Origin of the sequence: Streptomyces sp. NPDC052687 (assembly GCF_040678395.1) — a bacterium.
Classification (GTDB): domain Bacteria; phylum Actinomycetota; class Actinomycetes; order Streptomycetales; family Streptomycetaceae; genus Streptomyces.
Genome location: NZ_JBFATR010000004.1, coordinates 239,455 through 287,842 on the forward strand (window position 1 = coordinate 239,455; position 48,388 = coordinate 287,842).

A 48,388-nucleotide genomic window follows, 5' to 3' on the forward strand; every position below is an offset into this window, starting at 1 on the left:
GTCCTCGGGATGTCCCGCTCCGGGATGCCAGGCTGCCGGGCGTCACGCTCGGGGACGCCACGCTCCGCGGCGCCGGTCCTCGGGACGCCCCGCTCCGGGACGCCAGGCTCCCGTACGTCACGCTCGGGGACGCCGTTCTCCGGGACGCCGGCTACCGCGCGTCGCGCTCCGGGGCGCCGGTCCTCGGGACGTCCCGCTCCGGGACGCCGGGCTGCCAGGCGTCACGCTCGGGGACGCCCGGTCTCCGGGACGCCAGGCTCCCTGACGCCCCGCTCCGGGACGTCGATCTCCGGGACGCCAGGCTCCCGTATTTCACGCTCCGAGACGTCGGTCTCCGGGACGCCCCGCTCCGATACGCCGCCCCCCAAAACGCCCCGCTCCGAGACGCCGCCCCCCGGGACGCCCCGTTCCGGGACGCCGGCCTTCGAGGCGTCGTACGCCGGGGCCGCGGGTGCCGCGTCCCGCGGGGCGGGGGTGCGCCGGGTCATCGCCACGCCCAGCAGGACGACGGCCATCCCCGCCACCACCCGCGCCCCGACCTGCTCGCCGAGCACCAGCGCGCCCAGCGCCACCGACACCACCGGCAGCAGGTAGCCGACCGTGGCCGCGCTCGTCGGGCCCTCGTCGGCGATGAGGCGGTAGTTGAGGTAGAAGGTGACGCCGGTGCCGAGCACACCGAGGGCGGTGACCGCGAGGAGCGCGGTGGCGTCGGCGTCCAGCGGGCCGGCCACCGGCAGGGCGAACGCGCTCCACGCGGTGGCGGTGAGCAGCTGGGCGGCGGACAGGGCCAGCGGGGCCCGCCGGTCGGTGAGATGCCGGGCCATGTAGGCGAAGGCGACGGCGTAACTCGCGGCGGCGGCCAGCAGCGCCGCCGCGCCCCAGCCGAGCAGGCCCGAGCGCTGCCACGGCGCGAAGATCAGCACCGTGCCGGCGAAGCCGAGCAGCAGTCCGGCCAGGCGGGCCCGGCCGAGGCCCCGCTCGGTGCCGAGCAGGACGCCGATCAGCAGGGACCACAGCGGGGTCGTCGCGTTCAAAACGCCCGCGACACCCGAGTCGACGGTCTGCTCGCCGATGCCGAACAGGGCGAACGGCAGGGCGTTGCAGAACAGCGCGGCGATCACCAGACGCCCCCAGGTGGCCCGGTCGCGCGGCAGCCGCTGGCCGGCCCAGCGGGCCAGGAGCAGCAGGACGGCGGTGCCGAGCACACAGCGGGCGATGGTGATCTGGGCGGGGGAGAGGCCGTGGTCGAGGGCGACCTTGATCCAGAGGAAGCCCGAGCCCCAGAGGAGGGCGAGCGCGGCCATACGGAGCGTGGAGGCGAGGGGCATGGCTCCACGCTGGACGCCTTCTCCCTTCAGGACAAGTGAAAAGTTCTGCAAGCCGCTTAAGCTGGGCTACATGCAGCTTGATGTGCGACGGATGCAGGTGCTGCGGGCCGTGGTCGGCACCGGCTCGGTGACCGCGGCGGCGGCGCGGCTCGGGTACACGCCCTCCGCGGTCAGCCAGCAGATCGCGGCCCTGGAGAAGGAGGCCGGCACGGACCTGCTGGAGCGGGCGGGGCGGGGCGTGCGGCCCACGGCGGCGGGGCTGCTGCTGACCGAGCACGCCGACGCCATCGCCCGGCGGGTCGCCGAGGCCGAGACCGCGCTCGCCGACCTGCTGGCGGGGCGCACCGGGCGGCTGTCGGTGCGGTACTTCGCCACGGCGGGCGCGGCGCTGGTCGCCCCGGCGGTGGCGCGGCTGCGGACGCTGCACCCCGGCGTGCAGGTGGAACTCCGCCTCGCGGACCCCCAGGACCCCCTCACCGACGTCCGCGAGGGCCGGGCCGACATCGCGCTGGTGGTGGGCGAGGACGACGGCGCCCGGGACGGCGTACGCCTGCTGCGCCTGCTCGACGACCCCTACCTCGCCGTCCTGCCCAAGGGGCACCCGCTGGCCGCCCGGCGGAGCGTGGACCTGGCTGAGCTGGCCGACGAGCCGTGGGTGGGCAGCGAGTGGCCCGGACCGTGCCTCGACGCCCAGCTCGCCGCCTGCGCGGCCGCGGGCTTCCGCCCCCGTTTCGTCGTCGACAGCGAGGACTACCTCACCGCCCAGGGCTTCGTGGCCGCCGGCCTCGGCGTCACCCTGATCCCCCGGCTGGGCCTGGGCACGCCCCACCCGGACGTCACCGTCCGCCGCCTGAAGCCCCCGACGCCGGCCCGCACCATCCTGGCCGCCCTGCGCCCGACCACACCCGCGCAGCCGCCCCTGACGGCCTTCATCGAGTCGCTGAGGGAGGCGGCGGAGGGTGGCGGCGCGGCGCCGCGCCAGGACGCGCGTCGCGCGACGGCGCGATAGCGCCGGGTCCCCACGGTCCCCGGCGCGGCGGTCACGCCTTCGTCGGCTCCAGGGCGCTCCGGTGCGGGGCCGCCGCGGGCTGGTGGACCAGCCGGGGGAGGGCGTGGGGCAGGGCGCCGTACCAGGCGCGGGCGACGGTGTAGCCGAAGCCGAGGCAGAGCACGCCGCCCACGGCGTCGAGCCAGAAGTGATTGGCGGTGGCGACGATGACCACCAGCGTCGCCGCGGGGTACACCAGCCCCAGCACCCGCACCCACGGCACCCGCGTCAGCGCGAAGATCGTCACGCCGCACCACAGGGACCAGCCGATGTGCATCGAGGGCATCGCGGCGTACTGGTTCGACATGTTCTTCAGGTCGCCGGACGCCATGGAGCCCCAGGTCTGGTGGACCAGGACGGTGTCGATGAAGCCGCCGCCGGTCATCAGGCGGGGCGGGGCCAGCGGATACAGGTAGTAGCCGACGAGCGCGACGCCCGTGGTCGCGAACAGCACCAGGCGCGTCGCCGCGTAGCGGCCGGGGTGGCTGCGGTAGAGCCACACCAGCACGCCGAGCGTCACCACGAAGTGCAGCGTCGCGTAGTAGTAGTTCATGCCCACGATCAGCCAAGTCACGGCGTTGGCCGCGTGGTTGACGGACTGCTCCACGGCGATGCCGAGCTGCTGCTCGGCCTTCCAGATCCAGTCCGCGTTGCGCAGCGCCTCCGCCTTCTGCTCCGGTACGGCGTTGCGGATCAGCGAGTACGTCCAGTAACTCACCGCGATCAGCAGGATCTCGAACCACAGCCGGGGACGGCGCGGGCTGCGCAGCCGGCGCAGGACGCTGCGCGCGGTCTGACCCGATTCGTCCGTGACATCGTCCGCGACGTGGTGCGGAACGGCCTCGGCAGGGCCTTCCGGTGTCGTCACGGTCGTCTCACTCATGGGCACAGAGTCTGCCAGAAAAGCGTTCCCCTCCCGATCATCCCCCGGTCGGGTTCCGGACGCACGTTCTCCACCCGGCGGACATATCGGCGTACTACGACCGCACGGTGCCCGCCGGCGCCCCTCCGCCCGGCGGAGGATTCACGGCCGTGTCACGGACGATGGCGGTGCACCGGGGCGGAGGCGGTCGAACCGCGCACCACCAGCTCCGGCATGAACACGAACTCGCTGTGCGGCGCCGGGGTGCCGCCGATCTCCTCCAGCAGCGTGCGCACCGCGGCCTGCCCCATCGCCGGGACCGGCTTGCGGACGGTGGTCAGCGGCGGATCGGTGAAGGCGATCAGCGGGGAGTCGTCGAAGCCGACGACGGAGATGTCCTTCGGTACGTCCAGCCCGAGCTGCCGGGCCGCGCGTATCGCCCCCAGCGCCATCATGTCGCTGGCGCACACCACCGCCGTGCAGTCCCGGCCGATCAGCGCGGAGGCGGCGGCCTGGCCGCCCTCCAGCGTGTACAGCGAGTGCTGGATCAGCTCCGACTCGACCACCTCGGCGGTCAGCCCCAGCTGCTCCTGCACGGCCCGGACGAACCCCTCGATCTTGCGCTGCACCGGCACGAACCGCTTGGGTCCGAGCGCCAGGCCGATGCGGGTGTGGCCGAGCGAGACCAGGTGCGTCACCGCGAGCGTCATCGCCGCGCGGTCGTCGGGGGAGATGAACGGCGCCTGCACCTTCGGGGAGAAGCCGTCGACGAGGACGAAGGGCACGCCCTGCGCCCGCAGCTGCTCGTAGCGCTGCATGTCGGCGGTGGTGTCGGCGTGCAGTCCGGAGACGTAGATGATGCCCGCGACCCCGCGGTCCACCAGCATCTCGGTCAGCTCGTCCTCGGTCGAGCCGCCGGGGGTCTGGGTGGCGAGCACCGGGGTGTAGCCCTGCCGGGTCAGCGCCTGGCCGATGACCTGGGCGAGGGCCGGGAATATCGGGTTCTCCAGCTCGGGCGTGATCAGCCCGACCAGTCCGGCGCTGCGCTGCCGCAGCCGCACCGGGCGCTCGTAGCCCAGTACGTCGAGCGCGGCCAGCACCGACTGGCGGGTGGTGGCGGCGACGCCGGGCTTCCCGTTGAGGACGCGGCTGACGGTCGCTTCGCTCACCCCCGCCTGCGCAGCGATGTCCGCAAGCCGTGTGGTCACAGGGTGGGACTGTACCGGCCGGGTCTCCCCTTGCCCACCGAACGGACGCCGGGTGCGAGCGGTTGACCGGCGCGCTGCGGGTTGCTGCGACATGGCGTCCCCTCATTGAAAAGAACAGCAAGAGCTTGCAAGTCTTGCACAACACGGTCCGTGCCCGCTCAACCCCGTAGAACAACGGTCTCACAGCGGTCTACGACAGGTCACGCCCGGATAACTTCGGCGATGCCTTGCACTTTTTTTCTGCAAGGTCTTTCGCAACTATTGCATCGCTGTTACGTTCACGTCGCCCGGCGGCGGCAACGGCGCAGTCGGCAAGTCGACAGGAAGCGGCAGACGGGGCCGCCTCCTGTCAGGGCCTCCCTGGCGGCCCACCTCACGGGCTTTACCCTCAAGGAGAACTCATGCGGCGTGGCATAGCGGCCACCGCGCTGGTGGCGTCCCTCGCTCTCGCGGCGACGGCCTGCGGCGGCGACGACAGCAGCGACAGCTCGAACGGGCCGGTCACCATCACCTGGTGGGACACCTCCAACGCGACCAACGAGGCGCCGACGTACAAGGCCCTGGTCAAGGAGTTCGAGGCCGCCAACAAGGACGTCAAGGTCAAGTACGTCAACGTGCCCTTCGACCAGGCGCAGAACAAGTTCGACACGGCCGCCGGCTCCAAGGGCGCCCCGGACGTGCTGCGCTCCGAGGTCGGCTGGACCCCCGCCTTCGCCAAGAAGGGCTTCTTCCTGCCGCTGGACGGCACCGAGGCCCTGGCCGAGCAGGACAAGTTCAAGCCCAACCTGATCGAGCAGGCCAAGTACGAGGGCAAGACCTACGGCGTCCCCTTCACCACGGACACCCTGGCCCTCGTCTACAACAAGGAACTGTTCGAGAAGGCCGGCGTCGAGGCCCCCAAGACCTGGGACGACCTGAAGAAGGCCGCCGCCACGATCAAGGAGAAGACCGGCGTCGACGGCTACTGGGGCTCCACCCAGGCCTACTACGCCCAGTCCTTCCTCTACGGCGAGGGCGCCGACACCGTCGACGTCGACGCCAAGAAGATCACGGTGACCTCGCCCGCCGCCAAGAAGGGCTACGCCACCTGGCAGTCCCTCTTCGACGGCAAGGGCCTGCACAAGGCCGACACCACCGCCGACGCCTACGCCCACATCCAGGAGGCGTTCGTCAGCGGCAAGGTCGCCTCGATCATCCAGGGCCCGTGGGAGATCACGAACTTCTACAAGGGTTCCGCCTTCAAGGACAAGGGCAACCTGGGCATCGCCACCGTCCCGGCCGGCTCCACCGGCAAGGCGGGCGCCCCGACCGGCGGCCACAACCTGTCCGTCTACGCGGGCTCCGACGAGGCGCACCAGAAGGCCGCGCTGAAGTTCGTGAAGTTCATGACCTCGGCCAAGGCCCAGGAGACCATCGCCCTGAAGAACAACACGCTGCCGACGCGCGACGACGCCTACACCGAGCAGGTCAAGGCCGACCCGGGCATCGCCGGCTACCAGACGGTGCTCGCCGCCGCCCAGCCGCGTCCCGCGCTGCCCGAGTACAGCTCGCTGTGGGGTCCGCTCGACGACGAGCTGCTGAAGATCGCCGGCGGCAAGGTGTCCCTGGACGAGGGTCTGGGCAACGCTGAGACCGCGATCGCCAAGCTGGTCCCGGACTTCAGCAAGTAAGCCCGCGTGGCCGCCGGATCCTCCAGTACAGAGGGGGAAGGATCCGGCGGCCATCGGCCTGTGAGCCGTACCGAATCTTCCAGAAGGTGTCGAACCATGACAGTCGCCATCGACCGTGCGACCGGCAAGCGGAGCGGTGACCGCGGTCCCCGGCCCGGCCTGGGCCGCCGTCTCAAGCACAGCTACCAGAAATACTGGTACGCCTACGCGATGATCGCCCCGGTGGTGGTCGTGCTCGGCGCCCTGGTGCTGTACCCCCTGGGCTACGGCCTCTACCTGACGCTCACCGACGCCGACAGCCTGAACTCGGCCCGCACCATCGGCGTCAACGAGATCGAGGCCACCTACAAGTTCATCGGGTTCGACAACTACGCGGACATCCTCTGGGGCGAGACCGCGTACGACCGCTTCTGGTCGCACTTCATCTGGACCATCTTCTGGACGGCGGCCTGCGTCGCCCTGCACTACTCCATCGGGCTCGGCCTCGCCCTGCTGCTCAACCAGAAGCTGCGCGGGCGCACCTTCTACCGGCTGATCCTGGTGCTGCCGTGGGCCGTGCCGACCTTCGTCACCGTCTTCGGCTGGCGCTTCATGCTCGCCGACAGCGGCATCATCAACTCCGCCCTCGACTTCCTGCACCTGCCGAGCCCGGCCTGGCTGGAGGACACCTTCTGGCAGCGGTTCGCCGCGATCATGGTGAACACCTGGTGCGGTGTGCCGTTCATGATGGTCTCGCTGCTCGGCGGCCTGCAGTCGATCGACAGCACCCTGTACGAGGCCGCCGAGATGGACGGCGCGACCCGCTGGCAGCAGTTCCGCTACGTCACCCTGCCCGGCCTGCGCTCGGTCAGCTCCACCGTGGTCCTGCTCGGCGTCATCTGGACGTTCAACCAGTTCGCCATCATCTTCCTGCTGTTCGGCAACACCGCCCCCGACGCGCAGATCCTCGTCACCTGGGCCTACCAGCTCGGCTTCGGACAGCAGCCGCGCGAGTTCGCCGAATCGGCCGCCTACGGCATCCTGCTGCTGGGCATCCTGATCGTCTTCACCTCCTTCTACCGCCGCTGGCTGAACCGCGATGAGCAAGCCGCGATCTGAGGCAGGAGCCCCCATGAGCACCACGACCGTCACCCAGTCCACCGCCGTGGACCAGGCCGCCCCCGCCCCCGCGCCGGGCCCGGCGCGCCGCCGCGGCGAGCGCGGCCTCGCCCGGACCCTCCTCTCCCACGGCCTGCTCACCGTCGCGAGCCTGATCGCCCTCTTCCCGATCGTGTGGCTGGTCTTCCTGTCCCTCGGCCCGGACAAGGACGACTATCTGCACCCCGGGCGCATCTGGTCGACGATGACCCTGGACAACTACAGCTTCGTGCTCCAGGAGACGAACTTCTTCGACTGGCTGAAGAGCACGCTGATCGTCTCGCTCGGCACCACCGTCATCGGCGTGATGATCGCGGCCACCACCGGCTACGCGGTCTCCAGGATGCGCTTCCCCGGCTACAGGAAGTTCATGTGGGTGCTGCTGTGCACCCAGATGTTCCCGATCGCCGTGCTGATCGTGCCGATGTACCAGATCCTGTCGGAGCTCCAGCTCATCGACACCTACCTCGGCCTGATCCTCGTCTACTGCTCCACCGCCGTCCCGTACTGCGCGTGGCTGCTCAAGGGGTACTTCGACACCATCCCCTTCGAGATCGACGAGGCCGGCCGGGTCGACGGGCTCTCCCCGTTCGGTACCTTCTTCCGGCTGATCCTGCCCCTCGCCCGGCCGGGCCTGGCCGTCGCCGCCTTCTACAGCTTCATCACCGCCTTCGGCGAGGTCGCCTTCGCCACGACGTTCCTGCTGGACGACGAGAAGTACACCTTCGCCGTCGGCCTGCAGAGCTTCGTCAGCGAGCACGACGCCCAGCGCAACCTGATGGCCGCGACCGCGGTGCTGATCGCCATCCCGGTGTCGGCGTTCTTCTACCTCGTGCAGAAGAACCTGGTGACCGGACTCACCGCGGGCGGCACCAAGGGCTGACGGCCCTGCTCGAGAAGACTCCCGCGCCCTGACCGCGCGGGTGGCGGCCCGGCGCGGTGTCCTCCCCCAAGCTCTCGGCTTCGCTCGAGCAGGGGGAACCCCCAAACCCCGCTGTCACCGAGGCCGGGCCGCCTCTCACCCCACGCCCCCTGCCGCCGTACCCACGCCTCCATGACCTCGAATCGGTTACAGATCAAGGACGCCATGAGCCAGCACACTGCCGACCCGGCACCGAACTCCGCCGTCGCCACCGTCGCCAAGCGCCGCGACTGGTGGCGGGACGCGGTGATCTACCAGGTCTATCCGCGCAGCTTCGCCGACAGCAACGGCGACGGCATGGGCGACCTGGAGGGCGTACGCTCCCGCCTGCCGTATCTGCGCGACCTCGGCGTGGACGCGGTGTGGCTCAGCCCCTTCTACGCCTCCCCGCAGGCCGACGCCGGATACGACGTCGCCGACTACCGGGCCGTCGACCCGATGTTCGGCAACCTCCTGGACGCCGACGCCCTCATCCGCGACGCCCACGAGCTGGGCCTGCGCATCATCGTCGACCTGGTGCCCAACCACTCCTCCGACCAGCACGAGTGGTTCAAGCGCGCCGTCGCCGAGGGCCCCGGCTCCCCGCTGCGGGACCGCTACCACTTCCGCCCCGGCAAGGGGGAGAACGGCGAACTGCCGCCCAACGACTGGGAGTCCATCTTCGGCGGCCCCGCCTGGACCCGGGTCACCGAGCCCGACGGCACCCCCGGCGAGTGGTACCTGCACCTGTTCGCCCCCGAGCAGCCCGACTTCAACTGGGACCACCCGGCGGTCGGCGACGAGTTCCGCTCGATCCTGCGCTTCTGGCTGGACATGGGCGTCGACGGCTTCCGCATCGACGTCGCCCACGGCCTGGTGAAGGCCGAGGGCCTGCCCGACCTGGGCGCCCACGACCAGCTGAAGCTGCTGGGCAACGATGTCATGCCGTTCTTCGACCAGGACGGCGTGCACGAGATCTACCGCCAGTGGCGGCTGATCCTCGACGAGTACGCCGGTGAGCGCATCTTCGTCGCCGAGGCGTGGACGCCGACCGTCGAGCGCACCGCCAACTACGTCCGCCCCGACGAGCTGCACCAGGCCTTCAACTTCCAGTACCTGGGCACCGAGTGGGACGCGAAGGAACTGCGCACCGTCATCGACCGCACCCTGGAGGCCATGCGCCCGGTCGGCGCCCCCGCCACCTGGGTGCTGTCCAACCACGACGTCACCCGGCACGCCACCCGGTTCGCCAACCCGCCCGGCCTCGGCACTCAGATCCGCACCGCCGGCGACCGCGAACTGGGCCTGAGGCGGGCCCGCGCCGCGACCCTGCTGATGCTGGCGCTGCCCGGCTCCGCCTACATCTACCAGGGCGAGGAGCTGGGCCTGCCGGACGTCGTCGACCTGCCCGACGAGGTGCGCCAGGACCCGGCGTACTTCCGCGGCGCGGGCCAGGACGGCTTCCGCGACGGGTGCCGGGTGCCGATCCCGTGGACCCGCACCGGACCGTCGTACGGCTTCGGCAGCGGCGGCAGCTGGCTGCCCCAGCCCGCCGAGTGGGCCGAGCTGAGCGTCGAGGCGCAGACCGGGGTGCCCGGTTCCACCCTGGAGCTGTACCGCACCGCGCTGGCCGTCCGCCGCGACCACCCCGACCTGGGCGCCGGGGACGCCGTCGAGTGGCTGAAGGCGCCCGAGGGCGTCCTGGCCTTCCGGCGCGGGGACTTCGTCTGCGTCGCCAACACCGGCGGCGAGTCGGTGACCACCCCGGCGTACGGGCGGCCGCTGCTCGCCAGCGGTGAGGTGCAGGAGGGCGACGGCGAGGTGAAGGTGCCCGCCGACACCACCGTGTGGTTCAGCACGGCTGTGTAACTTCTTGCAGCAACTTCCGACGGCCCGCTGCCCTTTTGGGCAGCGGGCCTTTAACATCTGGCCACCGCAAGGTTTCTGCAAGATTTCAACGACCCCTTCGATGGTGAAGGAACCCCACATGGCCATCAGCAGAACCGTTTCGAGCGCCCTGGCGCTCGCCGCGGCGGCCGCCTTCCTGGCCCCCGCCACCGCCGCCCACGCCGCCCCGCCCGGCACCAAGGACGTCACGGCCGTCCTCTTCGAGTGGAACTTCGCCTCCGTGGCGAAGGAGTGCACCAACCGCCTCGGCCCCGCCGGCTACGGCTACGTGCAGGTCTCCCCGCCCGCCGAGCACATACAGGGGTCCCAGTGGTGGACCTCCTACCAGCCGGTCAGCTACAAGATCGCCGGACGGCTCGGCGACCGCACCGCCTTCAAGAACATGGTCGACACCTGTCACGCGGCCGGCGTGAAGGTCGTCGTCGACACCGTCATCAACCACATGGCGGCCGGCAACGGCACCGGCACCGGCGGCTCGTCGTACACGAAGTACACCTACCCCGGCCTGTACTCGTCGTACGACTTCGACAACTGCACCGGCCAGATCACCAACTACCAGGACCGCTGGAACGTCCAGAACTGCGAACTCGTCGGCCTCGCCGACCTGGACACCGGCGAGAACTACGTCCGCGGCGCCATCGCCGGGTACATGAACGACCTGCTCTCGCTCGGCGTCGACGGCTTCCGGATCGACGCCGCCAAGCACATGGCCGCCGCCGACCTCGCGAACATCAAGTCACGGCTGACCAACCCCTCCGCGTACTGGAAGCAGGAGGTCATCTACGGCGCCGGCGAGGCCGTCCAGCCCACCGAGTACACCGGCAACGGCGACGTCCAGGAGTTCCGCTACGCCTACGACCTCAAGCGCGTCTTCACCAACGAGAACCTCGCCTACCTCAAGAACTACGGCGAGGGTTGGGGCTACCTGAGCGGCGGCGTCGCGGGCGTCTTCGTCGACAACCACGACACCGAGCGCAACGGCTCCACGCTCAGCTACAAGGACGGCGCCAACTACACCCTGGCCAGCGTCTTCATGCTGGCCTGGCCCTACGGCGCCCCCGACATCAACTCCGGCTACGAGTTCACCGACCACGACGCCGGCCCGCCCAACAACGGCCGGGTGGACGCCTGCTGGCAGGGCGGCTGGAAGTGCCAGCACGCCTGGCCCGAGATCGAGCGCATGGTCGCCTTCCGCAACGCCACCCGCGGCACCGCGGTCACCAACTGGTGGGACAACGGCGGCGACGCGATCGCGTTCGGCCGCGGGAACAAGGGATACGTGGCCATCAACCACGAGTCCGGCTCCCTGACCCGCACCTACCAGACCTCGCTGCCCGCGGGCACGTACTGCAACGTGCAGAACAACACGACCGTGACGGTGAACTCCAGCGGCCAGTTCACCGCCACCCTGGGCGCCAACACCGCGCTCGCCCTCTACGCCGGCAAGTCCAGCTGCTAGCAGAGCGGTCGGCCAAGGGTCGTGAAACTTCTTTCCGTTGGTTTCACGACCCTTGCTGCAACACTTGCGCGCCGCTACCGTCGCGCCCGGGGTCGGATCCCATGAGCCGTCATCGCAAGGAGTGCACACCTTGATATCCAGCAGGCCGGCGCCCGCCACGCGCCGCACCGCACGAGGCAGACGGGTCGCGGCCGTCACCGTCGCCGCGCTCGCCGCCGCCCTCGTGCAGCCCCTCGCCGCCCAGGCCGCCACCCCGCCGCCCCCGCCCTCGGACGCGGCCCTGGCCAAGGTGCCCGCCCGGCACGACCTGACCCGCGAGCAGTTCTACTTCGTCCTGCCGGACCGCTTCGCCAACGGTGACCGGGCCAACGACAAGGGCGGCCTGACCGGATCCCGGCTGACCACCGGCTACGACCCGGCCGACAAGGGCTTCTACCAGGGCGGCGACCTCAAGGGCCTGACGAAGAAGCTCGACTACATCAAGGGCCTCGGCACCACCGCCATCTGGCTCGCCCCCATCTTCAAGAACCGGCCGGTGCAGGGCGAGGGCGCGAACGCCTCCGCCGGCTACCACGGCTACTGGATCACCGACTTCACCCAGGTCGACCCGCACTTCGGGACCAACGAGGACCTGGAGACCCTGATCGACAAGGCCCATGCCAAGGGCATGAAGGTCTTCTTCGACGTCATCACCAACCACACCGCCGACGTCGTCGACTACGAGGAGAAGTCCTACGACTACCTCTCCAAGGGCGCCTTCCCGTATCTGACGAAGGACGGCGAGCCCTTCGACGACGCCGACTACGCGGACGGGAAGCGGGACTTCCCGGCCGTGGACTCCGGCTCCTTCCCGTACACGCCGGTCGTCGCCCCGGACAAGCGGAACGTGAAGGTCCCGGCCTGGCTCAACGACCCGGCGATGTACCACAACCGCGGCGACTCCACCTGGGCCGGCGAGTCCGCCACCTACGGCGACTTCGTCGGCCTCGACGACCTGTGGACCGAGCGTCCCGAGGTCGTCGAGGGCATGGAGAAGATCTACCAGCGCTGGGTGCGCGACTTCGACATCGACGGCTTCCGGATCGACACCGTGAAGCACGTCAACATGGAGTTCTGGACCCAGTGGGCCACCGCCCTCGACGCCTACGCGGCGAAGAAGGGCCGCGACGACTTCTTCATGTTCGGCGAGGTCTACTCCGCCGACACGAACGTCACCGCCCCCTACGTCACCCAGGGCCGCCTCGACTCCACCCTCGACTTCCCCTTCCAGGACGCGGCGCGCGGCTACGCCTCCCAAGGCGCGAGCGCCAAGAAGCTCGCCGCCGTCTTCGGTGACGACTACAAGTACACGACCGGCCGGGCCAACGCCTACGAGCAGGTCACCTTCCTCGGCAACCACGACATGGGCCGCATCGGGACCTTCCTCGAGCAGGACGACCCGGACGCGAGCGACGCCGAACTGCTGAGGAAGGCCCGGCTCGCCAACGAGCTGATGTTCCTCAACCGGGGCAACCCGGTGATCTACTACGGCGACGAGCAGGGCTTCACCGGCGCGGGCGGCGACAAGGACGCCCGCCAGACGATGTTCGCCTCCAAGGTCGCCGACTACCTGGACGACGACCAGCTCGGCACCGACCGCACCCACGCCGAGGACGCCTACGACCCGAGAGCACCGCTCTACCGGCAGATCAGTGCTCTCGCCAAGCTCCGCAAGGCCCACCCGGCCCTCGCCGACGGCGTCCAGACCGAGCGTTACGCCGCAGACGGCCCCGGCGTCTACGCGGTCTCCCGCACCGACGCCAGGACCGGCACCGAGTACGTCGTCGCCTTCAACAACGCGGACCGGGCGAAGACGGCGACCTTCGCGACCGGCTCCCCGGACATGACGTTCCGCGGCCTCTACGGCACGGACGAGACGGTGAAGTCCGGCGCCGACCGCCAGGTCACCGTCACCGTCCCCGCCGGATCCGCCGTCGTCTACCGCGCCGCCGGCACGCTCCCCGCCCCCGCCACCGAGCCCACCCTCACCCTGAAGGCCCCGGCCCCCGGTGCCACCGGCACCGTCGAGGTCACGGCCGATGTCGAGGGCGGACAGCTCAACCGGGTGGTCTTCGCCGCCCAGACCGGCAACGGAAAGTGGCAGACGCTCGGCTCCGCCGACCACGCCCCGTACAAGGTCACCCACACCGTCGGCAAGGATGTGCCGCCCGGCACCGCCCTGCGCTACAAGGCCGTGGTGATCGACCGCGCGGGCCGCACCGCGAGCGCCACCGCCGCCTCCACCACCGGCACCCCGCCCGCCGAGGAGATCCCCACCGCCTCCTCCCGCGACTACGCGATCGTCCACTACAAGCGCGAGGACGGGAACTACGCCGACTGGGGCCTGTACGCCTGGGGCGACCTCGCCGACGGCGAGGCCACCGAATGGCCTAACAGCCACCCCTTCACCGGCCGGGACGCCTACGGCGCCTTCGCCTACGTCAAGCTGAAGCCGGGCGCCTCCAACGTGGGCTTCCTGGTCATCGACAAGCAGGGCAACAAGGACGTCTCCGCCGACCGCACGATCGACGTCACCAAGACCGGCGAGGTCTGGATCGAGCAGGGCAAGGAGACCGTCCGCACCGAGCGGCCCACGGCCGACTACCCGGCCCCCGACAAGACCAAGGCCGTCCTGCACTACCACCGCGCCGACGGCGACTACGACGGCTGGGGCCTGCACGTCTGGACCGGCGCCGCGCACCCCACCGAGTGGTCGAACCCTCTGAAGCCGGTGAAGACTGATGCCTATGGCGCGGTCTTCGAGGTGCCGCTCACCGAGGGTGCCACCAGCCTCAGCTACATCATCCACAAGGGCGACGAGAAGGACCTGCCCACCGACCAGTCGCTCGACCTCAAGGCGAGCGGCCACGAGGTGTGGCTGGTGAGCGGCCAGGACAAGCCCCTGCTGCCGCAGCCCGCGGGCTCCGCGGCCGCCGTCGACCTGACCACCTCCAAGGCGGTCTGGATCGACCGGGACACCGTCGCCTACAACGGCTCCGACGCCGCCGCCTCCACCCAGCTGCGCTACTCCCGCACCGGCTCCATCAAGGCCGAGAACGGGGTCCTGACCAGCACCGACGAGCGGTGGCTGCGCCTGCACAAGTCGTCGCTCACCGACGCCCAGAAAGTGAAGTTCCCGCACCTGAGGGACTACACCGCCTGGTCCGTCGACCCCCGCGACCGCGACCGGGTCCGCGAGGCCCTGCGCGGCCAGCTCGTCGTCACCCAGCAGGCCGCCAACGGAGCGGTGCTCACGGCGACCGGCGTGCAGATCGCCGGCGTCCTCGACGATCTCTACGACGCGACCACGGCGGACCTCGGCCCCACCTTCCACAAGGGCCGTCCCACCCTCGCGGTCTGGGCCCCCACTGCCCAGAGCGTGTCCCTGGAGCTGGACGGGTCAGTCAAGCCGATGCGGCGCGACGCCGCCACCGGCGTCTGGTCCGTCACCGGCCCGAAGTCCTGGAAGGGCAAGCCCTACCGGTACGTGGTGAAGGTCTGGGCGCCCAGCGTCCGCCAGGTCGTCACCAACAAGGTCACCGACCCGTACGCGGTCGCCCTCACCACCGACTCCAAGCGGAGCCTCGTCGTCGACCTCGCCGACAGGTCCCTCGCACCGAGCGGCTGGGACAGCTACCGGAAGCCGAAGGCCGTACCGCTCAAGGACGCCCAGATCCAGGAGCTGCACATCCGCGACTTCTCCGTCGAGGACAGGACGGCCAAGCACCGGGGCACCTACCTGGCCTTCACCGACAAGGACAGCGACGGCAGCCGGCACCTGAGGAAGCTCGCCGAGGCGGGCACCTCGTACGTCCACCTGCTGCCCGCCTTCGACATCGCCACCATCCCGGAGGACAAGGCCGGCCAGGCCACCGTCGACTGCGACCTGGCCTCCTACCCGGCCGACTCCGACAAGCAGCAGGAGTGCGTGGCGAAGGCGGCCGCCAAGGACGCCTACAACTGGGGCTACGACCCGTACCACTACACGGTCCCCGAGGGCTCCTACGCCACCGACCCCGACGGCACCGCCCGCACGGTCGAGTTCCGCAAGATGGTGAAGGCGCTCAACGAGGACGGCCTGCGCGTCGTCATGGACGTCGTCTACAACCACACCGCCGCGAGCGGCCAGGCGGACACCAGCGTCCTGGACCGCATCGTCCCCGGCTACTACCAGCGGCTCCTCGCCGACGGCTCGGTCGCCACCAGCACCTGCTGCGCCAACACGGCCACCGAGAACGCCATGATGGGCAAGCTGGTCGTGGACTCGGTGGTCACCTGGGCCAGGGAGTACAAGGTCGACGGCTTCCGCTTCGACCTCATGGGCCACCACCCCAAGGCCAACATCCTCGCCGTCCGCAAGGCCCTCGACGCGCTCACCGTCGAGAAGGACGGCGTCGACGGCAAGAAGATCATCCTGTACGGCGAGGGCTGGAACTTCGGCGAGATCGCCGACGACGCCCGCTTCGAGCAGGCCACCCAGAAGAACATGGCCGGCACCGGCATCGCCACCTTCTCCGACCGGGCCCGCGACGCGGTGCGCGGCGGCGGCCCCTTCGACGCCGACCCCGGCGTCCAGGGCTTCGCCTCCGGCCTGTACACCGAGCCCAACCCGAACGCGGAGAACGGCACCCCGGCCGAGCAGAAGGCCCGGCTGCTGCACTACCAGGACCTGATCAAGGTCGGGCTGTCCGGCAACCTCGCCGACTACACCTTCACCGACACCAGCGGCAAGGAGGTCAAGGGCTCCGAGGTCGACTACAACGGCGCCCCCGCCGGCTACGCGGCGGCCCCCGGCGACGCCCTCGCCTACGCCGACGCGCACGACAACGAGACCCTCTTCGACGCCCTCGCCTTCAAGCTGCCCGCGTCGACGAGCGCCGCCGACCGCGCGCGCATGCAGCTCCTCGCCATGGCGACGGCCACCCTCTCGCAGGGCCCGGCCCTCTCCCAGGCGGGCACCGACCTGCTGCGCTCGAAGTCGCTGGACCGCAACTCCTACGACAGCGGCGACTGGTTCAACGCCATCCACTGGAACTGCGCCGACGGCAACGGCTTCGGCCGCGGACTGCCGCCGGCCGCCGACAACCAGGCCAAGTGGCCGTACGCCAAGCCGCTGCTGACGACGATCGGCGTCGGCTGCCCGCAGATCGAGGGCACCTCGGCCGCCTACCGCGACCTGCTGAGGATCCGTACGACGGAGAAGGCGTTCTCCCTCGACACGGCCGGCCAGGTGCAGTCCGCGCTCTCCTTCCCGCTCTCCGGCACCGACGAGACACCCGGCGTGATCACCATGCGCCTCGGTCACCTGGTCGTGGTCTTCAACGCGACGCCCGAGCGGCAGGAACAGCGGATCGCCGCGGCGGCCGGTGAGCCGTACCGGCTGCACCCGGTGCAGGCCGCCGGGTCGGACGCCGTGGTGAAGACGTCGGACTTCGCGCGCGAGTCGGGCACGTTCACCGTCCCGGCCCGCACGGTGGCGGTGTTCACCCGGGCCGGCTGATCCTTACCGCGGGTTAGGGTGCTCCTGTCCGCCGTAGAACAGGAGCACCCATGCCGCAGATCACCGTCGACTACTCCGAGCAGCTGGCGGACGACTTCGACCGGCCGGGGTTCGCCCGGGCGCTGCACACCTGCGTGGTGGAGATCGCGGCGGCCAGGCCCCCGGCCTGCAAGACCCAGTTCCGCCGCACCGAGGACACCACGGTCGGACCCGACACCGAGGGGCACGCCGTCGTGCACATCACCATCGGACTGCTGGCGGGCCGCAGCGAGGAGACCAAGGCCAGGCTCACCGAGGCCGTCCTGGAACAGCTGCGGCAGTACCTCAAGCCGGGCACGGGCCTCGCCCTGCACGCCTCGGCGGAGATCCGGGACCTGGACCCCTCCTACCGCAAGTTCGAGACCGAGGCCGTCTAGGGCGCCCGGCTCCTAGGCCACCGGCGGGATCAGCCGGGCCACCAGGGCGCTGAACGGGCCGTCGGCCGGTTCGTCCCGCAGGACGCGGCGGACCAGGGCGGCCATCTCCTCGTCGTGGGCCGCGCTCACCGCCAGCAGCGCGGCCAGGCCGTGCACGAGCTGCGTCTGCAGCTCCTCGCGGGGCACGCGCCGCCCCTCCAGCCAGATCAGCGCGGTCGACTCGGCGAGCGAGATCCAGGAGCGCACCACCAGCTCCAGCCGCGCGGGCGGTTCCGCGACGCGCAGATGCCGGACGATCTGCTCGTAGGCGGCCTGGCGCACCGAGTCGATCAGCGCGTTGGTGGTCGAGGAGCCGACCGCCGGGCCGCCGCGCATCAGCGCCGAGAAGCCGGGGCCGTGCTCGTCGACGAAGTCGAAGAACCGGCCCATCACCCGCTCAAGGCGCGCGCCGAGCGGCCCCTCGGCGGGCTCCACGAACCGGCCCGCCAGATCCTGTGCCGCCCGCTTCAACGCGGCCTCGTACAGGCTGAGTTTGCCGGGGAAGTAGTGGTAGACCAGCGGACGGGAGATGCCCGCCGCCGACGCTATCTCGTCGATGGACACCTCGTCCGGGGAACGGCGGCTGAACAGTTCGAGGGCGACGCCGATCAACTGCTGCCGCCGCTCCTCGACTCCCATCCTGCGCCGCACCCCGGTAGTCATACGAACACCTTACCGATCGAATCCGGCCGCGAACGGTCCCGGTCGGCGGGCGGTGTTCACATGTCCAGCACCAGGCGCTCGCCGCGCGCCCGCGACACACAGATCAGCTTCCAGTCGTCGCGCTCCCCGTCCGTCAGCAGCTCGTCCCGGTGGTCCACCTCGCCCTCCAGCACCCGCTGCTGGCAGGTCCCGCAGAAGCCCTGCTCGCAGGAGTAGGCGGTGGCGGGCAGCGCCTCCCGGATCGCCGCCAGCGCGCTGCGGTCCGCCGGAACCGTCAACGCTCCTGTTCTCGACGGCGACGGCGGCGGGTGAGGCGGCCAGATACGCGACGGCCTGCTCGGTGGAAACCTCCCGCGAGGGGTGGTAGCCACGGCTGAGGTAGCGCGGGACGGGCCGGGGCACCCGGACCTGCTTGTTAGGCATCGCGTCAATGTACTGGCGAGTAGGTCTGGGGTGAACCCCTTGCGCGACCTTGTCCACGCCGATGCCGACAAGCGGGCGGCTAGCGCAGCCCGCCGATCGAACGCCCGCTGGCCAGCGTCCCCTTCAGCTCCGCGTGGGCGCCCTGCTTCGTCCGTACGGCCAGCAGATTGCCCCGCGCGCTCCCGGTCACCCCGCCCGTCGCGCCGACCGACACGGTGTCCCGGCTGCCCGCCGCGAGCAGGTACCAGGCGCCGCCGGACGACTTCCACAGCACCCCGGCGAGCACATGCGGGTCCTTCGCCCCGCACGCCGGGCCGCCGTCCGCCTTCGCGACCACCGCGCCGTACGTCCCGCCCGGCGTCTGGAACTGGGCCAGCACCCGCTCGCCGCCGCCCCGCCAGGTCTCCGCGCGGGTGCACACCCACGCCGCCGAGCCACTGCCGTCCGGCAGCGGCTGCCGCGCGTACGCCCAGGCGTTCACCGACCGCACGCCCTGTCCCCGCGCGTGCGCCAGCGAGCAGGCGAACGGCGCCCAGGTGCGCAGCGCCCGCGCGCCGGCCGCGTCCCGCGCGGAGCCCGGCCGGCCGCTGGTCAGCCGGGCCGGCACCAGCTCGCCCAGGTCGGACATCAGCCGGGTGCCGGAGCCGTCCGACACCTGCAGCACGTTCCAGGAGGAACAGGCACCGGACCGGGTCGCCGGGCTGGCCAGCGGCGAGGTGACCCCGTCGGTCAAGGTCAGCTCCATCGCCCCGGCGCCGGGCTTCAGCAGATCCCGCTCCGCCGCCTTCTTCACCCAAGGAGCCATCAGATAGCGGACGTTGGGGCCGGTGCGGTGCAGCACCACCGCGCTCGCCTCGGCCCGGCCCGCGCCGTCCGCGCGGGCGAAGTCCAGGGCGGCGCCCGCCGTGCTGTCCTGCGGCTCGGCGTAGCGGGCGATGCGCAGACCGTCGTAGAGGATCACCACCCGCGCCCGGTCCACGGACCCGGCGTACAGCAGCTGCGGCGGGCCGGGCGGGCCGCCGAACGCGGTGCCCGGGGTCACCGACACCCGGACGTTCTCACCGGGGCGCGCCCAGACGGCGAGGGCGCGGCGCAGCAGCGCGGTGTCGCCGGTGAGGTCGCCGCGCGCGGGCCACACGGAGAAGTCGGCGCGGGTCGCCGACTGCCAGGCCGCGGCCGGCACCCTGGTCAGCTTCGCCGGGTCGAGCGCCGCCCGCGCCGACGCGTTGTGCGCGTACACCGGGGCGGCGGCGCCGTCCGGGCCCCAGCCGTCGCCGGGCAGCCCGAGCAGCGCCCCGCACACGGCGACCGCCGCGGTCGCGGCCAGCGCGGCCTTCAGGTGCTGGCGGCGGCGCATCAGGTCGGTGGGGCGGGCCTGGAGCGAACAGGGGTCGAACTCGGGGGAGTCCAGCAGCGCGTACCGCGCGGGGACGGTGTCGGCCTCGGCGAGCGCGGCCGCCGGGTCCTCGACACCGGCGGCGCCGAGCACCGTACGGACGTCGGCGTCGGCCAGCCGCTCCAGGCCGCGCAGCACATAGGCGGCGCGGGCGGGGGCCGACAGCGCCGACAGCCGCTGGTCCAGGGCGAGTTCGTCGGCGCCGCCCGAGCGCGGGAACAGCCGCAGGCCCCACACCTGCGGCAGCAGTGGCGGCAGCTGGGAGCGCTTCGGCCACTTCCGGCGGCGCAGTGGCTGCCCGGCCTCCAGCGCCGTACGCAGCACCTGGAGGCGGACGACCGCGTACCCGGGGTCGCTCTCGCGGCCCGTGGCCTGGGCCGGGACGACCGAGGCGCGGGCGCGGCCCCGCGGCAGGGCCCGCTGGGTGAGCGCGTGCGCGGTCAGGACCCGTCGGTTGCGGCCCAGGCCCGGAGGGAGCACCAGGTAGGCGAGACGGACCAGCCGCGGATAGTGCTCGACGAGCGCGGCCTCGGCGCGTTCGACGTCGACCACCGGACCGGGGGCTGCGGAGCTCTGACGCTGGGCGACATCCTGTGACTGCACGTCCGGGAGAACGAGCGCGACGGCCGATGGTCACAGCCGTTCGGGGAACTCGGGGGGACTCAGCCGCCCGGCTCGGTCAGCGCGCGGGCGTAGTTCGCCATCGAGCGCTGGTAGCGGGGGAGATGGGCGGCGAGCGCGCCGAGGGCGAGGGACAGGCCCTCGCGGTCGCGGCCGAGGCTCGACAGACACAGGGCGAGGGTGGCGCGTACGGCGTCGTCCAGCTCGTCGGACGGGGCGTCCAGTTCCGGCGTCAACAGCTCGACACCCTCTCCGGGTGTCCGGTGTTCCGCAGTGAGCTGGCCAGCTGGATCTTCGCGCGGCGCGCCTTGTAGCCGGTGAGTCCGCGGGCCAGGGCCTCGCGGTAGAGCGGCACCGCCCGGTCGGAGCGGCCCGTGGAGTCCCAGGCGCACGCCTGCTCGAACGGCGCGTCCGGGCTGCCCTCGGGGAGTTCGGCGACGAGGGCGTCGATCAGCGCGCGGAAGTCGGCGGCCCGGTCCTGCGCGTAGTCGTCGAAGGCGGCCCACGTGGCGGCCACGCGGTCTTCCCAGTCCTGGTTCACCTGGTCAGCCTCGCACGGACGGATGTGCGGCGCAGCTGATTTGAGCACCGGGGGGCCGGCGGCCGTATCGACTTCGGAGACAGTGCCGTACGACGCCCGACCGGAGGAACCCATGAGGCTGACCCGACCGTTGCTCGCCGTGGCCGCGCTGGCGCTGGCGCTCGCGGGGTGTGGTTCCGGCGGTGAGGAGGCGGCGGCCCGGGTGCCGGAGACCGCCGAGGGCAGTCTGGAGCAGCTGGCCGCCGAGGTGCGCTGCGAGCCGGACATCCAGACGGACGCCGACGAGATCCGCCAGGCGATCTGCCGCAACGGGGACGGCCGGTTCGTCCTCGCCACCTTCGCCACCGACCGCGGCCAGCGCGAGTGGATCAACGGGGCGAAGGACTACGGCGGTCACTACCTGGTCGGCCGCAAGTGGGTGGCCGTGGGGGAGCCGAAGGTGGTGACGGCGCTGCGCGGCAGGCTGGGCGGGACCCTGGAGGAGGGGCAGGACCACGGGGCGGGGGCGGGGCAGGGTGCGGAGGCGGGGCAGGGTGCGGGGGCGGGCGGTCACCACTGAGCCGCCGCGCCGCCGTACAGCCCGAAGGCCGGCGGGGAGGGGACGACCCTCACCGCCGGCCTTCGCCGTCCTGGTCGCGCCTACTGGCACTTACGGCCGGTGTTGATGCAGTTGACCATCTTGTTCATCAGCCGCTGGGAGAAGAAGTTGATGAAGTCGTTGTGGTCGGTGATCGGCTTGTGCAGCTGCTCCGGGAAGGTGTCCACCGCGAACGGGTTCTGGACGACACCGTTCTCGATGACCGGCCGCGGCACCTCGTAGACGAGCCGGACCTGGAGCTGCGGGATCGCCTTGAAGCCGTTCGGGCAGGAGCCGTCGGGCCGGACGAACGCCACGTGGGTGCGGTGGTTGGCGCTGTCGATGTTCTGGCCGTCCCAGCAGCTCTGGAAGTTGGACGTGCGCACCACGTCGCTGCCGTCCGGGCACAGCGGGTACTTGTCCGTCAGCTGCCGGTTCTCGAAGCCCGTGCAGCTCCACGAGGTGTTGGCGTTGGCCAGGCCGTTGACGAAGGCCTTGGCGTCGCCGGTGATGATGCGCAGCGCCCTCGGCATCGCGACGACCGGGCCGCGCTTGTTGCCGACGAACTTCAGCTGGGCCACCTTGGGCTCCAGGATCCGCCCGACGTTGCCCTCCGTGCCGCCGCCCGCGTTGTTCTGGTCGAAGTCCTGCGAACCGTCCTGGAGGCGCAGCACCGGCCAGAAGTACGACGACCGGTCGCCCTGGTTCTGGCAGGTGGTGTCGGCGCGGGCCAGTTCGTCGTCGCTGGCGAAGGCGTCGTTGTTCTGGTTGCCGACGTAGTCGTGCAGGTGGTGGGCGCCGTTGGTGACACCGGGCGCGACGATCACGTTGTCCGTGTTGTGGTTGTCGTTGCCGTTGGTGCCGCACTTGGTGATGAAGACGCCGCGCGAACCGGTGCGGCCGTTCGCGGCGAGCCCGTTGGGCAGGTTGCGGGAGCCGGGCTGGACGGTGGTGATGTCCTGGAAGTCCGCCGCGACCGGGCCGTTGCCGGCCTGACCGCCGTTGCCGCCCTGCTGGCCGCCGTCCTGGCCGTCGTCCTGGCCGTCGCCCTGACCGCCGTCCTGGCCGTCGCCGTTCTGGTCCTGGTTCTGGTTCCCGCCGTCCTGCTGGCCGCCGCCGTCCTGGCCGTCGTTCTGACCGCCGTCCTGCTGGCCGTCGCCAGGCTGGCCGTCCGTGGTCTGCGGCTGCTCGGCGGGGGTGCCGGTGCAGCCCGCCAGGCCGTCCAGCTCCTCGGCGGCGCTGCCGCCCGCCCGGTTGATCTCCAGCTGGATGCGGTCGATGATCACCTTGCGGCGGTCCTTGAGCGGCTGCAGGATCGCGTTCTGCACGAAGCGCGCGTCGCGGGCCTGCGCCTCGCGGGTGGTCGCCAGCCGCTGGTAGGCGTCGGTGATCTGCTGGTCGAGCGTGGCCAGTTCGCCGTCCACCTCGCCCCGCGCCCGGTCCGGCACGTCGGTGAGCCGCTGGCCGACGTCCGGGCAGTCGATGGTGGCGATCTGCGCCGTCGCCGCCTTCGTCCGGTCCGGCCAGCGGTTCTCCTCGTGCGCCGAGGCGTAGAAGTTCGCCCAGATCAGCCCGCCCCCACCGAGCGCTAGGGCCGCCGATGCGGCAATGGCCTTGGTGGCCAGCGGCGTACGGCGTTTTCGTGTGTTGCGTCCCATGGAACTCCTCTGACTTCCTTGCGGGGCAGCACCGAGGCGCCCGACAGGAGTGAAGCGGCTCCCCTCCATACGGAACCGGTCCCACGGGTGTTCAAACGTCCCGGAAATTGCTTCCCGGCTACGGGAGTTGACGTGCGTCCGCCGCGGCGAGCACCTTCGCCTCCGTCTCCGGGGCGACGCCCTTCAGCGGCCGGTCGGGGCGCTGCGGGGCCACGCCGCCCAGGGAGCGCAGCCAGTCCCAGGTGTCGGCGACGGTGCGCTCCACCGGGCGGCAGCGCAGTCCCGCCGCGACCGCGCGGGAGACGTCCGCGCCGTGCAGTGCGTCGTGCATGTCGCTGCCCGGCGGCACCCACACCGGCAGCTGGGTCCACGGCTCGATCCCGGCCGCCAGGATCACCTCCGGGTCGGTCCAGCGCAGCTCGGCCCCGCCGCCGGTGACCGCGGCACAGGCCTCCAGCAGCGTGCCCATGGTGGCGTGCCCTTGCGGCGACATCAGGTTGTACGGCCCGCTCAGGCCCCGCTCGACACCGTCCAAGGTCCACGCGGCGAGGTCGCGGGCGTCGACGTACTGGAGGGGCAGATCGCGGGGGCCGGGTGCCAGTACCCGCCCGCCACGGGCCGTCCGGGTCAGCCACCAGGGCAGCCGGCCCACGTTCTCGTACGGCCCGAGGATCAGCCCGGCCCGCACCAGCAGCGTCCGGTCCGCGCCGAAGGCGTCGAGCGCGGCCAGCTCACCGCCCCGCTTGTCGCGCGCGTAGTCGGTCTGCTCCGCGTCCGGCGACGCGCCCCCGACCAGCGGCGCGTCCTCGGTGTACCCGGCGGGCGGCGCCCAGTCGTACACCGAGCAGCTGGAGACGTACGCGTACCGCCCCGCGCGCTCGCGCAGCAGCCGTGCCGCCTCCCGCACCGCGCGGGGCGCCGCCGACCAGGTGTCGACGACGGCGTCCCACGCGCCGCCGGAGAGGGCGGCGAGCCCGCCGGGCGCGGTGCGGTCGCCGTGCAGCGCCCGCACCCCGGCGGGCGCCGCGTGGCGGCCCCGGTGGAAGACGGTCACGTCCCAGCCGCGCCCTCGGGCCTCCTCCACGACCGCCCGCCCCACGAACTCCGTACCGCCCAGCACAAGAAGTCTCATGCCGGTGACTCTGCCCGCCCGGGAAGGGGGACGGAAGGCGGCTCTGCCGAGGGCAGACACGGGGCCGGCCCCGGGCGGGAGCGGCGCCTGCCGGGGGCGTGGGCGGGCCCGGGGCGGCCCGGCGCGGTGCCTGCGGCGGCCCTGCGGCAGGCCGGGGGATCAACGTCCGGCGGGCGGGGTGTACTTGTAGCCGACCCGGCGCACGGTGCGGATGGTGTCGCGGTGCTCGGCGCCCAGCTTGCGGCGCAGCCGGGCGATGTGCACGTCGACCGTACGGCCGTCGCCGACGTGCCCGTAGCCCCACACCGTGGTGACCAGCTGGTCGCGGGTGTGCACCCGGTGCGGGTGGGCCACCAGGTGCGCCAGGAGCTCGAACTCCAGGTAGGTCAGGTCGAGTTCGCGTCCGTCGACCTCGGCGGTGCGGCGGACGGAGTCGATGCGGATGAGGGGTTCGGTGCCGCTCGCGGCCGCCACCTCGCCCGGCTGGTCGGTCCGGTCGGTCCGGTCCGGCTGATCGGGCCGGTCGGGCACGGCGAACGGCGGGAACGGCGGCTGCTGGTCGGCCGGGACCAGCACCAGGTAACCGACCATCGGCGGGCGCCCCGGCAGCACCGGCAGGGCGTGCTGCGGGGCGGGCAGCCAGGTCGCGCCCGGCGGCAGGAAGTCCGTCACGTCGACCACGTCGTCGCGGTCGACGGCTCGCAGCCGGTGGCGGGCGCTGTGCGAGGGGGCGGTGGACAGGGAACGAGTGGTCGCCATGAGAGGTCAGCTCTTTCGCGCGAGGAGTCCGTCGGGGAGGGGACGTACGTCGTCGCGCCGGCCGAAGGCCAGGGTGTACGGCTCGAAGGGCCCGTACGGCTTTAGAGGGCCGGCGCGTTCGTCGCGCGGCAACACACCCGGTCGAAGTCGTGGTGCTGACGGGAAGGCCAGAAGGGCTCGAGGTCATGGCGACCCGTCGCGGAGTGCTTCTGGAAGCTGGCCATGCCCCCATTCAAGCACGAGAGACCGAGGACCGGACCCCTCTCTCACTGCTTGGACGCCGCCGGCCGCGCACGGTGGCGCGAAGTCGCCGCCGCGCACGCCCCGTCCCGACGATCTCGGCCGACGACCTCCGCCGTCGCCAACAGCCGCCGCACCGCCTCCCGCAGGACGTGGTCCGGGTGCGGGGAGTCGCCGCACATGCGGTCGTGGACGAGCCGGCGCGGCCACGCGGCCGCCTCGCGCAGCGGGGCCACGGCGAAACGCGGGACGAGTCCCGTCCCGGTGAGCGTCTCCACGGGGTGGCGCACTCCGGGGTACGGCCGCTCCCACCCGAGTGCCGCCAGGGCCACCGGTGTCACGGTGTCCTCGGTGCGGCCCGTGATGCGCCAGACGGCGTCCGCGGCCGTCGCACGGACCCCGAGTCCGGCGGCGGGCGCGAGGAACGGCTCGACGAGCGGCAGCAACGGCGCGCCTTCGGGCCCGAGTTCACCCGCGCGCTCCGGCCGGTACCCCGGGCGCTCGGTCATGAGCCGCCGCAGGTGGGACAGGGCCAGGGCGGGATCCCCGCCGACCCGGTGGTGCCACCGCGGCGACCGCGGCAACCTCGGAGTGGACGCCCTCGGTCACACACACCCGCAGCCGGCGTCGTGCGCGAGGGGCAGCAGGGCCGGCAGCGCGACCGCCACGGCCCGCCGGGCGGGGCCGAGCAACCGAGGGCTCGCCGGTCCCGTCCGCGATGTCACCGAGGAGCCGCAGCAGTTCCTCCCGGTGGCCGGGACTCTCCAGGGCGAGCCGGGCCAGGTGCGGCACGGCGGGGGCGGTCGCCGGGAACACGTCTCCCCAGCGGCACAGCGCGTGCTCCAGCGCATGGAGGGCCGTCTCGCGTACCTCAGGGTCCCGCGACTCCATCGCCCCCAGCAGCGCCGGTACGTCCCGCGCCGGCCTGTCCGCGTGCGTGAGCGCGGCCCGGTCCACCCCGTCGGTCCCCACGGGGGCGCAGGATACGCGCGCGTCGGGGCGCGGATACGTACGAGGGGGCGGATGCGCAGGAGGGGCGCCCGCCGTTACGGCTGGCGCCCCACACCGGGTGCTCTGCGGAGTACGGAGTCCGCTCCGGGATCAGACCTGGCCGGCCTTCTCCAGCGCGGAGCAGCAGGTGTCCACCAGCAGGCGGGTCACCACGTACGGGTCGACGTTGGCGTTCGGGCGGCGGTCCTCGATGTAGCCCTTGCCGTCCTTCTCGACCTGCCACGGGATGCGGACCGAGGCGCCGCGGTCGGAGACGCCGTAGGAGTACTGGTCCCACGGGGCGGTCTCGTGCAGGCCGGTCAGGCGGTCGTCGATGCCGGCGCCGTAGTTCTTGACGTGGTCGAGCGGCTTGGAGCCCTCGCCCAGCGCCTCGCAGGCGGTGATGATCGCGTCGTAGCCCTCGCGCATCGCCTTGGTGGAGAAGTTGGTGTGCGCGCCGGCGCCGTTCCAGTCGCCCTTGACCGGCTTCGGGTCGAGGGTGGCGGAGATGCCGAAGTCCTCGGCGGTGCGGTAGAGCAGCCAGCGGGCCACCCACAGCTGGTCGGAGACCTCCAGCGGGGCGAGCGGGCCGACCTGGAACTCCCACTGGCCGGGCATGACCTCGGCGTTGATGCCGGAGATGCCGAGGCCGGCGGCGAGGCAGTTGTCGAGGTGCTTCTCGACGATCTCGCGGCCGAAGATCTCGTCGGCGCCGACACCGCAGTAGTAGCCGCCCTGCGGGGCCGGGAAGCCGCCCTCGGGGAAGCCGAGCGGGCGGGAGCCGTCGAAGAAGGTGTACTCCTGCTCGATGCCGAAGATCGGCTCCTGCGCGGCGAACCGCTCGGCGACCTCGGCGAGCGCGGCACGGGTGTTGGACTCGTGCGGCGTCATGTCGATGTTCAGCACCTCGCACAGCACGAGGACGTCGTCGCCGCCGCGGATCGGGTCCGGGCAGGTGAAGACCGGCTTGAGGACGCGGTCCGAGGAGTGGCCCTCGGCCTGGTTGGTGGAGGACCCGTCGAAGCCCCAGATCGGCAGCGCGTCCAGACCGGCGGGCTCACCCGCGATGATCTTGGTCTTGGAGCGGAGCTTGGCGGTCGGCTGGGTGCCGTCGATCCAGATGTACTCAGCCTTGAAGGTCACGGGCCACATCCTTCGGGGGTGGGTCAGGGCGCGCTTGCGGGTGCTGCGGCGCTGCGGCACTGGGGCGCCGCGCTTGCTGTCCGCGAGCCTGTCAACAGGCGATTTCCCGGCCATTGCTCGAATGTGAACCCCGTGTTACCTGGTGGTGTTGTGGCTCGGCTCACCAGGTGAACGGGGAACGGGCGCGCCACCTCACCGCCCGCGAGCGGGCGCGGTGAGCGGCCGGCCGCCTTGTATGCGAGACGCATGGACCGCCCCACCGGGGCAGCCCACGCCCGCCCCGCGGAAGCGGCCCCTGCGGCCAGGCGGTCCCGGCGGTCCCGGCGCCGCAGCGGTCCGCTGGTCGCGCGCGGCCCCGGTGCTCCGGGCAGATGCTGCCCGGAGTGCTCCTCGGCCCGGTGCCGTGGCGGGTGCGCCGTCTGTTCCTCGCCGGCCCGGCTCCGTGCTGGGCCGGGCCGAGACGGCGTACCCGCCGGGCGTCCTGCCGCTCCTCGGGCCGGGAGCGGCAGGGCGGGGGGCGGGCCGAGGCGGCGGTCCGTACGGAAGCGTCGCCGGCGACGGGGGGTGAGACGTCCGCCTCCCCGGTGTCTCTGCCCCGGCTTCCGGGCCTTCGCCCGAGCCGGGGTGACCCCCCTCGCGCGGCCGCGCTTCCCGCCCCCGGGCGCGGACCGCCGCCTCAGCGGTCTCCTGTCCGGCCGGGCCGGGCGAGCCTCACCCCACCTTCTCGATCAGCGCCCGGCGGATCAGGAACTTGCCGGGCTCCCGGACCTGCTCGAAGGCCGCGTTGTTGAGCAGGACGCAGCTGCCGGAGACGGACGTGACCTCCACCGTCGTGGACTTGTCGTTGTCCAGGTTGGTGACCTTCAGCTTCGTCCCCGCCGGGAACTGGTTGCTGGACGCGGCCGGTGCGCCGCCTTCGCCGGAGAGGGTGACGGTGGACCCGTTGCAGACCTGCTCACCGGCCCCCCCGGCCGGCTCCGACGGATCGGCAGGGGCCGCCGGGTCAGCAGGGTCGGCAGGGGCGGCGGGATCGGCCGGCTGGGACGGATCGGCGGGCTCGCCGGCCTCCGCGGGGGCGGAGGGCCGCGCGGTCCGGGAGTCCTGAGCCGACCCCCCGATCGCCTCGCCCACCTCGCACCCGGAGGCCTCCTGCTTGCGCCGGATCTCGGCGATGACCGCCTCGCGGTTGGCGATCCGCGCCTCCGACTGGGCGTCGGGGGCGGCCCGCTGCGCCTCGATGAACCGCTGGTTGTTGCCGAGCGCGGTGGCGAGACCCTGACAGACGGTCGAGTCCTTCGCCGACTGGGCGGCGTTCGACGTGCTCGCCATGACGAAGGCACCGCCTCCCGCCACCGTCGCGGCACTCACCAGCAGCGCGATCTTCTTCTTCGTGCCGAGTTTTCTCCTACGCGACATGCGCGCCTCCTGAAGAGGTCGGGGAGCGTACGCCGCTATGTACGAGATCCCGAACGAGGTTGCTCAGCGATCGCGGTGACGTGTTGAAGTGGCCTGCGTCACAAGGGAGTTACGTCGACGTCAGCGGGACAACGCGTCCCGTACGGCCTCGTCGGTGCGGGCGACCACGGCCGTGCCGTCGTCCGCGGTGATGATGGGCCGCTGGATCAGCTTCGGGTGCTCGGCCAGCGCCGTGACCCACCGGTCGCGCGAGGCGGCGTCCCGCGGCCACTCCTTCAGGCCCAGCTCCTTGGCGACCGCCTCCTGGGTGCGCGTGATGTCCCAGGGTTCGAGGCCGAGGCGGCCGAGTACGGCACGGATCTCGTCCTCGGTCGGGACGTCCTCCAGATAGCGGCGGACGGTGTAGTCGGCCCCCTCGGCGTCGAGGAGCCGCACGGCGCTGCGGCACTTGGAGCAGGCGGGATTGATCCAGATTTCCATGCCGGACACGGTACGCGCGGCACGGCCACGCCCCCGGACGGCACCCGGAGGACAGTCGGCCGTGTTCGATTTCGGCGCGGCGTCCCACACGCCCCTCCCGTACGGCCTGACACACCCGCAATTCCCGTACTGACCTGGGCTTTTCGTGCACTTCACGAACCCCCGATTGTCAGTGGCGGGCAGTAGAATTGAAGCAGTGTTCGAGGGAATCGCCCGGGGCTTCCGGGAGACTCCCTGACCGCGACAGGAGGATGCCCGTGCCCGCTGCCGCCCTGAAGCCGAAGCCGTTGCCCACCCAGTCCACCGCCCGCCGCCCCGTCCAGCTCGACCTGCCGTACGCGCCCGTCCCGAAGCAGCCGCTGCCGGCCGGGCGGCCCCGCGAGTGGTACGTCTCGCACAACCGCCGGCTCAAGGCGATGCGCCTGGCGATAGCGCTGCTCGACTCCGGCGTCTACCTGCCGGGCCAGGCCCGCAACGAGACGATCCGGGACACCGCGCAGCTCATCGGCGTCCACCCGCCGTCGGACACGACCTGCCACATGGTGCGGGCCCTGATGAAGTACTGCCGCTGAGCGGCGGTCAGGTGCGACGCCGGGTGCCGTGTCCCGCACGGCACCCGGCGTCGCACCGCCGCGTCAGCCCGCCAGCTCCCGCTCCAGCGGCGTCCGGAACCGCGGCGTCACCCGCGTCGGCCCCACCCACGCCCGCAGCCGCTCCGCCTCCGCGCCGATCGCCGCCTCGGCCTCCCGGCCGGCCCCGGTGCGGTCAAGGATCCGCCAGACGATCTCGCCGTCCGGCCGCTGGGCCCAGCCGCCCACCACCCGCCCGTCCCACCACACGGTGGGCCCGACGTTGCCGCTGCGGTCGAACAGCGCGGGGCGCATTTCCGGCGCCAGGTACCAGTCCCGCTGCTGCCACCCCATGGCGGTCGGGTCGAGCGCGGGCAGCAGCGCCGCCCAGGGCCCGTCCGGCCCGTCCGGCGCCTCCTCGTCGCCCGCCACGACATACCCCGTGCCCTCGTCCAGGGCGACCTCCCGCGCCCCGATCGCCCCCAGCGCCCGGCGCACCTCCGTCACCCGCCACCCCGTCCACCACTTCAGGTCGGCCTCGGTCGCCGGGCCGCAGGCCGTCAGCCAGTGGCGCAGCAGCTCCGCCTGGGCCGCGGCGACGTCCAGCTCGGGATGCGGCGGCGCCGGCGCCCAGCGGAACTGCGACGACGTCCAGGAACCCAGCGGCCGACCCCGGACCACCTTGCCCTCCACGCCCAGCACCTTCAGCAGCCGGGTCGAGACGGTGTGCAGGCCCTCGTAGCTCTTCCCGGCCGCGTACACGAACTGCGTCCGCAGCCTGGGCTCGTCCCCCGCCAGCTCCGCCGCCGTGGCCTCGCCGCGGCGCGCCAGCGCGGCCAGCGCCGACGCCTCCACCTCGGCGAGCCAGGCCGCGTCCGGCGCGCCCGCCTTCGCCATGTCCTTCACCAGCGCGGCCCGTTCCCGCGCGGCGACCGCGATGCCCGTCGAGGCGTGCACGACGGCGGTCAGCCGGGTCGGGAACACGAACACGGTGTGCCGCATGCCGTGCATCCGCACCAGCGTCCGGTCCTCGTACAGCGCGCGCTCGGTCTGCGCGACCGTCCTCCCCGGCTCCGCGAGCCGGGCGCCCACCGCCAGGAACACCGTCGCCGGATCGGTGCCGTGCAGCGCCACCAGCGCCTCGGCGACCTCCTCCGGTCCCGCCGCCCGCGCCTGCGGCGCCAGCCGGTGCCGCAGCGCCAGCCGGGCCCGCCGCTCCGCCCCGCCGATGTGCCGCCGTGCCGCCCCGCCGCCCATGCCGATCTCCTTGTCCGTCGAGTCCGTCGAGTCCGTCGAGTCCGTCGAGTCCGTCGAGTCCGGTGAGCCCGCCGAGCCCGCCGAGTTCATCGAGCCCGCCGAGTTCATCGAGCCCGGTGAGCCCGCCGAGCCCGCCGAGTCCGTCGAGTCCGTCGCGGGCGCCGTGCAGGGCCGGCCACCAGGCCCTGCCGGTCACCGCCCTGCCGATCCTGCCCGACACCACTGACAACGCCCCCCGGCCCGCACCCGCCGCCCCTCACCCGTTCGCCGTACTGGGCATGCGCCGCCCCCGCCCGGGGCCGTTCACTGCGAACAGGAGGCGGCGACCGACCCAGGGAGGCGCGGCATGCAGCGCAACGGCAACCACCACCGCGTACGGCCATCGGCCACCACCCCGTGACCCCGCTCGTCGGTCCCGGCGGCTCCGCCGGACCCGTGGGACCCGCGGGCCCCGCCGAACGCGCCGAGCGCGGCAAGGCGGCCCGCAAGCACGTCCCGCGCACCGCGCACGCCGGCTGGCTGCCGCCCGTCGACCGGCAGGACCCCGTCGCCGTACTGGAGAAGCAGGGCCGCGACCGGCTGCCCGAGCTGCTGCCCGTCCGGTACGGGCGCATGGCCGCCTCCCCGCTGGCCTTCCTGCGCGGCGCCGCCGCCGTGATGGCCGCCGACCTCGCCGCCCACCCGCACACGGGGCTGACCGTGCAGCTGTGCGGCGACGCCCACCTGCTCAACTTCGGCCTGTACGCCTCCCCGGAACGCACCCTGCTGTTCGACCTCGACGACTTCGACGAGACCTTCCCCGGCCCCTTCGAATGGGACGTCAAACGGCTCGCCGCCAGCGTCGCCGTCGCCGCCCGGGAGAACGGGCACCCCGACGCCAAGGCGCACCGGGCCGCCCTGGAGTCGGCCGCCGCCTACCGCACCGCCATGCGGCGGCTGGCACGCAGGGGGGAGCTGGAGGTCTGGTACGAGCGCGTCGAGGCCGACCGGCTGCTGCCCCTGGTGCGGTCCGGGCGGCGCCGCCGGCGGGTCGAGGCCGGCCTCACCCGCGCCCGCCGCCACAGCGGCCTGCAGTCCCTCGGCAAGCTGACCGAGGTCGTCGACGGCCGCCGCCGGATCGTCCACGACCCGCCGCTGCTGGAACCGGCCGGCGCGCCGGACACGGCCGCCCTGCGCAAGAACTTCAGCGACTACCGCTCCACGCTCCCCGAGGACCGCCGCCTGCTCCTCGACCGCTACCGCTTCGTCGACGCCGCCCGCAAGGTCGTCGGCATCGCCGGCGTCGGCATGCCCTGCTACGTCGTCCTGCTGGAGGGCCGCGACACCGGCGACCCGCTGTTCCTCCAGCTCAAGGAGGCGGGCACGTCCGTCCTGGAGGAGCACCTGCCGAGCGGGCCGTACGACCATCCAGGCCACCGGGTGGTCGCCGGGCAGCGGCTGCTGCAGGCCGACACCGACGTCTTCCTCGGCTGGATGACCGGCCCTCAGGGCCGCTCCTGCTACTGGCGGCAACTGCGCGACACGCAGGGCTGCGCGGACGTCGCCGCGCTGGACCCCGCCGGTCTGCGCGCCTACGCCGCGCTGTGCGGCACCGCCCTGGCGCGCGCCCACGCCCGCTCCGGCGACCGCATCGCCATCGCCGGCTACCTCGGCGGCGCCGACACCTTCGAGCGCGCGGTCGCCGACTTCGCCCTGCGCTATGCCGACCAGACCGCCGAGGACCACTCCGCCCTCGGCGCGGCCGTCGTGGCCGGCGTGATCGCGGCGACCCCGGAGCCCTGAACGACGTACTCCCGGACCCCGACTCCCCCCGGACCCCGACTCCCCCCGGACCCCGACTCCCCCCGGAGCCAGGCGAAAAGAAGGTGCGCCGCGCCGTGCGCCCAGGGCACCCTCGGAACACGTACCCCACCCCCACGGCCCAGGGAAGGAGGCTCTGTCATGGGCACCATCGTGCTGTCCGGGGCGGTCGTCCTGGTCGTCCTGGGATTCGGCAACCCCCTCTACTGGCTCGCCGCCGTTGCCCTGCTCTGCGTGTACGTCCGCCGCGGAGGCGGCGCGTCCTCGGCACCCACCGCGGGTTCCGGGTCCGTGCCCACCACCTACCAGGCCTACCGGGACCGCCGTGACCAGCAGGCCAAGTGGGAGCGCCGCTACCGCCGCGAACGCCCCCTGGAGTCCCGTCGCCAGGAGCGCGAACGGACCAGGTGAGCGACCTGCGGGCCGGACGCCGCCGCGCCACCGCCGCACACCCGGCGGCGGCGCGGCCACCACGGATCAGGCCCGCAGCCCTGCCGCCCACATCCGCCGCTTGAACACGTGGTCGCTGAGCAGGCCCCGGTCCCTGACCCGCTCCAGCAGCTCGCCCACCTCCGCGTTCCCGCGTTCGACGGCGTGCCACCGCTGCACGGTCTGCCGGGCCCAGTGCCGCAGCCGGTCGTCCGGGTCGTCCAGCAGCGCCACCGCCGCCCGCAACCGTACGACCCCGCCGCGCGCGACCAGCAGCCGGAACGCCGCGGCCCGCACCGGCCGGGGCCGTCCGGCCGCCAGCCGCCGCACCAGCCACTCCTCCGGCAGGGCAGCGGCGGACGGCAGCAGCGCGGCCACCGCCTCGCGCGCCACACCGGGGGCGGGGTCGTCCAGCAGATCCCGCATCCGCGCCGCGTCCACCGCGTCCAGCAGCCGCAGCCCGGCCACCGCCCGCGCCCGCACCGCGGCCGACGGATGCGCCAGCAGCGGCTCCAGCAGCGCGGCGTCCGCGCGCCGGCCGCACTCGGCCAGCCCGATCACCGCACCGGACGGCAACGCGGGGTCGTCGGACCGCGCGCACAGGGCGAGGTAGAACTCGCGGGGATCGCGGGGCGAGTCGCCCTGCCGTACGGCATAGCGGGCGCACGCCCGCACCAGCGCCGACCGGTCGGCGAGGAACGCCTCGGCCGCCTCCGCCCGCCCGGCCGCCCGCAGCGCGGTCACCCCGGCGGAGCGGGCCCGCGGATGCCGCGCCCCGAGCATCGGCGGCAGCACGTCGTCGTAGGCCGCCCGGCCCTCCCGTACGCCGGCCAGCGCGGCCTCGGCGCACAGGTCCTGCACGACCACGTCCGTGTCCCGGGCCGCGGTGCGCGCCAGCTCGGCGGGGGAGAGGATCCCCTCCCCGACGGCCAGTCGATACGCGAACCGGCGCACGGTGGGCGACTCGTGCCGCAGCAGCGGGACCAGCCCGTCGCGCGGGGACCGGCGCAGCGCCTCGGTCAGCAGCTCCACCGCGGTGCCGCCCCGGGCCCGGCGGCCGACCAGCAGGATCAGCGGGGCGAGAGCGACGGCCGTGGCCGCGTCGAGGGCGCCGCGCAGCAGGTCGCGGGCGCGGTCCCGGACCGGATCGGCCCAGTCGGCGGCCCGGATCACCGCCAGCGGCAGCAGCTCCGGGTGGTCCGGCAGCAGCCGGTGCAGCGCGGCCTCCCGGACCCGGCCGTCGCGGTGGCAGAGGGCGAGCGCGAGCACGGGCGCGTCCGGCGGCGCGGGCCGGCGACGCAGCAGCCCCGTGGCCCGGCCCAGGACGCGGGCGCTGATCTCCCGCTCGGTCCCGCCGTCGAGCCAGACGCGTACGCCCAGGTCGAGCGCGGTCCACGCGTACGGATCGGCGGCGTCGAGCGCGTCCTTCGGCGGCGTGCCGGCCGCGAGCCGGAGGGCGGCCTTGCCGCCGTCCCTGACGTTCTCGCGCACGTCAGTACTGCGCCCGGAAGTTGATGTACCCGATCAGCACGATCAGGGCGGCCACACTGCCCAGCACGATGGTGGTCGACACCCACGACCGCCGCCCGGACGACCCGCGGCGCTCGGGAGCGGCCCGGAACGGCACCGGCCCCGGCGGGTTGTCCTTCCACCGCGCGGCCAGCATCCGCGCCCGGGCCGAGGGCTCCTTGTGCTCGGCGCTCTCCGCCCAGCGCAGATCGAACTCCCGCTCCTCGTCGTCCCGTCCGGCCATCCCCGTCTCCCCGTCGTGGTCGCTCACCCAGCTCGAACAGCTGTACAGAAGACGATACGGCGGCGCCCCCGCCCTGCGGAACGCGCTACAGGACGGGGGCGCCGGAACGACCGGAACCGGGTCGATCACACGTCGAAGTACAGCTCGAACTCGTGCGGGTGCGGGCGCAGCTGGAGCGGAGCGATCTCGTTCGTGCGCTTGTAGTCGATCCACGTCTCGATCAGGTCGGACGTGAACACGTCGCCCTGGAGGAGGAACTCGTGGTCGGCCTCCAGGGAGTCGAGGACCGCGCCGAGGGAGGTCGGGACCTGCGGGACGCCCGCGTGCTCCTCGGGAGCCAGCTCGTAGAGGTCCTTGTCGATCGGCTCGGCCGGCTCGATCTTGTTCTTGATGCCGTCCAGGCCCGCGAGCAGCAGCGCCGAGAAGGCGAGGTACGGGTTGCCGGAGGAGTCGGGCGCGCGGAACTCGACGCGCTTGGCCTTCGGGTTCGAACCCGTGATCGGGATACGCATCGCGGCGGAGCGGTTGCGCTGCGAGTACACCAGGTTCACCGGCGCCTCGAAGCCCGGCACCAGGCGGTGGTAGGAGTTCACCGTCGGGTTGGTGAACGCCAGCAGCGACGGGGCGTGCTTGAGGATGCCGCCGATGTAGTAGCGGGCGGTGTCGGACAGGCCCGCGTAGCCCTGCTCGTCGTAGAACAGCGGCTCGCCGTTGCTCCACAGCGACTGGTGGACGTGCATGCCCGAGCCGTTGTCACCGAAGATCGGCTTCGGCATGAAGGTCGCGGTCTTGCCGTTGCGCCAGGCCACGTTCTTCACGATGTACTTGAACAGCTGGAGGTCGTCCGCGGCGGCCAGCAGCGTGTTGAACTTGTAGTTGATCTCCGCCTGGCCGGCGGTGCCCACCTCGTGGTGCTGGCGCTCGACCTGCAGGCCCGCCTTCTCCAGCTCCAGGGAGATCTCGGCGCGCAGGTCGGCGAAGTGGTCGACCGGCGGGGCCGGGAAGTAGCCGCCCTTGTAGCGGACCTTGTAACCGCGGTTGTCCTCCAGCGCGCCGGTGTTCCAGGCGCCCGCCTCGGAGTCGATGTGGTAGTACGACTCGTTCTCGGCGGTCTTGAAGCGCACGCTGTCGAAGACGTAGAACTCGGCCTCGGGGCCGAAGAACGCGGTGTCGGCGATTCCCGTGGACGCGAGGTAGGCCTCGGCCTTCTTCGCCACGTTGCGCGGGTCACGGGAGTACTGCTCGCCCGTGATCGGGTCGTGGATGAAGAAGTTGATGTTCACCGTCTTGTCGCGGCGGAACGGGTCCACCCGCGCGGTGGACAGGTCGGCGCGCAGCGCCATGTCGGACTCGTGAATGGCCTGGAAGCCACGGATGGAGGAGCCGTCGAAGGCCAGCTCCTCGTCCGGGTCGAACGCCGCAGCCGGAATCGTGAAGTGCTGCATGACGCCCGGGAGGTCGCAGAACCGGACGTCGATGAACTTGACGTCCTCGTCGGCGATGAACTTCTTGGCCTCGTCGGCGTTCTGGAACATCCAGCTCCTCCTACTCCCGACCGTCCCGCCGGGGTGGTAGATCGTTCGTGCGGCCAGTGCGGTGGCACACGCTGTCCTCGACCCTAGGGAGGCGTGATTTCTCCGGCGTGACCCATTTGTTTCGCACAAGTTAACCGGCTCGGGTTCCACAGTAGTCCGCGGACGGCCCGGAAACACCCCGCCGTCCATCGGTCACAAACGGGCGCAGTACCGTGTACGGGTGGACAAGAGGCAAGCAATCGGATCATGGCTCTCGGGGCCGCGCGCGGCCATGGAGGACGCCGGTGCCGACTTCGGATACCGGGGGGAACAGCTCGGCCTGCCGGAGGACGGTCCGGGTTCGCTGGCCCGCCCCGGCCGCCGTATCGGAGCACTGGCCGTCGACTGGGGCCTGTGCCTCTTGATCGCATACGGTCTCATCACGGACGGCTACGGCCAGGCGACCAGCAACTGGGCCCTGCTCATCTTCTTCGTGATGAGCCTGCTCACCGTCGGCACGGTCGGCTTCACCCCCGGCAAGCGCCTGCTCGGCCTGCGCGTCGTCGCCCTGGACACCGGCACCGTCCACCCCGGCCGCGCCCTGGTCCGCACGGCCCTGCTCTGCCTCGCCATCCCCGCCCTGATCTGGGACCGCGACGGCCGCGGCCTGCACGACCGGCTGGCCCGCACGGTCGAGGTACGGATCTGAGAGCACCTCGTACGACGAAGGGCGCCCGGATCACTCCGGGCGCCCTTCGTCGTACGAGGTCTGGGTCAGCGGGGCCGCGGCCCGCCCTTCGGCAGGCGCATGCCCTTCGGCATCGGCCCCTTCGGCAGCGGCATGTTGCTCATCAGGTCGCCGAGCGCGCGCAGCCGGTCGTTGGTGGCGGTCACCTGCGGGCCGGTCAGCACCCGGGGCAGCTTCAGCATGGTGGTGCGCAGCTTCTTCAGCTCCACCTGGCCCTCGCCGGTGCCGACGATCAGGTCGTGCACGGGGACGTCCGCGACGATGCGGTTCATCTTCTTCTTCTCGGCGGCCAGCAGGCTCTTGACCCGGTTCGGGTTGCCCTCGGCGACCAGCACGATGCCGGCCTTGCCGACCGCCCGGTGCACCACGTCCTGGCTGCGGTTCATCGCCACCGCCGGAGTCGTCGTCCAGCCCCGGCCGATGTTGTCCAGCACGGCCGCCGCCGCGCCGGGCTGGCCCTCCATCTGCCCGAAGGCCGCCCGCTCGGCCCGGCGCCCGAACACGATCGCCGTCGCGAGGAAGGCGAGCAGGAGGCCCAGGATGCCGAGATAGATGGGGTGACCGATCAAGAAACCGATCGCGAGGAAGACACCGAAGGTGACGATTCCGACAGCCGCGAGTACAAGGCCGATCTTCTTGTCGGCCTTGCGGGTCATCTTGTAGGTCAGGGCGATCTGCTTCAGTCGCCCGGGGTTCGCAGCCTCGGCTGCCGTGTCCTTCCTCGCCATGCCACGAAGTCTACGTGGCTCCGGGAGCGCCCTTGACGGCGGTGTCCGGGCGGTCGCCGGCGGCGCGGCTCAGGAGTGGGCGGCGGAGGAGACCCGCTCGAGGACGCGCTCGGCCTCGACCCGGTCCTTGGCGCGGCGGCGGTCCTCCAGCACCGAGGTCCAGGCGTTGCGGCGGGCGGTGCGCTGACCGCCGCTCATGAGCAGCGACTCGACGGCACGCAGGGCGTCGGTGAGGGACGGAAGCGCGGTGGCGCGGGTGCCTGTCGGCATTGCTTCGTTGACGGGCGCGGCCGGCATGGTGGATCCCCCTAGGGCTCAGTGCACGGGTTCACGGGGTGTGAAACCAGGGTCACTGATTGGTGTTACCAGGGCGTGACCCCCTGGTCAAACGCGCGTGAAGCCCCGATGCCGCCGGATGGCCGAGGAGTGACCGGGCGCGCGAACGCCGCCGCGGCCCCGGCGTGGTCCTCAGCTGGGAGGACGGCCGGGACTGCGGCGGCGTTGCGTTCTACTCGTCGGTAATCGCTTGTGCGTGAATTCACACGGCCTGGGCGGCGACGAACGTCCCGCGCTTCTCGATCGCCATCTGGTACAGGCGGCCGGCGCGGTAGGAGGAGCGGACCAGCGGGCCGGACATCACACCGGAGAAACCGATCTGCTCGGCCTCCTCCTTCAGCTCCACGAACTCCTGCGGCTTCACCCAGCGCTCCACCGGGTGGTGGCGCACCGACGGGCGCAGGTACTGGGTGATGGTGATCAGCTCGCAGCCGGCCTCGTGCAGCTGCTTCAGCGCCTCGCTGACCTCCTCGCGGGTCTCGCCCATGCCGAGGATCAGGTTGGACTTGGTGACCAGGCCGAAGTCGCGGGCCTCGGTGATCACCTTCAGGGAGCGCTCGTAGCGGAAGCCGGGGCGGATCCGCTTGAAGATCCGCGGCACCGTCTCGACGTTGTGCGCGAAGACCTCGGGGCGGGACTCGAAGACCTCCCGCAGCAGCTCCGGGACGGCGTTGAAGTCGGGGGCCAGCAGCTCGACCTTGGTCCGGCCGCCCTCGCGGTCCGCCGTCTGCTGGTGGATCTGGCGCACGGTCTCGGCGTACAGCCAGGCGCCGCCGTCCTCCAGGTCGTCGCGGGCGACGCCGGTGATGGTGGCGTAGTTCAGGTCCATGGTGACCACGGACTCGCCGACGCGGCGCGGCTCGTCGCGGTCCAGCGCCTCGGGCTTGCCGGTGTCGATCTGGCAGAAGTCACAGCGCCGGGTGCACTGGTCGCCGCCGATGAGGAAGGTGGCCTCGCGGTCCTCCCAGCACTCGTAGATGTTGGGACAGCCGGCTTCCTGGCAGACCGTGTGCAGGCCCTCGCTCTTGACGAGGTTCTGCATCTTCGAGTACTCGGGGCCCATTTTCGCCCGGGTCTTGATCCACTCGGGCTTGCGCTCGATGGGGGTCTGGCTGTTGCGGACCTCCAGGCGCAGCATCTTGCGTCCGTCGGGTGCGACTGCGGACACGACCGGCTCCCTAGCGTTGATTCTTCGGCGCCCTCAAGGGTACGCCCGTGGATTTGATGGCCCTCCGACCGGGCCAACCCGCCCAGGGCGGGGCCCATTCCCTACGCCGGCGTCTTCTCCACCGCCCGCGGCTTCAGCTCCGCGTTCTCCAGCACGTCCCGCAGATGGCGCTCGACCACCGGCAGCACCTCCTCGATCGTGACGTCGCGGCCCAGCTCGTTCGCGAGCGAGGTGACGCCCGCGTCGCGGATGCCGCACGGGATGATCTTGTCGAACCAGGCGTTGTCCGGGTTCACGTTGAGCGCGAAGCCGTGCATGGTCACGCCCTTGGCGACCCGGATGCCGATCGCCGCGATCTTGCGGTCCTCGCGCCGCTGGCCCGCGTTGGACGGGGCGTACTCCGGGCCGTTGAGCCGCGGGTCGAACTCCTCGTCGTGCAGGCGCGGGTCGAAGTCCAGGGCGAGCCCGCCGAGCGCCGGACGCTGCTCCACGGGATCCCCCAGCACCCACACCCCGCTGCGGCCCTCGACCCGGGTGGTCTCCAGGCCGAACTCTGCGCAGGTGCGGATCAGCGCCTCCTCCAGGCGGCGGACGTGCGCGACGACGTCCACCGGGCGGGGCAGCTTCTGGATCGGGTAGCCCACGAGCTGGCCTGGCCCGTGCCAGGTGATCTTGCCGCCGCGGTCCACGTCGATGACCGGGGTGCCGTCCAGGGGGCGCTCGCTCGGGTCCGTGCGCCGGCCGGCCGTGTAGACCGGGGGGTGCTCCAGCAGCAGCACGGTGTCCGGTACCTGGTCCTCGAAGCGCGCGGCGTGCACCCTGCGCTGCTCATCCCAGGCGGCCTGGTACTCGACGGCCTCGGCACCGAATCCCATACGGACGAACCGCAGCTCGCTCACGGCAAGCCCCTCCCTCGAAGGTCGTAAGGCGTAAAACGCGCCTACGTCACTGTACGACCGCCGGCCACACGTCAGCCTCGGGGGCAATCCTCACACGATCGGATGAATGCACGCGGAAGTGTGCGATCGGGTGTTTACTCTCCGCTACATTCGCGCCGTTCACAAGGCCATAAGGGCTGCTCACAGGCAGTCCGGGCACTTCGGCAGCCCGGAGGCAGGAGATCGCACCGCAGATGACGGAACGACCCGCGCAGCGCACCCCCAACCGACAGCTCGCCGCGCTCATCGCAGAAGCGGGGTTCTCCAACGCAGGTCTGGCCCGTCGAGTGGACCAGCTCGGGCTCGAGCACGGCCTCGATCTCAGATACGACAAGACATCCGTCACCCGCTGGCTGCGCGGACAGCAGCCCCGGGGGACCACACCCGCGCTCATCGCCGAGGTCTTCACCCGCCGCCTCGGCCGCCGGCTCACCGCCCAGGACCTCGGCCTCGACGCCTGCGCCCCGGTCTACGCGGGGCTGGAGTTCGCGGCCGGACCCGAGGAGGCCATCGACATCGTCAGCGGCCTGTGGCGCAAGGACTCCGGCAGCCACGCCGAACTGCGCAAGATCGCCTTCACCCCGGCCGGCCTCGTGGTGCCCAGCCGGGACTGGCTGATCGGGCGCGCCGACGAGAAGGTCGCCCGCGGCGCCGAGCCCTCGCGGGTGCCCGCCCAGGGCCGCGCCGGGGTGCCCCGGCAGCGCGGCGTCGAGCGCGGCCCCGGCCACCGGGTCACCGCCGGCGACATCGCCGCGCTGCGCTCGGTCGGCGAGCTGTTCCGCACCCTGGACGACGCCTACGGCGGCGGCCACGCCCGCCAGGCCCTCGTCCGCTACCTGGAGCACGAGTGCGAGCCCATGCTCCGCGGCACCTACGGCGAGCAGATCGGCCGCCGCCTGTTTGCCGCGGCCGCCGACCTGACCCGCCTCGCGGGCTGGACGTCGTACGACATCGCCGCGCACGGCCTCGCCCAGCGCTACTTCGTGCAGGCCCTGCGCCTGTCCCAGGCGGCCGCGGACCGGGCGTACGGCTCCTATGTGCTGGTCACCATGAGCCGGCAGGCCGTCTACCTCGGGCACGGGCGGGAGGCCGTCCAGCTGGCGCGGGTGGCCCAGCAGGGGGTCGGCGGCTCGGCGCCGCCGGTCGTCCAGGCGCTGCTGCACGCGGCGGAGGCGCGCGGGCACGGAGTCCTCGGCGAGGTGCGGGCCTGCACCGCCTCCCTCGTACGGGCCGAACGCGCGCTGGAGGCCGCCCGGCCCGGCGACGAGGTACCGCACTGGGCGCGGTTCTTCGACGAGGCGCAGCTCGCCGACGAGTTCGGGCACTGCCACCGGGACCTTCAGCAGTTCCGGGCGGCGGCGCAGCACGCGGAGCGGTCGCTGCAGCTGCGCGCGCCCGCGTACGCCCGGAGCCGGCTGTTCTGCCGTGTCGTCCTCGCCACCGCCCGGCTGGGGCTCGGGGAGCTGGAGCAGGCCTGTGCGCTGGCCGCGGAGTCGGCGGCGCAGGCCGCCGAGATGCGGTCCGTGCGGGCGGTGGAGTACGTCAGGGACTTCGAGCGGCGGCTGGAGCCGTACAAGGACGCGGCTCCCGTGCGGTCGTACCGGGACAAGGTGGCCGCGTTGGGGTAGCGCCGTGCCGTCGGTGGTCGTGTGCCGGGTGCGGGTCCGCCGTGGCCGGTCGCGCGGTTCCCCGCGCCCCTGAACGCCCCGTCAGGGCGGTCAGGCCGCCCTGACGGCAGGCGCCGGTTCCGACCGGTGCATCGAACCCGTCGCGCCCAGGTCGGTGAGGATCGCGGCCGCGGCGCGGCGGGCGGAGTGCAGCGCGCCCTGGACGGTGCTGGAGTCGCGGTGGTCGCCGCAGACGTACAGGCCGGCCAGCAGGCGCACCGGGCGCCGCAGGTCGTGGGGCGGGCGCATGGCGGGCACCGCGTCGGCGGTGTGGTGGACGGCGAGCGTCTCCCAGCGGGCCGCCGAGGTGCCGTAGAGCCGGGTGAGATGGGTGCGCACGGCGGTGTCGAGGTCCGGTGGCGGGGGCCCGAGGACCGTGGAGGAGATGAGCGCCCGGCCCGCCGGGGCCCGGCTAGGGTCGACCGAGCTGAGCACCGCCGTGTGCGCCACCGGGCCGCCCCGGTCGGCGTCCAGCAGCAGCGCCGCGCCGGTCCCCGGCGGTTCGTCGGTGGTGTGGTGGACGACGGTCACCGGGTGGAAGTCCGGCACCCGCAGCCCCGGCAGCAGCTCGGCGGCGGCGCGCGCGTCGGTGGCCACCAGCACCGCCCGGCAGCGGAACTCCCCGTGCTCGGCGGTGGTCACCGTCGTGGTGGACACCGAGGTGACCCGCACCCCGGTGCGCACGGTGCCCGGCGGCAGCGCCCGCGCCAGCAGCTCCGGCAACACCGCGGCCCCGCCCTGCGGCACGGCCATCCGCCCGCCGGCGAACGCCCGCAGCGCGAGGTCCGCGCACCGGCTGGACGTGGTCAGGTCCGGGTCGCACAGCAGCGCGGCCAGCAGGGGGCGCAGGAAGCCGTCCACGGTGCGCGGCGGCAGGCCACGGGCCGCCAGCGCCTGTGCGGCGGGCAGCTCCGGGCGGGACAGCAGCCGCTCCAGCGGCGTGCCCGCGATCCGCGCGAGCGCGCTGCCCAGCCGGGCCTGGTCGACGGCGCCGCCCACCGGGGCCGCGGCCCGGCCGCGGGGCGGGGGCACGGCGGCGGCGCTCCCGCGGCCGCGGACCGGCGTCGCCCGAGGGGCGCTCGCGAGGGCGCGCACCGCGTTGAGTGCGCCCCTCGCGCTTCTGCCCGCCACCGGAGCGCCCGCCCGGTGCCGGCGGCCGTCGCTGTGCAGCAGGACGCCGGGGGCGAACATGCGCAGCGCGAGCGCGTCGAGCCCCGGGGTCAGGTGCAGCTCCGGGTACGACGTGAACAGCGGCTGCCCGAGGCGGTCGAGCCGGAAACCGTCGACCTTCTCCGTCGACATCCGCCCGCCCACACCGGGGCCGGCCTCCAGAACCGTGGTCGTCACTCCTGCGTGGGCCAGCCGTAGCGCCGCCGAGAGGCCGGCGATCCCGGCTCCCACCACGACGACGTCCGCCTGAAACGCGGGCTCAAGCACGTGCCCCTCCTCGAGGTTGCGCGGCCGGTGGAGACGTGATGCCCCCAACCGGTTCCAGGGATACCCGAGTTCGGCACGAGCGTAGAGCCGTGATCGGTCAGTGGCAGTCGCGCATGGGCAGGGCACGGTCGCACGGCGGTCGCAAACGGTCGGGACGCCCTGTTTCCCGCGGCCGTTCCCCGCGCCGTCGCCGGGGGCGTTTCCCGCGCCGTAGCCGGGGGGCGTTCGCCGCGCCGTAGCCGGGGGGCGTTCCCCGCGCCGCAGCCGTGGGCGCTCCTGCCGGCCCGCCGGGGGCCGCCGGCTCACAGCGCCGCCCGGATCGCCTCCTCGATACCGGGGAACGCGAAGCGGAACCCGGATTCCAACAGCCGCTTCGGCACCACCCGCTGACTGCCCAGCACCTCCGTGGACATCTCGCCCAGCGCCACCCGCAGAACGGGCGCGGGCACCGCGAGCACCGCCGGGCGGCGCAGCACCCGGCTCATCGCCGCGTTGATCTCACGGTTCGTCAGCGGCTGCGGCGCGGTCAGATTCACCGGACCGGACAGCTCCTCGTGGTCCAGCAGATGGCGCAGCGCGGCCACCTCGTCGTGCAGCGCGATGAACGACCAGTACTGCCGCCCGCCGCCGAGCGGCCCGCCGAGACCCGCCCGGTACAGCGGGAAGAGCCGCCCCCAGGCCCCGCCCTCGCGCGCCACCACCAGGCCCGTCCGGGCGAACACCGTGCGCACCCCCGCCTCCCGCGCCGGCGCCGCGGCCCCCTCCCACTCCACGCACAGCTCCGCGAGGAACCCCCGCCCGGGTGGCGAGTCCTCGTCCGCCACGCGGTCCCCGGTGTCGCCGTAGACGCCGATCGCGCTGCCGTTGAGGAAGACCCGCGGCGGCCGGTCCAGCGCGGCGACGGCCCGCGCCAGCGCCGCCGTGCCGGCCACCCGGCCGGCGCGGATACGCGCCTTGTACTCCGTGGTCCAGCGGCGGTCGCCCACCCCGGCGCCCGCCAGGTTCACCACGGCGTCGCACCCCGCCAGCACCGCCGGGTCGACATGCCCGCGCTCGGGATCCCAGTGCGCCTCGTCGGCGGACCGGGGCATGCGGCGCACCAGCCGCACCACCTGGTGCCCGTCCGCGGCGAGCGACCGCACCAGAGCGCCTCCGATGAGACCGGACGCGCCGGTCACCGCGATCTTCCTGTGCTGCATGGCGCCATCATCCCCGAGCGCGCGTAAAACCCCGATGAGCCACGTGCGGTCCGGCCCGTAGGGTGGCCGGCATGTCTGAACCGTCCATACGCACCGCCCGGCCCGACGACGAGGAACCCCTGCGACGGCTGGACCACGCGTCCTGGTCGTATCTGCACGCGGTCACCGCACCGCCCGCCCCGGACGAGCCGTTCTTCCGCGACACCGCCGGCCCCGACGACCACCTGGTCGCCGAACTCGACGGCCGTGTCGTCGGCTACATCCGCCTCGGCTTCCCCACACCGCTGCCCTCCAACGCCCACGTCCGGCATATCCGCGGCCTCGCCGTCGCCGAGGAGGCCCGCGGCAAGGGCGTGGGGCGCGCGCTGCTGCGCGCCGCCGTCGAGGACGCGCGCGCCCGCGGCTTCCGCCGGATCACCCTGCGCGTGCTCGGGCACAACGCGCCCGCCCGCGCGCTGTACGCGTCGGAGGGCTTCGAGGTCGAGGGCGTGCAGCCGGAGGAGTTCTACCTGGACGGCGCCTACGTCGACGACGTCCTCATGGGACGCAAACTGACCCAGCCGACCGCCGGCTGACCTGGCCGGAGCTACGAGGAAACCGGCCGGCCGACCTGACGGCCCCCACCGGCCACCCCGCCCGGCTCGGCAGCCCCCGGTCATCCCGCCGGGTCGCCCGGCCCGGTCGCCCTCCTGTGCCATGCCGCCCGGTCGCTCGGCCCGGTCGCCTGCGGCGATGCCGCCGGGTCGCCCAGCCGGGCCGCCCCCCCCGGCGATGCCGCCGGGTCGCCCAGCCGGGCCGCCCCCCGGCGATGCCGCCGGGTCGCTCGGCCCAGTCGCCCTCCGGTCATCCCGCCGGGTCGCTCGGCCCGGTCGCCCCCTGGTCATCCCGCCGGGTCGCTCGGCCCGGTCGCCCCCGGCCATGCCGCCCGGTCGCTCGGCCCGGTCGCCCCCCGGCCGCCCAGCCGGGCCGCCCCCCGGCCATGCCTCCCAGCCGCCCAGCCCGGCGGCCCCGCCCGTCCGCCCCGCCCCCATACCCCCGCCCGCGCTACGAGGAGACCGGCTCGCCCGTGTCCACCGGTGCCGTCGCCCGCGCCCCCCGCTCCGCGTCGTCGGACACCTCCGCCGCCGTCAGGACGTACCCCGTCTCGGCGTCGGAGGTCGACCGGGCGAACACCACCCCGTACACCCGGCCCTCGGTGGTCAGCAGCGGGCCGCCGGAGTTGCCGGGGCGGACCGTGGAGCGGATCGAGTGGATCTCGCGGGTGACCGTGTCGTCGCGGTAGATGTTCTGGCCCGTCGCCCGCACCCGGTTCGCCACCGTCGCCGCCTGCAGGTCCAGGCCGCCGTCCTGCGGATACCCGGCGACCACCGCGGCGTCGCCGCGCGCCGCGTCGTCGTCGAAACGGAGCACGGGGGCACGCAGGCCGGGCACCCGCAGCACGGCCACGTCCTTCTCCGGGTCGAAGAGCACCACCGTGGCCTCGTACGCCGGGCCGACGCCCCCGACCCGCACGGTCGGCTCGTCGATGCCCGCCACCACGTGCGCGTTGGTCATCACCCGCTCCCGCGCGTACACGAACCCGCTCCCCTCGCGGCCCTGGGTGCCCGCCACGCCCTCCACCTTCACCGTGGAGCGCTGCGCGGCGGCCGTCGCGGCCGGCGTCACGCTGTCCCCGGAGGGCCGCGCCACCTCGGCCGTCGACTCGTTCTCGAACGGGTTGAACACCTGCGGGAAGCCCGCGTCGGTGAGCGCCGAGGTGGCCCGCGCGAACCAGGCGGGCGTGGTGTCCGGCATCACCTCCTGCACCGCGCCCAGCACCCGCGAGTCACGGATCGCCGACGACAGCAGCGCCGACGAGGACGCCGCCAGCACGCTCGCCGCCACCCACGCCACGATCAACACCGCCGCCGCGTTCGCCACCGCCCCGCCGGCCCCGTCGGCCACCCGCAGCGGCCCCCGGTCCAGCTCCCGCCGCAGCCTGAGCGCCGGCCGGCCCGCCAGCTCGTGGCCCACCACCGCCGGGGCGAGCACGGTGAGCACCGCGGTGACCGTCGCCGCCGTACCGGCCGGCGTCAGCAGGTCCATCACCCACGGCAGCAGCCACACGCCCAGCGCCGCGCCGCCCACGAACCCGGCCAGCGAGACACAGCCGGCGACCAGCCCGCGCCGGTAGCCGGAGCCGGCGTAGAGCAGGAGCGCGAGCAGCAGAACGATGTCGAGGAGGTCCACCAGGCCGCCTTTCTCTCGGACCCCTGTACGCGGGGGACGGGCCCCGTGATCAGCCGCGCCCGCGACCGCCGGCCGCGAACCGGCCACGCGGGCGGGTACCGGGAAAACGTCGCGGACCGGGACGATGGTTCCACCGGCCGGCACAGCTCACATCGCGGGCACCGGTGATCGCGCGGACAGTGGGACCATGCGTGATGTGCGAAAAGCCCGGCGGGCCCGCCGGGCGGGCCGGCGCGGCGTGCGCCTGCCGGGCCCGGCCCGGGTGGCGCTGGGCGCGCTGCCCGGGACCGCCGCCGCGGTCGTGCTCGCGCTGTGCGCGCACGGCGTCGAACGCGCCGCCCAGGCCGGTGCCGACCGCCGCCTCGCGGCCACCGGTCCGGCGACCGCGCACACCGCGCCCCGGCCGCGCATCGTGCCCCGCTCGGCCTGGCTGGACGGCACCCGCCCGACCCAGCCGCCCGCCCGCTACGACGACAAGGTCGTCGCCGTCTTCGTGCACCACACCGACTCGCCCAACGCCTACGACTGCGCCGAGACGCCCCGCATCATCCGCTATCTGCACGCCGGCCAGACCGGCGCCCGCCACTGGGACGACATCGGCTACAACTTCCTCGTCGACCGCTGCGGCGTCGTCTACGAGGGCCGCGCGGGCGGTGTCGCCCGCGCCGTCACCGGCGCCCACACCCAGGGCTTCAACCACCGCACCGCCGGCATCGCCGCCATCGGCACCTTCACGGCCGGGGTGGAGGTGCCGCGCGCGATGACCGACGCGATCGCCGCGCTGGCCGCCTGGAAGCTCGGGTTGTCGGGCGTCGACCCGCGCTCCCGGGTCCGCCTCGTCTCCAGCAACAGCGGCAGCCGCTACGCCGCCGGCACCTCCGCCACCCTGCCCGCCCTCGCCGGCCACAACGACGGCTACATGACCAGCTGCCCCGGCGCCGCCCTCACCGCGCGGCTGCCCGCGATCCGCGACCTGGCCGCCCGGCTCCAGGGCCGCTTCGGCGCGGCGCGGGCGCAGGACGGCGCGGCCGCGGGCCACGCCGGGGCGGCGGCCCCGGCGTG

The 48,388-nt window shown here is 73.0% G+C and carries 40 protein-coding genes and 3 pseudogenes; 17 read left to right on the plus strand and 26 right to left on the minus strand.

The window, feature by feature from the left end:
• Window positions 1-221 precede the first annotated feature (221 nt).
• Window positions 222-1,328, minus strand: coding sequence for a DMT family transporter (locus AB0K92_RS07350; RefSeq protein WP_365920272.1), 1,107 nt, complete (start codon window positions 1,326-1,328; stop codon window positions 222-224).
• A 91-nt stretch (window positions 1,329-1,419) separates the two neighbouring features.
• On the opposite strand from AB0K92_RS07350, the gene AB0K92_RS07355 reads away from it, so the two are divergent.
• Window positions 1,420-2,337 carry a LysR family transcriptional regulator gene (locus tag AB0K92_RS07355; RefSeq protein ID WP_365920357.1) on the plus strand — a complete coding sequence of 306 codons (918 nt, stop codon included), beginning with the start codon at window positions 1,420-1,422 and terminating at the stop codon, window positions 2,335-2,337.
• Between the two features lie 31 nt (window positions 2,338-2,368).
• Here AB0K92_RS07355 and AB0K92_RS07360 read toward each other — a convergent pair whose 3' ends face one another.
• Together AB0K92_RS07360 and AB0K92_RS07365 are read right to left on the minus strand one after the other, a co-directional pair.
• A complete protein-coding gene (locus tag AB0K92_RS07360) occupies window positions 2,369-3,259 on the minus strand; it encodes a phosphatase PAP2 family protein (RefSeq protein WP_365920274.1) in 891 nt (296 codons plus the stop codon).
• Between the two features lie 152 nt (window positions 3,260-3,411).
• Window positions 3,412-4,446, minus strand: a complete 1,035-nt coding sequence (locus AB0K92_RS07365; protein WP_165997795.1) for a LacI family DNA-binding transcriptional regulator — start codon at window positions 4,444-4,446, stop codon at window positions 3,412-3,414.
• Between the two features lie 401 nt (window positions 4,447-4,847).
• Here AB0K92_RS07365 and AB0K92_RS07370 point away from each other — a divergent pair, with 401 nt between their 5' ends.
• The 7 genes from AB0K92_RS07370 to AB0K92_RS07400 all read left to right on the plus strand — a co-directional run bounded on the left by AB0K92_RS07370 (window position 4,848) and on the right by AB0K92_RS07400 (window position 17,476).
• Window positions 4,848-6,116, plus strand: a complete 1,269-nt coding sequence (locus AB0K92_RS07370) for an extracellular solute-binding protein (RefSeq protein ID WP_365920276.1) — start codon at window positions 4,848-4,850, stop codon at window positions 6,114-6,116.
• 96 nt (window positions 6,117-6,212) lie between these two features.
• Entirely contained in the window at window positions 6,213-7,214 is a 1,002-nt protein-coding gene (locus tag AB0K92_RS07375) for a sugar ABC transporter permease (protein WP_365920278.1), read from the plus strand.
• Window positions 7,215-7,227: 13 nt separating this feature from the next.
• Entirely contained in the window at window positions 7,228-8,136 is a 909-nt protein-coding gene (locus AB0K92_RS07380; protein WP_365920280.1) for an ABC transporter permease subunit, read from the plus strand.
• Between the two features lie 204 nt (window positions 8,137-8,340).
• Window positions 8,341-10,023 (plus strand): glycoside hydrolase family 13 protein, encoded by a 1,683-nt coding sequence (locus AB0K92_RS07385; RefSeq protein WP_365920282.1) that lies wholly within the window; start codon window positions 8,341-8,343, stop codon window positions 10,021-10,023.
• A gap of 118 nt (window positions 10,024-10,141) precedes the next feature.
• Window positions 10,142-11,521, plus strand: coding sequence for an alpha-amylase family protein (locus AB0K92_RS07390; RefSeq protein WP_365920284.1), 1,380 nt, complete (start codon window positions 10,142-10,144; stop codon window positions 11,519-11,521).
• A gap of 130 nt (window positions 11,522-11,651) precedes the next feature.
• On the plus strand, window positions 11,652-17,060 hold the full coding sequence (pulA, locus tag AB0K92_RS07395) for a pullulanase-type alpha-1,6-glucosidase (RefSeq protein ID WP_365920286.1): 5,409 nt from the start codon (window positions 11,652-11,654) through the stop codon (window positions 17,058-17,060).
• Between the two features lie 50 nt (window positions 17,061-17,110).
• Window positions 17,111-17,476, plus strand: coding sequence for a 5-carboxymethyl-2-hydroxymuconate Delta-isomerase (locus AB0K92_RS07400; protein ID WP_365920289.1), 366 nt, complete (start codon window positions 17,111-17,113; stop codon window positions 17,474-17,476).
• Window positions 17,477-17,488: 12 nt separating this feature from the next.
• Here the strand turns inward: AB0K92_RS07400 and AB0K92_RS07405 are convergent, their stop codons facing one another.
• The 5 genes and pseudogenes from AB0K92_RS07405 to AB0K92_RS07425 form a co-directional block, all read right to left on the minus strand.
• Window positions 17,489-18,178, minus strand: a complete 690-nt coding sequence (locus AB0K92_RS07405; RefSeq protein ID WP_365920291.1) for a TetR/AcrR family transcriptional regulator — start codon at window positions 18,176-18,178, stop codon at window positions 17,489-17,491.
• A 56-nt stretch (window positions 18,179-18,234) separates the two neighbouring features.
• Window positions 18,235-18,468: pseudogene (locus tag AB0K92_RS07410) on the minus strand (2Fe-2S iron-sulfur cluster binding domain-containing protein); the annotation flags it as partial.
• Window positions 18,467-18,580: pseudogene (locus AB0K92_RS07415) on the minus strand (metal-dependent hydrolase); the annotation flags it as partial. The pseudogenes AB0K92_RS07415 and AB0K92_RS07410, both read right to left, overlap by 2 nt.
• Before the next feature lie 100 nt (window positions 18,581-18,680).
• On the minus strand, window positions 18,681-20,600 hold the full coding sequence (locus AB0K92_RS07420; protein ID WP_365920293.1) for a hypothetical protein: 1,920 nt from the start codon (window positions 20,598-20,600) through the stop codon (window positions 18,681-18,683).
• 59 nt (window positions 20,601-20,659) lie between these two features.
• Window positions 20,660-21,159, minus strand: a pseudogene (locus tag AB0K92_RS07425) (tetratricopeptide repeat protein).
• Between the two features lie 112 nt (window positions 21,160-21,271).
• Here AB0K92_RS07425 and AB0K92_RS07430 point away from each other — a divergent pair.
• Window positions 21,272-21,718 (plus strand): hypothetical protein, encoded by a 447-nt coding sequence (locus AB0K92_RS07430; protein ID WP_365920295.1) that lies wholly within the window; start codon window positions 21,272-21,274, stop codon window positions 21,716-21,718.
• 80 nt (window positions 21,719-21,798) lie between these two features.
• Here the strand turns inward: AB0K92_RS07430 and AB0K92_RS07435 are convergent, their stop codons facing one another.
• The 7 genes from AB0K92_RS07435 to AB0K92_RS07465 all read right to left on the minus strand — a co-directional run bounded on the left by AB0K92_RS07435 (window position 21,799) and on the right by AB0K92_RS07465 (window position 29,554).
• The gene (locus tag AB0K92_RS07435; RefSeq protein WP_365920297.1) at window positions 21,799-23,394 is read right to left on the minus strand and encodes a DUF1996 domain-containing protein; all 1,596 of its coding nucleotides are present in this window, start codon (window positions 23,392-23,394) and stop codon (window positions 21,799-21,801) included.
• A gap of 118 nt (window positions 23,395-23,512) precedes the next feature.
• Window positions 23,513-24,526, minus strand: a complete 1,014-nt coding sequence (locus AB0K92_RS07440) for an NAD-dependent epimerase/dehydratase family protein (RefSeq protein ID WP_365920299.1) — start codon at window positions 24,524-24,526, stop codon at window positions 23,513-23,515.
• A gap of 159 nt (window positions 24,527-24,685) precedes the next feature.
• On the minus strand, window positions 24,686-25,285 hold the full coding sequence (locus tag AB0K92_RS07445; protein ID WP_365920301.1) for a winged helix-turn-helix domain-containing protein: 600 nt from the start codon (window positions 25,283-25,285) through the stop codon (window positions 24,686-24,688).
• A 266-nt stretch (window positions 25,286-25,551) separates the two neighbouring features.
• Window positions 25,552-26,034, minus strand: coding sequence for a hypothetical protein (locus AB0K92_RS07450; protein WP_365920303.1), 483 nt, complete (start codon window positions 26,032-26,034; stop codon window positions 25,552-25,554).
• A gap of 592 nt (window positions 26,035-26,626) precedes the next feature.
• Entirely contained in the window at window positions 26,627-27,658 is a 1,032-nt protein-coding gene (glnII, locus tag AB0K92_RS07455) for a glutamine synthetase (protein ID WP_365920305.1), read from the minus strand.
• Window positions 27,659-28,369: 711 nt separating this feature from the next.
• Window positions 28,370-29,074 carry a hypothetical protein gene (locus AB0K92_RS07460; protein ID WP_365920307.1) on the minus strand — a complete coding sequence of 235 codons (705 nt, stop codon included), beginning with the start codon at window positions 29,072-29,074 and terminating at the stop codon, window positions 28,370-28,372.
• A gap of 120 nt (window positions 29,075-29,194) precedes the next feature.
• Window positions 29,195-29,554, minus strand: coding sequence for an arsenate reductase family protein (locus AB0K92_RS07465; RefSeq protein ID WP_365920309.1), 360 nt, complete (start codon window positions 29,552-29,554; stop codon window positions 29,195-29,197).
• Window positions 29,555-29,811: 257 nt separating this feature from the next.
• On the opposite strand from AB0K92_RS07465, the gene AB0K92_RS07470 reads away from it, so the two are divergent.
• Complete coding sequence (locus tag AB0K92_RS07470) at window positions 29,812-30,126, plus strand: hypothetical protein (RefSeq protein WP_165997754.1); 315 nt, start codon at window positions 29,812-29,814, stop codon at window positions 30,124-30,126.
• Between the two features lie 63 nt (window positions 30,127-30,189).
• On the opposite strand, the gene AB0K92_RS07475 is transcribed toward AB0K92_RS07470, so the two are convergent.
• Window positions 30,190-31,380 (minus strand): winged helix DNA-binding domain-containing protein, encoded by a 1,191-nt coding sequence (locus AB0K92_RS07475; protein ID WP_365920311.1) that lies wholly within the window; start codon window positions 31,378-31,380, stop codon window positions 30,190-30,192.
• Between the two features lie 10 nt (window positions 31,381-31,390).
• On the opposite strand from AB0K92_RS07475, the gene AB0K92_RS07480 reads away from it, so the two are divergent.
• The 3 genes from AB0K92_RS07480 to AB0K92_RS07490 all read left to right on the plus strand — a co-directional run bounded on the left by AB0K92_RS07480 (window position 31,391) and on the right by AB0K92_RS07490 (window position 33,591).
• Window positions 31,391-31,606, plus strand: coding sequence for a hypothetical protein (locus tag AB0K92_RS07480; protein WP_365920313.1), 216 nt, complete (start codon window positions 31,391-31,393; stop codon window positions 31,604-31,606).
• A 209-nt stretch (window positions 31,607-31,815) separates the two neighbouring features.
• Window positions 31,816-33,162, plus strand: coding sequence for a DUF2252 domain-containing protein (locus AB0K92_RS07485; protein ID WP_365920359.1), 1,347 nt, complete (start codon window positions 31,816-31,818; stop codon window positions 33,160-33,162).
• Between the two features lie 159 nt (window positions 33,163-33,321).
• Window positions 33,322-33,591 (plus strand): hypothetical protein, encoded by a 270-nt coding sequence (locus AB0K92_RS07490; RefSeq protein ID WP_365920315.1) that lies wholly within the window; start codon window positions 33,322-33,324, stop codon window positions 33,589-33,591.
• Window positions 33,592-33,657: 66 nt separating this feature from the next.
• Here AB0K92_RS07490 and AB0K92_RS07495 read toward each other — a convergent pair whose 3' ends face one another.
• The 3 genes from AB0K92_RS07495 to glnA form a co-directional block, all read right to left on the minus strand.
• Window positions 33,658-35,100, minus strand: a complete 1,443-nt coding sequence (locus tag AB0K92_RS07495) for a hypothetical protein (protein WP_365920317.1) — start codon at window positions 35,098-35,100, stop codon at window positions 33,658-33,660.
• 1 nt (window position 35,101) lies between these two features.
• Window positions 35,102-35,362, minus strand: coding sequence for a hypothetical protein (locus AB0K92_RS07500; protein ID WP_165997745.1), 261 nt, complete (start codon window positions 35,360-35,362; stop codon window positions 35,102-35,104).
• A gap of 125 nt (window positions 35,363-35,487) precedes the next feature.
• Window positions 35,488-36,897, minus strand: coding sequence for a type I glutamate--ammonia ligase (gene glnA / locus AB0K92_RS07505; RefSeq protein ID WP_165997722.1), 1,410 nt, complete (start codon window positions 36,895-36,897; stop codon window positions 35,488-35,490).
• 220 nt (window positions 36,898-37,117) lie between these two features.
• On the opposite strand from glnA, the gene AB0K92_RS07510 reads away from it, so the two are divergent.
• On the plus strand, window positions 37,118-37,585 hold the full coding sequence (locus AB0K92_RS07510; RefSeq protein WP_365920319.1) for an RDD family protein: 468 nt from the start codon (window positions 37,118-37,120) through the stop codon (window positions 37,583-37,585).
• A 65-nt stretch (window positions 37,586-37,650) separates the two neighbouring features.
• Here AB0K92_RS07510 and AB0K92_RS07515 read toward each other — a convergent pair whose 3' ends face one another.
• The 4 genes from AB0K92_RS07515 to lipB form a co-directional block, all read right to left on the minus strand.
• Entirely contained in the window at window positions 37,651-38,352 is a 702-nt protein-coding gene (locus tag AB0K92_RS07515; RefSeq protein WP_165997718.1) for a DUF4191 domain-containing protein, read from the minus strand.
• Window positions 38,353-38,421: 69 nt separating this feature from the next.
• Window positions 38,422-38,649: a hypothetical protein gene (locus tag AB0K92_RS07520; RefSeq protein WP_365920321.1), complete on the minus strand. Its 228-nt coding sequence runs from the start codon at window positions 38,647-38,649 to the stop codon at window positions 38,422-38,424.
• Between the two features lie 241 nt (window positions 38,650-38,890).
• A complete protein-coding gene (gene lipA, locus AB0K92_RS07525; protein ID WP_165997714.1) occupies window positions 38,891-39,856 on the minus strand; it encodes a lipoyl synthase in 966 nt (321 codons plus the stop codon).
• A gap of 101 nt (window positions 39,857-39,957) precedes the next feature.
• Entirely contained in the window at window positions 39,958-40,755 is a 798-nt protein-coding gene (gene lipB, locus AB0K92_RS07530; RefSeq protein ID WP_365920323.1) for a lipoyl(octanoyl) transferase LipB, read from the minus strand.
• A 233-nt stretch (window positions 40,756-40,988) separates the two neighbouring features.
• On the opposite strand from lipB, the gene AB0K92_RS07535 reads away from it, so the two are divergent.
• Window positions 40,989-42,422 carry a regulator gene (locus tag AB0K92_RS07535; protein WP_165997710.1) on the plus strand — a complete coding sequence of 478 codons (1,434 nt, stop codon included), beginning with the start codon at window positions 40,989-40,991 and terminating at the stop codon, window positions 42,420-42,422.
• 90 nt (window positions 42,423-42,512) lie between these two features.
• Here the strand turns inward: AB0K92_RS07535 and AB0K92_RS07540 are convergent, their stop codons facing one another.
• Window positions 42,513-43,898 carry an NAD(P)/FAD-dependent oxidoreductase gene (locus AB0K92_RS07540; RefSeq protein WP_365920326.1) on the minus strand — a complete coding sequence of 462 codons (1,386 nt, stop codon included), beginning with the start codon at window positions 43,896-43,898 and terminating at the stop codon, window positions 42,513-42,515.
• Between the two features lie 302 nt (window positions 43,899-44,200).
• Window positions 44,201-45,097: a TIGR01777 family oxidoreductase gene (locus AB0K92_RS07545; protein ID WP_365920328.1), complete on the minus strand. Its 897-nt coding sequence runs from the start codon at window positions 45,095-45,097 to the stop codon at window positions 44,201-44,203.
• Window positions 45,098-45,168: 71 nt separating this feature from the next.
• Here AB0K92_RS07545 and AB0K92_RS07550 point away from each other — a divergent pair, with 71 nt between their 5' ends.
• Complete coding sequence (locus AB0K92_RS07550; protein WP_365920330.1) at window positions 45,169-45,672, plus strand: GNAT family N-acetyltransferase; 504 nt, start codon at window positions 45,169-45,171, stop codon at window positions 45,670-45,672.
• Window positions 45,673-46,141: 469 nt separating this feature from the next.
• Here the strand turns inward: AB0K92_RS07550 and AB0K92_RS07555 are convergent, their stop codons facing one another.
• Window positions 46,142-47,326 (minus strand): MarP family serine protease, encoded by a 1,185-nt coding sequence (locus AB0K92_RS07555; RefSeq protein WP_365920332.1) that lies wholly within the window; start codon window positions 47,324-47,326, stop codon window positions 46,142-46,144.
• Window positions 47,327-47,588: 262 nt separating this feature from the next.
• Here AB0K92_RS07555 and AB0K92_RS07560 point away from each other — a divergent pair.
• A partial coding sequence (locus AB0K92_RS07560; RefSeq protein WP_365920361.1) for a peptidoglycan recognition protein occupies window positions 47,589-48,388 on the plus strand: 800 nt, incomplete at its 3' end.

Bases quoted from the DNA above. Each gene is read 5' to 3' on its own strand.
- AB0K92_RS07350 (WP_365920272.1), bottom strand. From the start codon at position 1,328: ATGCCCCTCGCCTCCACGCTCCGTATGGCCGCGCTCGCCCTCCTCTGG.
- AB0K92_RS07355 (WP_365920357.1), top strand. From the start codon at position 1,420: ATGCAGGTGCTGCGGGCCGTGGTCGGCACCGGCTCGGTGACCGCGGCG.
- AB0K92_RS07360 (WP_365920274.1), bottom strand. From the start codon at position 3,259: ATGAGTGAGACGACCGTGACGACACCGGAAGGCCCTGCCGAGGCCGTT.
- AB0K92_RS07370 (WP_365920276.1), top strand. From the start codon at position 4,848: ATGCGGCGTGGCATAGCGGCCACCGCGCTGGTGGCGTCCCTCGCTCTC.
- AB0K92_RS07375 (WP_365920278.1), top strand. From the start codon at position 6,213: ATGACAGTCGCCATCGACCGTGCGACCGGCAAGCGGAGCGGTGACCGC.
- AB0K92_RS07380 (WP_365920280.1), top strand. From the start codon at position 7,228: ATGAGCACCACGACCGTCACCCAGTCCACCGCCGTGGACCAGGCCGCC.
- AB0K92_RS07385 (WP_365920282.1), top strand. From the start codon at position 8,341: ATGAGCCAGCACACTGCCGACCCGGCACCGAACTCCGCCGTCGCCACC.
- AB0K92_RS07390 (WP_365920284.1), top strand. From the start codon at position 10,142: ATGGCCATCAGCAGAACCGTTTCGAGCGCCCTGGCGCTCGCCGCGGCG.
- AB0K92_RS07400 (WP_365920289.1), top strand. From the start codon at position 17,111: ATGCCGCAGATCACCGTCGACTACTCCGAGCAGCTGGCGGACGACTTC.
- AB0K92_RS07405 (WP_365920291.1), bottom strand. From the start codon at position 18,178: ATGACTACCGGGGTGCGGCGCAGGATGGGAGTCGAGGAGCGGCGGCAG.
- AB0K92_RS07430 (WP_365920295.1), top strand. From the start codon at position 21,272: ATGAGGCTGACCCGACCGTTGCTCGCCGTGGCCGCGCTGGCGCTGGCG.
- AB0K92_RS07435 (WP_365920297.1), bottom strand. From the start codon at position 23,394: ATGGGACGCAACACACGAAAACGCCGTACGCCGCTGGCCACCAAGGCC.
- AB0K92_RS07440 (WP_365920299.1), bottom strand. From the start codon at position 24,526: ATGAGACTTCTTGTGCTGGGCGGTACGGAGTTCGTGGGGCGGGCGGTC.
- AB0K92_RS07445 (WP_365920301.1), bottom strand. From the start codon at position 25,285: ATGGCGACCACTCGTTCCCTGTCCACCGCCCCCTCGCACAGCGCCCGC.
- AB0K92_RS07450 (WP_365920303.1), bottom strand. From the start codon at position 26,034: ATGACCGAGCGCCCGGGGTACCGGCCGGAGCGCGCGGGTGAACTCGGG.
- AB0K92_RS07460 (WP_365920307.1), bottom strand. From the start codon at position 29,074: ATGTCGCGTAGGAGAAAACTCGGCACGAAGAAGAAGATCGCGCTGCTG.
- AB0K92_RS07465 (WP_365920309.1), bottom strand. From the start codon at position 29,554: ATGGAAATCTGGATCAATCCCGCCTGCTCCAAGTGCCGCAGCGCCGTG.
- AB0K92_RS07475 (WP_365920311.1), bottom strand. From the start codon at position 31,380: ATGGGCGGCGGGGCGGCACGGCGGCACATCGGCGGGGCGGAGCGGCGG.
- AB0K92_RS07490 (WP_365920315.1), top strand. From the start codon at position 33,322: ATGGGCACCATCGTGCTGTCCGGGGCGGTCGTCCTGGTCGTCCTGGGA.
- AB0K92_RS07500 (WP_165997745.1), bottom strand. From the start codon at position 35,362: ATGGCCGGACGGGACGACGAGGAGCGGGAGTTCGATCTGCGCTGGGCG.
- glnA (WP_165997722.1), bottom strand. From the start codon at position 36,897: ATGTTCCAGAACGCCGACGAGGCCAAGAAGTTCATCGCCGACGAGGAC.
- AB0K92_RS07515 (WP_165997718.1), bottom strand. From the start codon at position 38,352: ATGGCGAGGAAGGACACGGCAGCCGAGGCTGCGAACCCCGGGCGACTG.
- AB0K92_RS07520 (WP_365920321.1), bottom strand. From the start codon at position 38,649: ATGCCGGCCGCGCCCGTCAACGAAGCAATGCCGACAGGCACCCGCGCC.
- AB0K92_RS07535 (WP_165997710.1), top strand. From the start codon at position 40,989: ATGACGGAACGACCCGCGCAGCGCACCCCCAACCGACAGCTCGCCGCG.
- AB0K92_RS07545 (WP_365920328.1), bottom strand. From the start codon at position 45,097: ATGCAGCACAGGAAGATCGCGGTGACCGGCGCGTCCGGTCTCATCGGA.
- AB0K92_RS07550 (WP_365920330.1), top strand. From the start codon at position 45,169: ATGTCTGAACCGTCCATACGCACCGCCCGGCCCGACGACGAGGAACCC.